The sequence below is a fragment of the Bradyrhizobium sp. Gha genome (assembly GCF_900113735.1).
Classification (GTDB): domain Bacteria; phylum Pseudomonadota; class Alphaproteobacteria; order Rhizobiales; family Xanthobacteraceae; genus Bradyrhizobium.
In genome coordinates, this window is sequence record NZ_FOQM01000021.1 from 1 (window position 1) to 56,392 (window position 56,392).

General features: G+C 62.2%; 54 protein-coding genes and 1 tRNA gene (1 of these 55 cut by a window edge). 39 read left to right on the forward strand and 16 right to left on the reverse strand.

Annotation, left to right across the window (positions count from 1 at the left end; genetic code table 11):
- Positions 1–68 precede the first annotated feature (68 nt).
- The 6 genes from BM222_RS23370 (at position 69) to BM222_RS40165 (ending at position 5,828) form a co-directional block, all read left to right on the forward strand.
- Complete coding sequence (locus tag BM222_RS23370) at positions 69–362, forward strand: P27 family phage terminase small subunit (protein WP_092232721.1); 294 nt, start codon at positions 69–71, stop codon at positions 360–362.
- Entirely contained in the window at positions 337–1,962 is a 1,626-nt protein-coding gene (locus tag BM222_RS23375; protein WP_244547217.1) for a terminase large subunit, read from the forward strand. Before BM222_RS23370 ends, BM222_RS23375 begins: the two co-directional genes overlap by 26 nt.
- Positions 1,963–1,965: 3 nt before the next feature.
- Positions 1,966–2,358, forward strand: coding sequence for an HK97-gp10 family putative phage morphogenesis protein (locus BM222_RS23380; protein WP_092232727.1), 393 nt, complete (start codon positions 1,966–1,968; stop codon positions 2,356–2,358).
- Positions 2,355–2,699, forward strand: a complete 345-nt coding sequence (locus tag BM222_RS23385) for a GTA-gp10 family protein (RefSeq protein WP_177243402.1) — start codon at positions 2,355–2,357, stop codon at positions 2,697–2,699. Before BM222_RS23380 ends, BM222_RS23385 begins: the two co-directional genes overlap by 4 nt.
- On the forward strand, positions 2,680–4,890 hold the full coding sequence (locus BM222_RS23390; RefSeq protein WP_092232734.1) for a hypothetical protein: 2,211 nt from the start codon (positions 2,680–2,682) through the stop codon (positions 4,888–4,890). Before BM222_RS23385 ends, BM222_RS23390 begins: the two co-directional genes overlap by 20 nt.
- A 413-nt stretch (positions 4,891–5,303) precedes the next feature.
- A complete protein-coding gene (locus tag BM222_RS40165) occupies positions 5,304–5,828 on the forward strand; it encodes a hypothetical protein (protein WP_177243403.1) in 525 nt (174 codons plus the stop codon).
- A gap of 180 nt (positions 5,829–6,008) precedes the next feature.
- Here the strand turns inward: BM222_RS40165 and BM222_RS23400 are convergent, their stop codons facing one another.
- Entirely contained in the window at positions 6,009–6,935 is a 927-nt protein-coding gene (locus tag BM222_RS23400; protein WP_143106018.1) for a hypothetical protein, read from the reverse strand.
- Between the two features lie 225 nt (positions 6,936–7,160).
- Here BM222_RS23400 and BM222_RS23405 point away from each other — a divergent pair, with 225 nt between their 5' ends.
- From BM222_RS23405 to BM222_RS23410, 3 genes are all read left to right on the forward strand, one after another.
- Entirely contained in the window at positions 7,161–7,394 is a 234-nt protein-coding gene (locus tag BM222_RS23405; RefSeq protein WP_092232752.1) for a hypothetical protein, read from the forward strand.
- A 154-nt stretch (positions 7,395–7,548) separates the two neighbouring features.
- Positions 7,549–7,704 carry a hypothetical protein gene (locus BM222_RS41225; protein WP_177243404.1) on the forward strand — a complete coding sequence of 52 codons (156 nt, stop codon included), beginning with the start codon at positions 7,549–7,551 and terminating at the stop codon, positions 7,702–7,704.
- On the forward strand, positions 7,697–7,882 hold the full coding sequence (locus BM222_RS23410) for a hypothetical protein (RefSeq protein ID WP_092232755.1): 186 nt from the start codon (positions 7,697–7,699) through the stop codon (positions 7,880–7,882). Before BM222_RS41225 ends, BM222_RS23410 begins: the two co-directional genes overlap by 8 nt.
- A gap of 197 nt (positions 7,883–8,079) precedes the next feature.
- On the opposite strand, the gene BM222_RS23415 is transcribed toward BM222_RS23410, so the two are convergent.
- Both BM222_RS23415 and BM222_RS23420 read right to left on the reverse strand, forming a co-directional pair.
- Positions 8,080–8,601 carry a hypothetical protein gene (locus BM222_RS23415; protein ID WP_092232758.1) on the reverse strand — a complete coding sequence of 174 codons (522 nt, stop codon included), beginning with the start codon at positions 8,599–8,601 and terminating at the stop codon, positions 8,080–8,082.
- A gap of 107 nt (positions 8,602–8,708) precedes the next feature.
- On the reverse strand, positions 8,709–10,481 hold the full coding sequence (locus tag BM222_RS23420) for a site-specific integrase (RefSeq protein WP_177243405.1): 1,773 nt from the start codon (positions 10,479–10,481) through the stop codon (positions 8,709–8,711).
- A 650-nt stretch (positions 10,482–11,131) separates the two neighbouring features.
- Between BM222_RS23420 and BM222_RS23430 the strand changes: the two genes are divergently transcribed.
- The 5 genes from BM222_RS23430 (at position 11,132) to BM222_RS23445 (ending at position 16,580) form a co-directional block, all read left to right on the forward strand.
- Positions 11,132–13,144 (forward strand): hypothetical protein, encoded by a 2,013-nt coding sequence (locus BM222_RS23430; RefSeq protein ID WP_092232767.1) that lies wholly within the window; start codon positions 11,132–11,134, stop codon positions 13,142–13,144.
- 242 nt (positions 13,145–13,386) lie between these two features.
- Positions 13,387–13,545: a hypothetical protein gene (locus tag BM222_RS41230; protein WP_177243406.1), complete on the forward strand. Its 159-nt coding sequence runs from the start codon at positions 13,387–13,389 to the stop codon at positions 13,543–13,545.
- A 320-nt stretch (positions 13,546–13,865) separates the two neighbouring features.
- On the forward strand, positions 13,866–14,237 hold the full coding sequence (locus BM222_RS23435) for a hypothetical protein (RefSeq protein WP_244547218.1): 372 nt from the start codon (positions 13,866–13,868) through the stop codon (positions 14,235–14,237).
- A 541-nt stretch (positions 14,238–14,778) separates the two neighbouring features.
- A complete protein-coding gene (locus BM222_RS23440; protein ID WP_092232770.1) occupies positions 14,779–15,927 on the forward strand; it encodes an acyltransferase family protein in 1,149 nt (382 codons plus the stop codon).
- Positions 15,928–16,196: 269 nt separating this feature from the next.
- Complete coding sequence (locus BM222_RS23445; protein WP_143106019.1) at positions 16,197–16,580, forward strand: hypothetical protein; 384 nt, start codon at positions 16,197–16,199, stop codon at positions 16,578–16,580.
- Here BM222_RS23445 and BM222_RS41235 read toward each other — a convergent pair.
- Positions 16,565–16,918, reverse strand: coding sequence for a hypothetical protein (locus tag BM222_RS41235; protein WP_177243407.1), 354 nt, complete (start codon positions 16,916–16,918; stop codon positions 16,565–16,567). The genes BM222_RS23445 and BM222_RS41235 overlap by 16 nt on opposite strands.
- A 226-nt stretch (positions 16,919–17,144) precedes the next feature.
- Between BM222_RS41235 and BM222_RS23450 the strand changes: the two genes are divergently transcribed.
- Positions 17,145–17,339, forward strand: coding sequence for a hypothetical protein (locus tag BM222_RS23450; protein ID WP_092232776.1), 195 nt, complete (start codon positions 17,145–17,147; stop codon positions 17,337–17,339).
- A 14-nt stretch (positions 17,340–17,353) separates the two neighbouring features.
- On the opposite strand, the gene BM222_RS23455 is transcribed toward BM222_RS23450, so the two are convergent.
- Positions 17,354–18,532 (reverse strand): OpgC domain-containing protein, encoded by a 1,179-nt coding sequence (locus BM222_RS23455; RefSeq protein WP_092232779.1) that lies wholly within the window; start codon positions 18,530–18,532, stop codon positions 17,354–17,356.
- A 255-nt stretch (positions 18,533–18,787) separates the two neighbouring features.
- Between BM222_RS23455 and BM222_RS23460 the strand changes: the two genes are divergently transcribed.
- Complete coding sequence (locus BM222_RS23460; protein WP_057754809.1) at positions 18,788–19,093, forward strand: ETC complex I subunit; 306 nt, start codon at positions 18,788–18,790, stop codon at positions 19,091–19,093.
- Positions 19,094–19,190: 97 nt separating this feature from the next.
- Positions 19,191–19,685 (forward strand): Lrp/AsnC family transcriptional regulator, encoded by a 495-nt coding sequence (locus tag BM222_RS23465; protein WP_092232782.1) that lies wholly within the window; start codon positions 19,191–19,193, stop codon positions 19,683–19,685.
- A gap of 36 nt (positions 19,686–19,721) precedes the next feature.
- On the opposite strand, the gene BM222_RS23470 is transcribed toward BM222_RS23465, so the two are convergent.
- Positions 19,722–20,750, reverse strand: coding sequence for an AraC family transcriptional regulator (locus BM222_RS23470; RefSeq protein WP_092232785.1), 1,029 nt, complete (start codon positions 20,748–20,750; stop codon positions 19,722–19,724).
- 159 nt (positions 20,751–20,909) lie between these two features.
- On the opposite strand from BM222_RS23470, the gene BM222_RS23475 reads away from it, so the two are divergent.
- The 4 genes from BM222_RS23475 to BM222_RS23490 are packed head-to-tail and all read left to right on the forward strand — an operon-like array spanning position 20,910 to position 26,605.
- On the forward strand, positions 20,910–22,037 hold the full coding sequence (locus BM222_RS23475; RefSeq protein ID WP_092233080.1) for an isovaleryl-CoA dehydrogenase: 1,128 nt from the start codon (positions 20,910–20,912) through the stop codon (positions 22,035–22,037).
- Between the two features lie 41 nt (positions 22,038–22,078).
- Complete coding sequence (locus tag BM222_RS23480; protein ID WP_092232788.1) at positions 22,079–23,683, forward strand: carboxyl transferase domain-containing protein; 1,605 nt, start codon at positions 22,079–22,081, stop codon at positions 23,681–23,683.
- Between the two features lie 4 nt (positions 23,684–23,687).
- Positions 23,688–25,697, forward strand: coding sequence for an acetyl/propionyl/methylcrotonyl-CoA carboxylase subunit alpha (locus tag BM222_RS23485; RefSeq protein ID WP_177243409.1), 2,010 nt, complete (start codon positions 23,688–23,690; stop codon positions 25,695–25,697).
- Complete coding sequence (locus BM222_RS23490) at positions 25,694–26,605, forward strand: hydroxymethylglutaryl-CoA lyase (RefSeq protein WP_092232794.1); 912 nt, start codon at positions 25,694–25,696, stop codon at positions 26,603–26,605. Before BM222_RS23485 ends, BM222_RS23490 begins: the two co-directional genes overlap by 4 nt.
- A 141-nt stretch (positions 26,606–26,746) precedes the next feature.
- On the opposite strand, the gene BM222_RS23495 is transcribed toward BM222_RS23490, so the two are convergent.
- The 3 genes from BM222_RS23495 to BM222_RS23505 are packed head-to-tail and all read right to left on the reverse strand — an operon-like array spanning position 26,747 to position 29,675.
- Positions 26,747–28,105, reverse strand: a complete 1,359-nt coding sequence (locus BM222_RS23495; RefSeq protein WP_092232797.1) for a TRAP transporter large permease — start codon at positions 28,103–28,105, stop codon at positions 26,747–26,749.
- Positions 28,102–28,656 (reverse strand): TRAP transporter small permease, encoded by a 555-nt coding sequence (locus BM222_RS23500; protein WP_092232802.1) that lies wholly within the window; start codon positions 28,654–28,656, stop codon positions 28,102–28,104. Before BM222_RS23500 ends, BM222_RS23495 begins: the two co-directional genes overlap by 4 nt.
- The gene (locus tag BM222_RS23505) at positions 28,653–29,675 is read right to left on the reverse strand and encodes a TRAP transporter substrate-binding protein (RefSeq protein ID WP_092232805.1); all 1,023 of its coding nucleotides are present in this window, start codon (positions 29,673–29,675) and stop codon (positions 28,653–28,655) included. The genes BM222_RS23500 and BM222_RS23505 overlap by 4 nt, the downstream gene beginning before the upstream one ends.
- A 346-nt stretch (positions 29,676–30,021) precedes the next feature.
- On the opposite strand from BM222_RS23505, the gene BM222_RS23510 reads away from it, so the two are divergent.
- Complete coding sequence (locus tag BM222_RS23510) at positions 30,022–30,264, forward strand: pentapeptide MXKDX repeat protein (RefSeq protein ID WP_092232808.1); 243 nt, start codon at positions 30,022–30,024, stop codon at positions 30,262–30,264.
- Positions 30,265–30,380: 116 nt separating this feature from the next.
- On the opposite strand, the gene BM222_RS23515 is transcribed toward BM222_RS23510, so the two are convergent.
- Positions 30,381–30,725 carry a DUF6481 family protein gene (locus tag BM222_RS23515; RefSeq protein ID WP_092232811.1) on the reverse strand — a complete coding sequence of 115 codons (345 nt, stop codon included), beginning with the start codon at positions 30,723–30,725 and terminating at the stop codon, positions 30,381–30,383.
- Positions 30,726–30,992: 267 nt separating this feature from the next.
- On the opposite strand from BM222_RS23515, the gene BM222_RS23520 reads away from it, so the two are divergent.
- The 4 genes from BM222_RS23520 to BM222_RS40175 all read left to right on the forward strand — a co-directional run bounded on the left by BM222_RS23520 (position 30,993) and on the right by BM222_RS40175 (position 33,028).
- On the forward strand, positions 30,993–31,232 hold the full coding sequence (locus tag BM222_RS23520) for a hypothetical protein (RefSeq protein WP_092232814.1): 240 nt from the start codon (positions 30,993–30,995) through the stop codon (positions 31,230–31,232).
- Positions 31,233–31,307: 75 nt separating this feature from the next.
- A complete protein-coding gene (locus BM222_RS23525; protein WP_092232817.1) occupies positions 31,308–31,532 on the forward strand; it encodes a hypothetical protein in 225 nt (74 codons plus the stop codon).
- 172 nt (positions 31,533–31,704) lie between these two features.
- Positions 31,705–32,505 carry a hypothetical protein gene (locus tag BM222_RS23530; protein ID WP_092232821.1) on the forward strand — a complete coding sequence of 267 codons (801 nt, stop codon included), beginning with the start codon at positions 31,705–31,707 and terminating at the stop codon, positions 32,503–32,505.
- 217 nt (positions 32,506–32,722) lie between these two features.
- Positions 32,723–33,028 (forward strand): hypothetical protein, encoded by a 306-nt coding sequence (locus tag BM222_RS40175; RefSeq protein ID WP_143106021.1) that lies wholly within the window; start codon positions 32,723–32,725, stop codon positions 33,026–33,028.
- A 750-nt stretch (positions 33,029–33,778) separates the two neighbouring features.
- Here BM222_RS40175 and BM222_RS23545 read toward each other — a convergent pair.
- From BM222_RS23545 to BM222_RS23555, 4 genes are all read right to left on the reverse strand, one after another.
- Positions 33,779–33,991: a hypothetical protein gene (locus BM222_RS23545; protein WP_177243410.1), complete on the reverse strand. Its 213-nt coding sequence runs from the start codon at positions 33,989–33,991 to the stop codon at positions 33,779–33,781.
- A gap of 299 nt (positions 33,992–34,290) precedes the next feature.
- On the reverse strand, positions 34,291–34,464 hold the full coding sequence (locus tag BM222_RS41240; RefSeq protein ID WP_177243411.1) for a hypothetical protein: 174 nt from the start codon (positions 34,462–34,464) through the stop codon (positions 34,291–34,293).
- Between the two features lie 200 nt (positions 34,465–34,664).
- Positions 34,665–34,922: a hypothetical protein gene (locus BM222_RS43365; RefSeq protein WP_092232833.1), complete on the reverse strand. Its 258-nt coding sequence runs from the start codon at positions 34,920–34,922 to the stop codon at positions 34,665–34,667.
- Positions 34,923–35,626: 704 nt separating this feature from the next.
- On the reverse strand, positions 35,627–35,875 hold the full coding sequence (locus tag BM222_RS23555; RefSeq protein WP_092232836.1) for a DUF6894 family protein: 249 nt from the start codon (positions 35,873–35,875) through the stop codon (positions 35,627–35,629).
- 1,017 nt (positions 35,876–36,892) lie between these two features.
- Between BM222_RS23555 and BM222_RS23565 the strand changes: the two genes are divergently transcribed.
- From BM222_RS23565 to BM222_RS23595, 8 genes are all read left to right on the forward strand, one after another.
- Positions 36,893–39,322: a tyrosine-type recombinase/integrase gene (locus BM222_RS23565; RefSeq protein WP_092232839.1), complete on the forward strand. Its 2,430-nt coding sequence runs from the start codon at positions 36,893–36,895 to the stop codon at positions 39,320–39,322.
- A 341-nt stretch (positions 39,323–39,663) separates the two neighbouring features.
- Complete coding sequence (locus BM222_RS23570) at positions 39,664–40,092, forward strand: hypothetical protein (RefSeq protein WP_092232842.1); 429 nt, start codon at positions 39,664–39,666, stop codon at positions 40,090–40,092.
- Complete coding sequence (locus tag BM222_RS41245) at positions 40,089–40,289, forward strand: hypothetical protein (RefSeq protein ID WP_177243401.1); 201 nt, start codon at positions 40,089–40,091, stop codon at positions 40,287–40,289. Before BM222_RS23570 ends, BM222_RS41245 begins: the two co-directional genes overlap by 4 nt.
- Positions 40,286–40,663 carry an HNH endonuclease gene (locus BM222_RS43065; RefSeq protein WP_210188512.1) on the forward strand — a complete coding sequence of 126 codons (378 nt, stop codon included), beginning with the start codon at positions 40,286–40,288 and terminating at the stop codon, positions 40,661–40,663. The genes BM222_RS41245 and BM222_RS43065 overlap by 4 nt, the downstream gene beginning before the upstream one ends.
- A gap of 3 nt (positions 40,664–40,666) precedes the next feature.
- Positions 40,667–42,277, forward strand: a complete 1,611-nt coding sequence (locus tag BM222_RS23580; RefSeq protein ID WP_092232847.1) for a terminase large subunit — start codon at positions 40,667–40,669, stop codon at positions 42,275–42,277.
- Between the two features lie 178 nt (positions 42,278–42,455).
- Positions 42,456–43,760: a phage major capsid protein gene (locus BM222_RS23585; RefSeq protein WP_177243412.1), complete on the forward strand. Its 1,305-nt coding sequence runs from the start codon at positions 42,456–42,458 to the stop codon at positions 43,758–43,760.
- Complete coding sequence (locus tag BM222_RS23590) at positions 43,757–44,278, forward strand: HK97 family phage prohead protease (protein ID WP_092232854.1); 522 nt, start codon at positions 43,757–43,759, stop codon at positions 44,276–44,278. Before BM222_RS23585 ends, BM222_RS23590 begins: the two co-directional genes overlap by 4 nt.
- The gene (locus BM222_RS23595) at positions 44,275–45,495 is read left to right on the forward strand and encodes a phage portal protein (RefSeq protein WP_092232856.1); all 1,221 of its coding nucleotides are present in this window, start codon (positions 44,275–44,277) and stop codon (positions 45,493–45,495) included. The genes BM222_RS23590 and BM222_RS23595 overlap by 4 nt, the downstream gene beginning before the upstream one ends.
- 484 nt (positions 45,496–45,979) lie before the next feature.
- On the opposite strand, the gene BM222_RS40180 is transcribed toward BM222_RS23595, so the two are convergent.
- Complete coding sequence (locus BM222_RS40180) at positions 45,980–46,225, reverse strand: hypothetical protein (RefSeq protein WP_143106022.1); 246 nt, start codon at positions 46,223–46,225, stop codon at positions 45,980–45,982.
- Positions 46,226–46,407: 182 nt separating this feature from the next.
- Between BM222_RS40180 and BM222_RS23605 the strand changes: the two genes are divergently transcribed.
- The gene (locus tag BM222_RS23605; protein WP_143106023.1) at positions 46,408–46,707 is read left to right on the forward strand and encodes a hypothetical protein; all 300 of its coding nucleotides are present in this window, start codon (positions 46,408–46,410) and stop codon (positions 46,705–46,707) included.
- Positions 46,708–46,713: 6 nt separating this feature from the next.
- Positions 46,714–47,883, forward strand: a complete 1,170-nt coding sequence (locus tag BM222_RS23610) for a tyrosine-type recombinase/integrase (RefSeq protein ID WP_092232867.1) — start codon at positions 46,714–46,716, stop codon at positions 47,881–47,883.
- Between the two features lie 65 nt (positions 47,884–47,948).
- On the opposite strand, the gene BM222_RS23615 is transcribed toward BM222_RS23610, so the two are convergent.
- Positions 47,949–48,025 (reverse strand) — tRNA-Arg (locus BM222_RS23615).
- A gap of 405 nt (positions 48,026–48,430) precedes the next feature.
- On the opposite strand from BM222_RS23615, the gene BM222_RS23620 reads away from it, so the two are divergent.
- The 3 genes from BM222_RS23620 to BM222_RS23630 form a co-directional block, all read left to right on the forward strand.
- A complete protein-coding gene (locus tag BM222_RS23620; protein ID WP_092232870.1) occupies positions 48,431–53,635 on the forward strand; it encodes an alpha-2-macroglobulin family protein in 5,205 nt (1,734 codons plus the stop codon).
- A 137-nt stretch (positions 53,636–53,772) separates the two neighbouring features.
- Positions 53,773–55,833, forward strand: coding sequence for a penicillin-binding protein 1C (gene pbpC / locus BM222_RS23625; RefSeq protein ID WP_177243413.1), 2,061 nt, complete (start codon positions 53,773–53,775; stop codon positions 55,831–55,833).
- Positions 55,834–55,883: 50 nt separating this feature from the next.
- Positions 55,884–56,392 carry the start of an ArnT family glycosyltransferase gene (locus BM222_RS23630; protein ID WP_092232877.1) on the forward strand. Its footprint extends 1,234 nt past the window's final position, so only the first 509 of its 1,743 coding nucleotides appear in the window; it begins with the start codon at positions 55,884–55,886; its stop codon lies beyond the right edge, outside the window.

Sequence of the window (56,392 nt, forward strand, 5' to 3'; positions counted from 1 at the left end):
TGTACTCGTCCGAATATGACCGACGCTGCCGTTTCGCCATCCGACACCTCTCTCTGCCTAAGCTATAGGTGTCCACCAATTTAGGGGAGGCCCAGCCGGAACTCGCTAAACGCCGCATTCTCACGCCGGCCGATCTCGGCTGCCTGGAAAGCTACTGCATCGCGATCGGCCGCATCCGTGAGCTTGAGCTGCTGCTACGCGTCGGCATGGATCCCAAGCTCTGCCGGATGCAGGACAAGGCGATGGGGACCGCGCGCCAGCTCGCCGCCGAACTCGGCTTGACCCCGGTCTCGCGCTCGCGGCCGGCCGTGCGCGACAATGACGACCAGGACGACGATGAAAACCCATTCAACATCGTCTGACACCTATCCGCACTGGATTTACGACAACTCGCCGATCCCTGATCCATTCGGTCACGGGGAGCGCGCTGTGCGTTGGCTTAGGTCCCTAAAGCACCCAAAATCGACGCTGCCCAAGCGACGATTCCAGCTCGACCCGTGGCAGGAACGGATTGTGCGCGCGATCTATGCGCCGCACGACGACCACGGCAACCGCATTGTTTCTGTCGTCGTGATCCTGGTCCCGCGCGGCAACCGTAAGACCAGCCTGTCCGCCGCCCTGGCTCTGCTGCACACCATCGGGCCTGAGCGCGTGCCCGGCGGCGAAGTGATCTTTGCGGCCAGCGACCGCAGCCAAGCCGGCATCGCCTTCAAGGAAGCGCGCGGCATCGTCCAGGCGGACGCCAAGCATCTGGTCCCGGTGACCAAGGTCTACGACGCCTTCAACAGCGCCAAGAAGATCGCCTATCCCCGCGAGGGTGTAGAATTGGAGGTCATCTCGGCTGATGCACCGTCCAAGGAAGGCCGCACCCCAGCATTCGTCCTGGCGGATGAACTCCACATCTGGCGTGGGGCTGACCTCTGGAAGGTTTTAACCAACGGCCTGGACAAGATCGACAACAGCCTGCTCGTCGTTGCGACGACCGCCGGCCGTGGACAGGACAACATCGCTCATGAGGTAATCGAGCGCGCCCGCAAGATAGCGCGCGGCGAGATCACCGACCCAACTTGGCTCCCGGTTCTTTTTGAGTCGCCCGCCGACGTCGACTATTCGAGCGAGGATGCATGGCGCCGAGCGAACCCCGGCAGCGCGCATGGCTATCCATCCCTTAAGGGTTTCCAGCGCCACATCGCGCGGGCCAAAGACAGCCCAACCGAGCGCGACAGTCTGTTGCAATACAAGCTCAACGTCTGGCTCGACCACTCGACCAGCCCATTTGTGGACATGGCGACCTATGACAAGGGGGCCACGCCGATCGATTACGAGGCGTTGCGCGGTGCGCCAGCGTGGATTGGCGTCGATATGTCCAAGACCACCGACCTTTCGGCCGTGGTCGCGTGCTTTCGGGATGGCGACACCTATACCGTGTTGCCGCACTTCTTTTGCCCAGATTCCGATATCCGTAAGCGCGGCGACCTGGATGGCGTGAACTATGCCTCCTGGGCCAAAGCGGGTTTCATCACCGCCACACCCGGCAACGTCATCGATAACGCCGCCGTCGCGGACTACATCCGGTCACTAGCGGAGCGCTTCCAGGTCCAAGAGATCGGATTTGACGTGGCGTTCGCCCAGGGCGTGATGGCGCCTCTGGTCAATGAGGGCTACCCGATCGTGACCATTCGGCAAGGCTGGGTGACGCAATCGCCTGCACTCAATGTCCTGGAGCGAGCGATCATCAGCGGCAACTTCCGACATGGCGGACATCCCGTGTTGCGCTGGAACTTCGCCAACGTGGCCATCCACAAGGACGCGAACGACAATCGCATCATCCACAAGAGCAAGTCGACTGATCGCATTGATGGTGTGGCCGCAACCTGGATGGCTGTATCGCGCGCTGCGGCCGGTGAAAGCACTCGCTCGCTCTACGATCTCCCCAACGCTGTTGAACTTCTTTCGTGGTGACTCATGGTCGACGATCTTGAATCATACCTTTTATCTCTACCGGACAAGCTGAGAGAGCCCATATCGGACGCTCTGCGAGAACAGGCATTCCGCCTTTCCGACGCTCAGCGAGCCGCGTTGCAGACCCTTGAGCAGTCGCCAGAGACCGGCGCGATGGAAGCATCCTGCACCGTGGCTCCCGGCGCCAATGATCTCGAATACATCGTGCAGGCTGGCGGCGACATGACGACCAAGGAAGTCCGCGACGGTAGCGGACAGCCCTATGATTACGCTGAGGCGTTTGAATTTGGGACCAGCCATCAGCCCGCGCGGCCCTTTTTCTGGCCGACCTACCAAGCGAACAAAGACGAAATCCACCAAGCAATTGAAGACGCGATTGGAGAAGTATTGAAGTGAGTGAAGCAGATCCCTGCGCCCGAACGATCACGTGGGGCGATCAGACCTATGACGTAAACCTCAATCATCCCTGGGTTCGCCGCGTGCTGAGTTATCGCGGCATCAACGGAAGGCCTCCAAGCGCGGTCCTACTTGGATTTGAAACAGGGGCCTACACCCTCGACGATGTTGAGCGCGTCCTGGAGCTTGGCTTGGTCGGCGCCGGCCAAGACGAACGAGAGGCCGACAAGCTTCTCGACCTGCACGTCCGCGCCAAGCCAGTCGCCGAGAATGCCGGTGCTGCCGCCGCGCTCCTAGCCGCCCTCTACGTTGGAAAGCCCAATGACCACGCCAGCGCTTAACATTCCCATCAAGGTCGTCGGCCTCGACACCTTCAAGCAGAACATGACCGAGATGAACGTGACCGCAGCGAATGCGGCGCGCGCGGTCACCGCGACGACCATCAAAATGAGCGCGGGATTCCTCGCTTCTCAGGGCGCGGCCGGCGCTGCAACGCTCGCCTTTGGTCGGATGCTCACTGTGCTGCGACCGATCGCGCTGGGCGTTACTGCCGTCGTCGATACGTTCGAATTCCTGAAAAAGAGCGTAGAGCTCGCCAGCCAGCAGATCGAAGCCTTTAACGCGATCGCCGATAAGGCGAACGGCGCGGGGGTCTCGACCGACTTCTGGCAGCGCTTCACCAAGAGCGCACCCAACGCCGTGCTTTCGATCGACCAGATCACCGAGGCATTGCAGCGCTTCAATCAGGTCTCAACCGACAAGCTTGGTGGTTCCGACCTTCAACAGCGGATCAACGAACTCGTTAAGGCAGGCAACTTTAGCGGTGACGCGGGAGTTGGCGCCTTCGCCGGCGCCTCCACGACCGAACAGAAGCTCCGCGCGATCGTTAACCTGATCGACCAAGCCATGGCGAAGGGCCAGCGTCTCGCCGCGCTCGATATCGCCGGCAAGGCCTTCGGCGAGCCTGTTGCGGCCGCGCTGCGGGCCAATAACGGCTACCTGGACCAGATGCTCCAGAAGGCCGACGCAATGTCCAAGACCGACATTGTGTCCCAGGAGGACATCGGCCGGGCAATCCAGCTTCGCGACCGTATGGATGAAGCTCAGAAGATCCTCGCGGAAAAATGGGTCCCCATCCAAAAGGACATGGCCCAGCTCGGTATCAACTTCAAAGACAACTGGGTGTCCGTGGTCGAGACCTTTGCTGAGCTGGTCGGCCTCGCTGACAAGCTCTATGGCTTGCTGAAACAGATCCCCGATGCGTTTGCGGCCATGGGAAGCTCGCCTTTCTGGACCCGCTTCACCGAGATGACCGGCAAGCTGGGGCTAAATTCGGACCCTGCTTCGCTGGGTATCGAGACAGGGGTCGATGCGATGCGCCTGGACGCCACCAACAGGCTGCGGGCGGGAATGATGAACCCGGCGAACAGCCAGCGCGCGATGCAAGAGGCGACCAGCGTCCAGTCAGCGGTGCGCGGTGATACCTCCAAGGCGCCCGGTATCCAGAAGGAACAGCAGGACGACAAGGTCGATACCGCGATCAACGCGCTGCGGCGTCATACGCAACAGGTTGAAGCCGACACCAAGGCGGTTGGCCTGGGTGACGTGGCCCTTGCTCGCTTCCGAGCGCAGGCAGCCGAAACCGCAGCGGTGCAGGCCAACGGCGGGAAGGAAACGGCCGACCAAGCGGCGCAGTTTAAGAAGCTCCAGGAACAGGCCGGCGCGGCCGCTGATGCGCTGGCGCGGGCCAAGGTTCAGTCTCAGATCGATTTCAACCGGCAGACTGCGCTCCTGCCGCCGGAGGACGTGCAGATCGCGAATGAGCTGAAGTCGGTCTATGGAAACGACGTTCCGGCCGCGCTTGCCTCAACCGAGGCGGCGGCAATTCGAGTCAACAATGCTCTAAAGGGTCTCGGTGACTCATTCTCTAGCAGCTTGAACGGTCCGCTCACCGATTTCGAGATGGGCACCAAGACCGCGACCCAATCGCTGCAATCGTTCGCCACGAGCTTCGCGCGGTCGCTGCTCACGATGGCGAACCAGGCCTTGATCATCAAGCCGCTGCTCAGCGGTATCGGCGGAGTGTTTGGGCTGGGCTCCGGCTCTGCACCCGTCATGTCGTCCGGCCTTGGCGCCGGCACGGGTGGCTTGTCGTTCCCGATGTTCGCCAAGGGCACCGACAGCGCTCCCGGTGGCTTGGCATGGGTAGGCGAGGAAGGCCCCGAGTTGACCTACCTGCCCAAGGGCACGCAAGTGATTCCGCACAACGCGTCCATGCAGATGGCAAGGGATATCCCGCGCTTCGCAAACGGCGGCGTGATGGGCGGCGGACCAGCTGCGCCCCTGATCGGGCATTCGACCACGATCGCACCGTCTATCAACGTCTCGGTCCAAGGCTCACCCGGATCCTCGCCGGCTGACCACCAGCGCATGGGCGAGACGATCGCCCAGACGGCACAGCACCACATCAAGACCATGATTGCTGCGGAACTCCGGACAGCGATGAGGCCGGGAGGCGTCCTCCGCCGATAGAAACACGACGCACGCCAACGCTTGAGCGCTATATCTGAAGCTGAACCCCATTCAAATGCGAAAGCCACCGTCGGCGGGACAGTGGCTTTCTGGAGGACCCGAACGTGCCGTTGCTTAAGAGAACGTCCGAGCAAGATAGATATAGCGCGACCAGCCCGACCGTGCAGGATAACTGCGTCCAAAAGCGGTCGAAAAAAGTCCCCCAGAGGGTTCGGCAATCGGCCCTCAAAGACAAGCAAATCGTCGGGAAAATGCGGTCTTTTCGCGTTCCGGCTCACATGCTGGACGAAGAGACTTCAGTTGCACACCCCACGCCCTCTATTCCTCTCTCTGCAGCTACCCCTCTAACAGTCCCTACAGTCACACCCAAAGCCTCCAATGACAATATACCCGTCTGGGCTCTTACCGGTGACGTGGTCAAAGCCGTGGCCGCGACAGCGGCCCTCCAGATCGCAGAGAAGCCCGCCTATCCGTTCGTCTTCAATTTGACTCATGAAGCCGAGGCGAGGGCCCTGACTCATCCCAGGGGCTTCCTGGAGTCACTGAAGCGGTCATTCGACAGGCAGCTCGCCCGGGCCGATGTTCGACTGGCTTACTGGTTTGCCATCGACATCACCCGAGAGGGGCGGCTGCATATCCAAGGCGCTTATGGCGCGGTCATCGAAGCTGATGCCCTCAAAGAGATCATGTGGGCAGCGTGGGGCAAATGGAAGGTGAATCCGCAGTTTCAAGTCAAGCTGGCTTGGCGGTGCTGCGACGACGGCTGGGCCACCTACAGTTTGCGCGAGCACCGGAGGGTGTCCAAACGGATCGGACAGACCTTCACCCTCACCCGGCCGTTGCAACGGGACGCACAATGGACCTACAGCGAGGTCAGGGAGATCATGTCTTCCTCGTCCAAGGCTTCCATGCAGCGCCATCCGGTTCATCCCAGATGACTTGAGCGACGCCAATGGGGATACCGACAGGCTGACTAACTGATCGAGCTGCTATCGCGGCTTCGGCCGAAGGATGAACTATGCCGCTGAGGTATCGTCGGCCATCTTTGTCGGCAAAGACGTTGGTGTAGCCGTTGAACGTGGTGAATTTCGGCAAATGCCTTCTCTCCTCTGACGGGCCTATGCACTGGCAGTGACCGCTGTCTCCGGCAGGTCCGGCGCTTTCGTGTTACTACCTCCCTCGAGTTGGAGGGGTTGCTGAACACCTTTTGCCGCTTCAGCGATCTCTTGGGCCATCGCGATTATCAAACTCTCCCCATTGGCAAAGAGCATCCTAGCGTCGCTTTCAGTCAAGACGACCCGGGGATGAACAATAGGATTTCGGTAGTCCTCCCGCATCTGGTCCAACTCGGCTAGCGTCTTCTTAGACGGGCAGGGGGTTGGTTTCTTTGCCGCAAGCTTCTCCAGCGCGATGATGTAGTCCTTCCAGCCGTTTAGAGTTTCGCCCGGCTTTCCGCTGAACAACTGATAGTAGACCTCCAAGCAGGCCTCGACGGCGCGAGCGACATGAAAACCGGAAGCGGAAAGAAGATTGAAAGCCAAGCACCTGCCGGCAGCCCTCCAGTCATCCTTTGCCTTTTCCGGGATGTGCATCTGCAGGTTCGCCGGAAACGTTTGGTCAGCAGCATCTACGAGTGCGGGCGTGTGATATATTCCGCGCCTAGGCACAAAATATGTGGCGGTTTCTCTCATTTCTTCGGCAAAGACGGTTTCGAACTCGCCTACCGCGGAACGTATCCAATTCAGCTCCCAGCCGTTAATCGGCGCGTCCTTTTCATCCGGAAATCGCAGCGTCGATTTCCCCTCGGCGTCCTTAGTCTGGAATCGATCATTCCAGAGCGAATTCATGCGCAGGACCGCTTCTCTTGCTTTGCCATCGGTTATGCCGATCGGAATCGGTTGGCCGCCAAGCAGGCTGTCCATTTTCGCCTTGGCTTGCCACAAGGGCCAAAATACCCTCGTTGTTGGAAGATCGCCCGATAGCTCGATCAGTGTCTGTATGGTTTTTCCAAAATCATAAAACGAAAAAGGATTGATTCTTTCCAACTTTCCCTCCCTCACGTCGGCAGTCCATCCATCGTGTAAGCAATCACTGATCGAAAATAATCTTTCGGTCAACTAAAGCATTTGCTTCCTGCTGCGTTGCGATCAGTAACAGCTTATTTGTTCGGTATTACCAAATTTGGTTGACTTGCCATGGACTCACAAATCGCGCATCTCGATTCCCGTGCATCACCCATTCCGGGTCATGATTGTTCTACGGGGCTATTGATGACGACCAAGTTCTCTTCCGAGGCGACCTTCCATTTGAAACGCCAGCTCCTCGTAAGCCGCCTGCTTTCGACCGTGCGCGAGTTTTCCGGCGACCACGGCCTTCAGGATCTCGACGAGGCCGCGCTGCGCCAGATGGCCGTCAAGCTCGACGATGTTGCCGGCGAGCTGTTGATGTTCGGGTGCGACCATTGGCCGGAGTCGGCTCGCGGCGAGGACAAAGCGGCTGCCTAAAATTTGAGCGGCATCGCGAAGGTTCGATCGCTATAGCTTCATTGAACAGCCGCACAGCCGGGGCCGTTCACTCCTCCATGTCGTTTCCAGCTCGGTGCACCACACCGGGCTGGTTTCGTCTGGGGATCATGCCGGCTGATGACAGGAGAAGTGAATGAACACCCGCGAATACGCAGAAGCAGACGAAGCCGCCGACCAGCGGGCACGCAACAGGAAGCGAGCATGGATCGCGGCCAAATCCAGCGTCGCCAAGATCATCAAGGAAGCGCTTGCGGTCGCCGCGCAAGAGAAGGAGACGCGGCATGGGTAACGCTGTTTCTTTCACCTATGATGACGACCGCCGCACCGGGAGTTACGAAGTCCGCTCCGGCATGGTGCACGTCACCACTGAGTTCGGAACCAGGGCAACACAAGTTGGCGGATCACCTCCGCTCGTTATTGCCCGGCTGATTGCTGGCGAGTTGATGCGCGAGGCCAAGATCAAGTGAATCAGAAAGGGCGCGGATCACACCGCGCCCTTTCTGATCTTATTCCTTTACCCGCGCCACGATCTTTACCAAATCGGCAGTTGGGAGAACCACAACTCGATTGTCCGCATAGAATGCAACGTGATGCGATAGCAACATGACTATCTTTGCGCTCTGGAATGTCTCGTTCTTTGTCGTGATTTCACTAGCATCCTTGCTTACATCCTTGACAAAATAACCAAGCGTTGCGCCAAAGTCCCGAGCGCAAGGACGAGAAGTGATAGATCATTGACAATAGCGAGCCACCTAAGCTGCTTCCACTTCTCGAACTCGGTAAGAAGAATGTAAATTAGGAAGATGCCCATCAGCGTGGACATCAGCCGAAAGACATCGTAGGCGGTCCGACTGCTGCCGGTCTTTACGTCATTGAAAATTGAGTAGGAGCTAAGCAGAACCGTTATCACAACGCCGAAGATCAATATCCACTTGTAGTTCTTCATCTGGTGCCGCAGCCATGCAAGTAGGTCGTAAAGATAATTTAGCGCGGTAGTGATCACCGAAGCCAGCAACGCCGTTCCGATCAGGAAAAGCTTCGCGAGATCGGCATACTCGATCAACCAGATCAAATTCCAATCGAACACCGCAAGGTATGCGGCAAGAAATAGCATGCAAATCGCAGATGCGACTCCAATCGTTAGAGTTGAGAGCACCAGGAAATGCTTGGTCAGAAAATCGAGCATGGAAAACCGTATCGACTGCGGATCGAGGACGTTAGAAGCCTTCGAATCAATGCAAAGGCGAAGCTTGCGGCTCCGTCTTGTAGAGTCAAGTGACGGCTGGGTAAAACTCAGAAGCTATACTTGATCGCCTCGATCATCGTCACGCGATCGCGCAGCGGCCCCTCGGACATCACCCCGTAACGACCAGTCGTGCTGGTCTTCGTATGACCGAGTAGCGGCCCGAACTGTTCGTCCAGATAGCCAGCCGCCCGGAAGGCGTCGGCGATACCGTGCCGGAAGCTGTGGAAGTTGTGGCGCTTGTCGGTCTTGACGCCAATCCGCTTGAAGTAGCCCGCGAAGAAGCGGGAGGGTGTGCGCGAGAAAAATCCCCGCGTGTCGGGCTTCAGGTCGGGGAATAGCTGTTCCTCGCCGCGAGCGACCATCGCGCCGTGATAGTCGAGGAATCCAAGCCTGATAAGCTCGCTATGAATCGGGACCACGCGCATTGATCCGCCGGTCTTGACGGATTTGAGCCGCGAACCTTCGCGCGTGATGTGAAAAATCCAGGTGCCATGCAACTGCCGGACGTCCGCTGTCATCAGCTGTGCGAGCTCGCCCAGCCGCGCACCGGTATAGATCGCAATTAGAGGAAGCCAGTATCGCCAATTCCTGATCTCCGCGTCACCCGCCTTGTGCTCCTGGTCGTCGCCAGCGCAGCGCGTGAGCAGCGGCGAGGTGAAGATCGTCCGCAACTGATCGTCTGAATATGGAAAGACCTTCTGCTTCTTTTTGTCGATCGACAGGAACATGCCGCGGATCACGTCCTGGTCGATGAACTCATTGTTCAGCAGCCATTCGCAGAAACCCGCGATGGCGGACAGGTAGCGGTTCGTTGTGTTCTCACTGATCGTCGGCTTGCCCACTGTCTTGTTTGCATCAATGATCTTGCGGAAGGTCATGCCCTCGAATTCTTTGATCTTGAGGGCCTTCACCGGCCAAGAGGAGAGGGCGTGTTTCCAGTCGCGAACGGCCTTCCGTGTGATCGCTGACACGTGCGAAGTCTCGCCGATGAATTCGAAGAACAGGCCGACGATGACCCGGTTCTGTGTCCAGGTGTCGAGTGACACCGAGGCCTTTTTCTCGCGCTCAAACCGGTCGTAAAGCTCCCACAAACCCTCGCCGGGTGCCGCCTTCTTTCGGCCAGCCGTCGGGTCCGCCGGCGCAACAACCGGATCAGTCGGCACCCCGGACCAGTTGCCCTGGTCACGTTCTGCAGCGCGCTCCAGCATCTGGATTTCAGCGCGTTGGAGCCGCTGGCACAGGTCACGATAGGCGGGGGAGCCCTTTTCGATCAGCAGCCGGTCGCGCTCGATCACGTCATCCGCGGCCCATTCGATCAGCGCGGTCTCACCAATGGCGAGGTGCTTCCGTAGCTGCTCCAGCTTTATGGCGCGGCGACTGCGAGCGAAGTCGGGCCCGTGCTTCATCGCCAAAATGTCCAGCGCGGAATTCAGCTGCACAAGCGGGTCATCCGACCACTCGACGGCGCCGGCCTCGATGTCGCGCGCCAGCTGGCTCCCGGCGCGCTCAACCATGCCCGCTGTGGGGAGTGCCGCGCGCTCGCGCTGGTCCTGGTTCAGCAGGGTCTCATAGTGCCGCCAGACGGCCGCCTGAAGGTCCCCTGGGGTCGGTTCCTGGCGCTGGGATAGCTCCTCAAACTGCGCTCGATACTTCGCCAAGATGGGGAGGGCGGCGACGCGCGCGGCCTTCGGATCGCGGACCCCGGTGGACTTCCAAATCTCCTTTTTGCCGACGATTGACTGGAGCTTTTTCGGGACCGCGAGGCGCACGTAATAGACGGCAGAACCACCCCGCCGTTGGATATTTGAAGCCAGCGCCATCGCACCCTCGCAACACGGAGTCGTAACAGTTGATGGGGGCATCGATAGCTAGTAAGCCTCTGTGATTCAAGCTATTATTGAATTTGTTGAGTTTTCCGTCGGGGCAGAACCAATCCAGCTGCCCCGACCACTTCGACCGTTGAATCTCCTGAGCTTTTTCTCTGCGTTTCTGACGTGATTCTGACGGGCGGTTCTGACGTCGTTCCGCCCTCACCATCGGCCGCGCGCGACTGCTTGCGCGCCTCGGCGATGGCGACAATCTTCTTCGAGCGACGCCGGAGATAGCGCCCTGTAGCGGGCGATCTTGCGGAACGCCTTCGCATAGGTGCGGTACCGAATCGACAGTCCGTGCTCGCCCTTAATGATCGGGCCGGCGCGCTCCTCCTGCGGCACCTGCTCGAGCAGCGGGGAAGAGCATGTCGTAGACCGACAGGTCGAACTCGACCGCCGCGCGCGATGCGTTCGGGCCCGATCCAGCGCTCGGCGTAGTTCTCGTCAATGTACTCGATCTCTTTGCGCAACCGAGCTAGCCGCGTCGAGCAATTGAGGCGCGATACTTGACCTGCATGCAACTAAAGGCTTAATCCCGTTCCGGTTGCATGTACGGACTTGGGAACGTGTTTTCACTTTCGCGGCGGACGGCAGCGCCGTTGTTTCTGCTGGTGGTTCTTGCCTTGATCGCGCTGGCCTGGTTCCAGCATCGCGTGGGGCGCTACCCCTATTACGCTTTCGACGACATGGACCAGATCACGGCGCTCGACGTGCTGCTGATCGAGGGCGGCCGGCTGCCCGACCAGATCTCGCACCCCACGGCCGGCATGTATCTGCTCGTCTCCTGGACGCAGCGACTGGCCTATCTCGCGGGGTGGCTGCACCTGCGCGACTTCGCGGCGCTGCCGGCCTGGACGAATCCTCTGCTCGGCATCGCCGAGCTGATCGAATTCCTGCGTGGTCACCTTCCGTACGTGGCCGTCGGCGCCGCACTGGCGATCGCCGGCGCCGTGATGCTCGCGGTCGGTGAGGGTGCCTGGATGCTGGTTACGGTGTTTGCCTGCATCCTGACGTCGCGGACGCTGGCGCTCCACACGCTCATCTTCCGCACCGACCTGTTCGCACTGTTCTATGCCGCGCTAGCGCTGCTGCTGGGGACGCTGGCGCTGCGCACGGAGCGCAGGACGGCGCTCGCCTTCGCCGTGCTTTCCGGGCTCGCCTGCGGCCTCGCGGTGACCTCCAAGGTGCAGATCCTGCCGACGGCAGCGGCGGCGCCGCTGCTGGCGCTGCTCATGATGGTGAAGCAGGAGCGGGGGGCCGCGTTCGGCCGCATCGACGTGCGGCACAACATGATCATCATGGCCGCCGCGCTCGCAGCGCTCGGCGCGCTGGTGCTGCTGGCGCTCGCGCCTCTGCCGGAGCATTTCTATCACTACCGCAGTTCGTTCTCGAACATCTGGCTTTGCGGCGCAGCTCTCGCTGCGGTCGCGACGCCCGGGCTTGCGACGCGATACCTGCCGCGAGACGGCGTGCCCTACCGCTTTTTCTCGTTCGCGAACCTGATGGCGCTCGGCTTCGTCGCGGCGTTTCCGGTGCTCGGCATGGTGGCGACGAACCCCCTCAATGCGGTGCGTTTCGTGGCGGCGATCGCGAAGGTCTCGTTGCTCGGTACGATCGATTCCGCGCTGAACCCGAATCCGCCGCGCCTGCTCGACCAGTTTGCTGCCGCACCGCTGCTGTTCATCCTGCCCCTGGTGGCGGTGGCGCTGCTCGCGTTCGGCGATCGCAAGCCGACGCGCGGCGCGGCGATCGGGGTGCTGGCCGCGATCGGCGTGCTGGCGCTGGCGTCAGCGGCGTGCTTCAGCCGGGGCATGGTGGGGACCGATGTCATCTTCACTGAGCCGCTGATCCTGCTGCTCAGCTGCGTGGCGCTCGGGATGGTCTGGCGGCAGCGTTCCGCCTGGCTGCATGCGGCGGCGGCCGGATGCGCGGCCGTGCTGGCCCTGCACGCCATCGCCCAGGGCGAGATCACAGCGTTGGCGGATGCCACGGGTCCGCGCTACTTCCGGGAATCACGCCAACTCGTGACTTGCTGCGGCAGGGGCAACCAGAGCGCGATCGAGGCCGTTCTGCAGCGGCGACTCGGCGATGTGCCGGAGCTGTCCCGGGACGCCGCATTCCGCCAGGCGGCCAACTACGGCGCGGTGAGCCTTCGAGCTGCGACCATCCTGCCCAACCGCGGAACAATCGACTGGCGCCGGATCGGCGTGCTCGGCGAAGGGCTGGCCTTGTCAGGCGCCGGCGAGAGGATCACGCGCGTGCCGGAGACGCTGCACGGCGCCGCGGTCTATGTGCCGCCCCCGACCGTCCCGTGCCGGGCCGCCTGGCTCGACCGCCCCCTGGCCTTCTTCGGGTTGTTCAGCTTCGAGGCTGAGGCCTGGCGGGGCTGTCACCCGGAGACCATCCGGCCGCGATCGGACATTGCCGTGCTGGTGTTCATTCCGGCAGCCCGGCGCGCCGAGTTCGGCCTCGCGGAAGATGCGCCGGTCGTCGGCATCGGCACGCGGGACTATGTGGGTGTGACGGTGCCGGCGGATGTCGGCAACGATCTGCTGTTGCGGCTCGATGCGATTGCCGACCGCTTCATCGTGATCCGGCGGGCCTATGGCTAGCGCAGGTCATCCGATTTCCGACGCAAAATGCGGTACTTTTTCGCCGCGCCACGGCCCGGCTCGGGCTGCGGGTACAGAAGCGACGCCTCTCGCCCGTTCCGGGAACAGGAGTAATCGACGATTTGACTTCCGCCCTCGGCGCGCTTGGATGGCGACGTGACGCGCCAACCTCGACGCAAGGACTGCACCGAACTTGATGGCCGCCCGCTCAAGATTGCGCCGGGCGCCCCCGGTCAACGGGCGTGCGTGATCCGATCATGTTCTGCCCGGACTATCGCAGCAACGGCACCGAGAAGGCGATCACCACCGAAGACGCGCCCGCCACGGTGACCGCACCCGGCTGCAGGCTGGCTCATCAAGCATCGGATGAAGGATTGCCTGCTCCCTCAAACCGCCAATAAGTCACCGAGTTGACCGAGCCACACTCACTACAGCGGAGGCTCTGCTCACCGAGCATGTATCGTCCTTGACGAAACTGGGCAGCGCCAGCCCTCGTTCTGCAGGAGGGACAAACCAATAGACATTTTCGCGTCCGCCAGCACAGAACAAGCTTCCTCAACATTGCCCCAAACCATCCAACCAAATATCAACGATTATTGACCCAGCGCTAGTTGAGTAAAGCTAGTCTTTAGGTCAATCGTACCCGGTCAGCGCACGTCTAGACGCAGCTTCACGGACATTCCCGCCGGGAAAGCGGCAGATCCCACCCGTAAATTTCTCAATGATCAAATACTTTGTGCCGGTGCTCGGCTTGCTCTTGTCGGCGTGTTCAAGCCTTGGTCTTTGGCCGGACACATCCGCGACACCGCCCATCGCTGCGGCGGTGACCGGACCACCGAGCGAAGATGACGTCCAAAAGGGCGTTGAGAAGCTTGCGGTTGAGGCCAAACTCGTGAGGCCTGTGGAGATGTCGGCGCTTCGGAAGGCGGAGCACGGTCCCGGCGATTATTTTGTGTGCCTGAGAGAAGTTAATCCGCCTCCGGATCAGTCACGACGGACATATTCAGTGTTCTTCAATTCCGTCTATGTGGGCTCCCGCCTATCCGTCATCCTCGAAGCATGCGAGCAGCAGCAGTACACCTTGATGAACTGAGACCAAATCGGCCGCAGGAGTTGCCCTGAACAACTCTTGCGGTCCGGCCCAGCGACGTTCCGCACGATCGGCGCGGCATTGCGGTACGGCTTACAGCGGTACGCTTACATAAGGGTACGCCGGCGTGAACCGGGGAGGTCGCTATTGCGCAGGCTGGCCGCCACGCTCGTAGGGCGTGCGCGATTTGCTACGACGGCCGCGCTCAACTCGAACTTCGGCGGGCCGGAGGTTCTCGATCAGCACTTGCGCTGGTCGGTACTGATGTAAGGATTGCTCAGCAGCGCGGGATTGCGCCGGGAAAAGGCTGATGACGTTGCACCTCCTGGGAGTTAGGGCTTTCTTCAGGCCAGCAGCGGGAGGGCCACTGCAGTCGGGAGTAGGAAACCTGCCGGAGCGACACCCCAAGTGCTTTCAAGGGGCTTTGGCAGCTTCCCCTCTGGACGGCGCGCTCGACCCCGGCCATAAGCTTCTCCGCACGGAGAAATTGTGGTCGGTTGCATTTGATGACTATTGCCTGTGCCAGCGAGACCAACGGTAGAAAATGCGGAAGTTCAGTCTCGATCGCGGCAGTACGGACACATCTGTTGCCCTCGATGCCCTGAGGGCAATCGCGGCTCAAATGGTGTGTGTGGGGCACGGTCTCGTTTTCTTCAGCGTTGGCAACTGGCTCAAGCCACCGGCGTCTCCCTATATCCAAAACGTCGGCGTCCTGTTGTTTTTTGTCATGTCCGGTTTTTGGATAACCGCGACGCTGATCACCAACGCGGCTCGCCCGGAATACAGTTTCTTTGACTACTTCATCGATCGTTTCGCGCGCATCTATTCCGCGCTCATCCCCGCTCTTGTTCTCATCATCGTGGTGGACGCGGTCACGATCTGGCTCACCGGCGAGATCACCATAGAACGCAACTACAATCTGAAAACATTTGTCGCAAATCTCGCGATGCTCGAAGGTTATCGCGGCATTTATGGACCGTCTCATTTGCAATGGGCAACGTTCGGATCAGCAGCCCCGTTTTGGACGCTCGCGATCGAGTGGCACATTTACATGCTGGTGGGCGCCGTATTTTTTCTGCTCAAAGGGCGTGGACCCTGGCTCCTTCTGATTCCCGTGGCGCTCTTTTTTGGCCAAACGCCTTTTCACCTTCTTTTCGGTGCGTTTCAGGAGGACGGTGGCGGAACTGGGTTGTTCGCGCTCTGGCTCGGTGGCGCTGCTCTCTATTTGTTTTTTCGCTGCTATGTGCCGCCGGCCTTTTTATCGGTGCTGGCGCTGTTCGCCGCCGGCGCCGCTTACTTCTGGATGGTCACACCGGGTCGCGAGTACAACATGGCGACCTACTTCGCTCTGGTCGCAGTCATAGGATCCATCATCGCCATCACGCAGTGGACGAACGAGGCCGGATCAGTGCGTGTGGTCAGGATCGCAGCAGATTATTCGTTCACCCTTTATCTGATACATCACACAATCATGGCCGCGATCATGACGACGATGCCAAGTGCGCGTGGTCCGGCTTGGTTTTGGACTGCCGTAGTATCATCGAACATCGTGGCGTACCTTCTCGCCCGACCGTTCGAAATGCGGCACAAGGAATTGGCTCGCTGGCTGCGCTCCTTTGGCAGGACAACGACGAGAACAAACAAAAAATGGACGGCTTCGAACAGCTCGGCTCCTAACCACGACACGCTGTAGCTCGTCTCATTCCGCACCGCGAAGCCAGCTGGATTGCAAGTCGCCGGTCACGTCGACGGCTTCAACATAGCGACCGTCATCGGTTGAAGCTGACCCAGCCAGTGGACGGCCGGGCGTCGGTGGAGCTGTTTGAGCCGGCCGATACCCCGGCGCTGCTGGAGATGAATAGCCGGTGAACACACCTGTCCTGCGCCAAAATCGAGTGCCTTCCGAGGAAACCGACAGGAGCTTTACAGCGTTGGTTCCTGCAAGCCATGGGAGACGTGAACATGCCACTGACCAGCGCCGCAGCCGCGGCAATCCTTGCCCTCCAGCTCGGGACGCCCGCAGCGATCCAGAGCGAATCATCCGCCATCCAAAGCGACACCCCGATCGTGCAGGTTGGGTACTGCGGAAACGGCTATGACATCGACATCTACGGCCACTGTTACCCGAACGGGGTGATACCTCCGCAATATCAGGCCGCGCGACGATACGGTCGACATGGACGGTACGGCGCTTATGCCGGTCCCGTTCCTTGCGGCAATGGCGCCGATATCGATAGCCGAGACGGCCAATGCTACCCGACAGGCACGGTGCCGCCCCAGTTTCAGCAAGGACGGCAGGGCTACTATTATGGCCGTCCACGCCGCGGTTACTACGACGAAGATTGACCTCGCCCCGCGTCACCGTTGCCCGGCACAATGCCTAAACGGACGTTTGCCAGGCGATGATATTCCGCTTGCGCGGCGTTGCGCTGTTTCCGGCGGCGAATCAATTCGATGCGTACCAGCCGCGTGGAAACGGTAGAAACGGCCACGCCAACCGATTGTCGTTCGCGGCTCTGGCCGGCCCCTGAACGGACGTCGTGACGACCGGAACAGGCGGCGTTGAGCGCACCGCCAAGCGCAGATATGCGCACTGCAAATTCATTGTGGTTGCCCCGGCCAGCAAGTCTTTTCAAAATGCAATTTCGATCGAAATTGCCCGCATCCCAAGACGGCACGCTCATACTCAATTCACGCGTGCATCCTAGAAAGGTCGGCGCTGCCTTTCAAGCGGCCTCACGGCTTACCCACCAGGGGTAAGGTTGATTGGTTAGGTTAAAGCCGATCGGTTATTGCAGCGACCCCAGCAGCTGTGATCAAAACTCGCTTCCGGCTCGCGACGGGCTGCTGCAAATCATGCTCACAGAAGGTCACAGTCGTCGCGGCGATCGTATTTGTGAGTTCTGCGTCATGTCCTTCGATGGCGACGTCCGCACCGACAATCCACAGTCGAACTGGGCCGAGATCTGGCACCTCTGGACCGTGATCGTGCCGCGCCGCTCGATCAACGGGCAGCTCGTCTATGGCAAGGTCTGGCGCCGTCACGACGGGCGCGACTGGATCTACAAGAAATTCACCGAATATGACGGCGAGGCTGCGGCCTGAGCCGCCAACATGGCTCAGGCGGCCTTTGCAGGCGGAGCGGCCACTGGCTTTGCCGGCGGTGGCTTCAGCGGCTTGTCCTGCCGCTTCGACCAGGAGATGTAATAGGCGACCGTCGTCATGATCGCGATGCCGGCGATGGACACGAAGAGCTGCGCGAACAGCGAGCCCGAGCTCATCGACAGCTCGAAATGGCCGACGAAGGACAGGAATACGCCGACGCAGAACACCGCGAGCGATTGCTGGCCGCACACGATCACCGGATCGAAGATCTTCCACTCCAGCCCCGGCCAGTCCTTCGGCAGGAAACGGATCACCAGGATCACGATGACCACGAAGTGGATGAAGCGGTAGGGCGCGAGGTTGGTCTTATCGTTGGGGTTGAAGGCCGAGAACAGCCATTCCGGCATCATGCCGCCAAGGGCCGGGAAGCGACCCGCCATGGTCATGACCAGTGCGAACGCCAGATAGCCGAAGCAAAGCCATATGGTGATCGGTGAATTGATCAGCCGGCCGGAGCGGCGCGCGCCGCCCATCGCACACCAGGCGCCGAACACGAACAGCACCTGCCAGCAATAGGGGTTGAAGTACCACTGGCCGGCCGGATAGGCGTTCAGGTTCAGGCCGAAGTGACGCGCGGTCAGCCACAGGACGATGGACAGCACCATCGTCAGGTCGGGCTTGCGCAGCATGAACCACAGCACCGGCGGAAACAGTCCCATCAGCACGATGTAGAGCGGCAGCACGTCGAGATTGAGCGGCTTGAAGCGCAGGAACAGGCCCTGGCGCAGCGTCTCGGTGGCATTGTCGACGAGACCGGCGACGTTGAACTCGTTGATCATCTCGGAATCGCCGAAGCGCAGCGCCAGATAGCTGATCGAGGCGATGTAGATGACAAACAGGATGATGTGGGCGACGTAGAGCTGCCAGACCCGCTTGGTCAGGCGCGTCGCCCCGACGATGAAGCCGCGCTCCAGCATCATTCGCGCATAGACGAACGACGCCGTGTAGCCGGAGATGAAGACGAACAGGTCAGCCGCGTCGGAAAAGCCGTAATTGCGTGTCGTGATCCAGTTCACGACATTGTCAGGGATGTGGTCGAGGAAGATCGCCCAGTTGGCGATGCCGCGAAACAGGTCGAGCCTGAGGTCACGGCCCTTCTCGGGGAGCGTGGCGTTGATGTTCAGGAAGGCCATGCGACGGGAGCTTTCGAAGGAGGCGGGTACACTGAGATCGGCGAAGCTGGGCCGCCTGGCGGGATCCCCGGGCGGAGGGCGGGTACGCAATTGTCACAGTGCAGCATAATGACTATACCCGAGGGTGCGAAAGCCGGGGCCCCGGAATCACCGATCAGTTCCCGAAAGGTGTCTCTATACTATGCCCGCGCTTTCCACCAATCGCTACCGTGACGCATTGAAATCGAACGAAAAGACGAAGAGGCCGGACCGCCAATGACCGCACGCATTTTCAAGCCCGCCAAGAACGCGATGCAATCCGGCCGGTCCAAGACCAAGGAATGGCAGCTCGACTACGAGCCGGAGCAGCCGCGCGCGGTCGAGCCGCTGATGGGCTGGACCTCGTCCGGCGACATGAAGCAGCAGATCACGCTGCGCTTCCACACCAAGGACGAGGCGGTTGCCTATTGCGAGCGCAAGGGGATTGCCTACCAGGTGATCGAGCCCAAGGAATCCCTGCACCGCCAGGTCGCGTATGCGGACAATTTCTCGTTCCGGCGCGGCGAGCCCTGGACACACTGAGAGGCTTTCCTTTCGGTCGCCTCGCGGGAGAGCACTTGGCACCCCTTCCGCCGCGTGCTTCGCTGGTCCGCATGACACGACCATGACGAGGTGGGGGATGGCCGCGCGACACCAGCTCGACGGCGTCGATCTGAAGATCTTATCCGAACTCCAGCAGGACGGGCGCGTCCGCAACAACGAGCTGGCGCTGCGCGTCGGCGTGTCCGCGCCGAACTGCCTGCGGCGGTTGAAGTCGCTGTTCAGCCGCGGCGTGATCCGTGCGGTGCGGGCCGTGATCGACGAGCGGCTGCTCGGCTACGAGGTGGTGTCGTTCGTCTCGATCCAGCTCGGCAGCCAGGCCCAGCCGGTGCTCGAGGCATTCGAGGGTTCGATCGCGGCGATCCCGCGCATCCAGCAGTGCTGGCGCATTTCGGGCGACACCGACTATCTGCTCAGATGCGTGGCGCCCAGCGTCGAGAGCATGCGGCAGCAGCTGTTGCATTTCGCCGCCATGCCCAACGTGAAGAACGTCCGCAGCTTTCCCGTGCTGGGGGTCGCCAAGGACGTGCCGCTGCCGGTGCAGGAGATCGCTGCGGCGGCGCCGGCAGGATGAGGGTGTTCGCGTCGAAGTTCGGCTGCCAGCGGGCCTCTAGCGGTACCGGCCGCGAAACTCGCGCGGGCTGGCGCCGGTCCAGGTCCGGAAGGCCCGCGAGAAGCTTTTTTCGTTGCGGAAGCCGGCGATCTCCGCGATCCGCTTGATCGGGGTGCGACCGCGCATCAGCTCCTGCTTGGCGAGCTCGAGCTTGGCTTCCTCCTTCAGATCGCGCAGCGAGGTTGCCTCCTCGCGCAGACGGCGGTGCATGGTGCGGGTGGAAAGGGCGAGCTCGCTGGCGACGTCGTCTGCGCCCAAAATGCGTCCGCGCGCCTCGCGCAGCACGCGCCTGACGCGCTCGACCAGCAATCGATCGCGCCGATAGGGCAGCACGGTCAGGCGCAGCGCGCCCTTGAGCATGTTGTCGAGATCGGCGGCACTGCGGGCCAGCGGCAGCGAGAGATAATGCTTGTCGAACACGATGCGGGCCGCCTCCGCATCGAAGCGGACATGCTTGCAGAAGATGGTCGGGTAGACCGAGACATGGACCGGCTCGGAATAGGGAAATTCCGCCGCGCGCAGTGCGATCGCGGAATCCACGGCCCAGCAGGAGAAGCCGAGCACGTAGCGGAGCTGGGTGACGAGACAGAATTCGCGCAAAGCTCCGAGATCGCGCTGCTCGTGAAGGGAGATGGTCGCCGTCTCGCCGCTGACCCCAAGCTCGAACAGCACGTCTTCCGTCAGCAGGCGGTGATGCCGGCACCAGCGCTTCAGCGCGACCTCGAGCGTGGGCGCGGTGATGGAGGCGCGGCACAGCATGCCGTAGGTGCCCCACGGCAGCCTGCGCGAGAACCAGCCGAGCGCCTCGTCATCGAGCTCGCGCATGGCGTGGCCGGCGAGCGCCTCGAACTGTGCCGCCGTGACCCGTCCGTCGGGCGATCCGACGAGGTCGGGCAGGACCTGGCCTTTGCTCAGCGCCTCGGCCGGGTCCCGCCCGTAGCGGACATAGGCCGCGACCACACCCCGCACAAAGGCTGCGGGCGTCATGGCACGGCGGGGCGTGGCGGTCGCGGCTTGGAAAGGCATCGCAAATCCTTTGGAAAATCCTCGCCAAAGTTGGCGGAAAATGCAACCTTTTCGACCGCCAGAACGCCCCGGCGGGGGTAGGTTCGAGCCCGACAAGATCTAGGAGGAATCGCCTTGAACATCCCGAGCATCGATTTCGATCTGGGCGAAGACATCAGCATGCTGCGCGACACGTTGCGCGCCTTCGTGGAGGCCGAGATCGCCCCGCGCGCCGCGGACATCGAGAAGGCCAATCTGTTCCCGGCCGATCTCTGGAAGCGGTTCGGCGAGCTTGGTCTGCTCGGCATGACCGCGCCGGAGCAATATGGCGGCTCCAACATGGGCTATCTCGCCCATATCGTCGCCATGGAGGAGATTTCGCGCGGATCGGCCGCGGTCGGGCTGTCCTACGGCGCGCATTCCAACCTCTGCGTCAACCAGATCCGCCGCAACGGCAGTGACGCGCAGCGCCAGCGCTATCTGCCGAAGCTGATCTCCGGCGAGCACGTCGGGGCGCTTGCGATGTCCGAGCCCGGCGCCGGCTCCGACGTCGTCTCGATGAAGCTGCGCGCCGACAAGCGCGGCGACCGCTATGTGCTGAACGGCTCGAAGATGTGGATCACCAATGGCGGCGACGCCGACGTGCTGGTGGTCTACGCCAAGACCGATCCCGAGGCGGGCCCGCGCGGCATGACGGCGTTCCTGATCGAGAAGGGCTTCAAGGGCTTCACCCACGGCCAGCATCTCGACAAGCTCGGCATGCGCGGCTCCAACACCTATCCGCTGTTCTTCGACGACTGCGAGGTGCCGGCGGAGAACGTGCTGGGCAAGGTGGGCGAGGGCGTCAAGGTGCTGATGTCCGGCCTCGACTATGAGCGCGCGGTGCTCTCGGGCGGCCCGCTCGGCATCATGGCGGCGTGCATGGATGCGGTGGTGCCCTACTTGCACGAGCGCAAACAGTTCGGCCAGCCGATCGGCGACTTCCAGCTGATGCAGGGCAAGCTCGCCGACATGTATGCGACCTGGCAGGCCACGCGCGCCTATGTCTATGCGGTGGGCCGCGCCTGTGACCGTGCCGATCATGCACGCACGCTGCGCAAGGATTCCGCCGCCGCAATCCTCTATTCCGCGGAGAAGGCGACGTGGATGGCGGGCGAAGCGATCCAGGCGCTGGGCGGCGTCGGCTATACGTCCGAATTTCCGGTCGGCCGTCTCTGGCGCGACGCCAAGCTCTACGAGATCGGGGCGGGCACGTCCGAGGTGCGCCGCATGCTGATCGGCCGCGAGCTGATGTCGGAAACCGCTTAGATCCTCAACGCCAACCAATTCACAGCCAAACGCGGGACCCCATGCCGCTGCATTCCAGCATCGATCCATCGTCATCCGATTTCGCGCGCAACGCCGATGCCATGCGCGCACTCGTCGCGGACTTGCGCGAAAAACTCGGCCAGGTTGCCGGTGGCGGCGGCGAGGCCTCGCGCAACCGCCATACCGCCCGCGGCAAGATGCTGGCGCGCGAGCGCGTCGACCTGCTGGTTGATCCCGGGACCTCGTTCCTGGAGCTGTCGCCGCTGGCGGCCCACGGCCTGTATGGCGGCGACGTGCATTCGGCGAGCATCGTCACCGGGGTGGGGCGCATCTCGGGCCGCGAATGCGTCATCGTCGCCAACGACGCCACCATCAAGGGCGGCACCTATTACCCCATGACCGTGAAGAAGCATCTGCGCGCCCAGGACATTGCGCGGCAGAACAATCTGCCCTGCGTCTACATGGTCGATTCCGGCGGTGCTTTCCTGCCCCTGCAGGACGAGATCTTTCCGGACGAGCGGCATTTCGGCCGCATCTTCTACAACCAGGCGCAGATGTCGTCGCTAGGAATCCCGCAGATCGCCATCGTGATGGGCTCCTGCACCGCCGGCGGCGCCTATGTGCCTGCGATGTCGGACGAAAGCATCATCGTGCGCAATCAGGGCACCATCTTCCTCGGCGGCCCGCCACTGGTGAAGGCCGCGACCGGCGAGGTCGTCAGCGCGGAAGAGCTCGGCGGCGCCGACGTGCACTCGCGGCAATCCGGCGTGACCGATCACTACGCCCAGAACGACGCGCACGCGATCGGGATCGCCCGTCGCATCGTCGGGACATTGAAGCCGCAGGCCAGGCCGAACCTCAACATGCACAAGCCGCGCGATCCGCTGTTCGCGGCCGAGGAGATTTACGGCGTGGTGCCCGTCGACGGCCGCAAGCCGTTCGACGTGCGCGACATCATCGCCCGCGTCGTCGACGGTTCCGAGTTCGACGAGTTCAAGAAGCTGTACGGCACGACGCTGGTCTGCGGCTTCGCCCATGTGTGGGGCTATCCGGTGGGCATCATCGCCAACAACGGCATTCTCTTCAGTGAGAGCTCGCTGAAGGGCGCGCATTTCATCGAGCTGTGCTGCCAACGCGGCATTCCGCTGGTGTTTCTACAGAACATCACCGGTTTCATGGTCGGCAAGAAATACGAGGCCGGGGGCATCGCGCGCGACGGCGCCAAGCTGGTGACGGCGGTCGCAACCGCCTCGGTGCCGAAGTTCACCGTGGTGATCGGTGGCTCCTACGGCGCCGGCAATTACGGCATGTGCGGCCGTGCCTACTCGCCGCGCTTCCTCTGGATGTGGCCGAACGCGCGCATCTCGGTGATGGGCGGCGAGCAGGCATCCATGGTGCTGAGCCAGGTCCGCCGCGACAACATCGAGGCCAATGGCGACAGCTGGTCGAAGGAAGCGGAGGAAAAATTTCGCGAGCCCATTCGCGCGCAATACGAGAGCCAGGGGCATCCGTACTACGCGACCGCGCGCCTTTGGGACGACGGCGTGATCGACCCGGCCGACACGCGCCTCGTGCTCGGCCTCGGCCTTTCGGCGGCTTCGAATGCGCCGATCGAGCCGACCAAGTTCGGCCTATTCAGGATGTGATGCGATGGACCGTTCAAAGCTCTACCGCCGTTTCCGCACGCTCCTGATCGCCAACCGCGGCGAGATCGCCTGCCGTGTCATCCGCACCGCCCGGGCGATGGGCCTGCGCACAGTCGCCGTCTATTCCGAGGCCGACCGCGACGCTCTCCATGTCGAGATGGCCGACGAAGCCGTCCTGATCGGCCCGCCCGCCGCGGCCGAGAGCTATCTGGTGATCGAGAAGATCGTCGAGGCATGTAGGAAGACCGGCGCCGAGGCCGTGCATCCCGGCTACGGCTTCCTGTCGGAGAATGCCGAATTCGCGCAGGCCTGCTTTGATGCGGGCCTGGTCTTCGTCGGCCCGACCGCCGAGATGATGACTGCGATGGGGTCGAAGTCGGGCTCGAAAGCGCTGATGGAGAAGGCCGGCGTGCCGCTGGTGCCGGGCTATCACGGCGAGGCCCAGGACGATGCGACCTTGTCGAAGGCCGCCGACAAGATCGGGTTTCCCATTCTGGTGAAGGCATCCGCCGGTGGCGGCGGCCGCGGCATGCGCATCGTGCGCTCGGCGGCTGAGCTTGCGCCTGCGATCGTCAGTGCCAAGCGCGAGGCCAAGGCTGCGTTCGGCGACGACCGCATGCTGATCGAGAAATATGTCGACAATCCCCGGCATATCGAGGTGCAGATCATCGGCGACAGCCACGGCAATCTCCTGTCGTTGTTCGAGCGCGAATGCACCTTGCAGCGGCGGCACCAGAAGGTGATCGAGGAGGCGCCGTCGCCGACGCTCAATGCCGCGCAGCGCGAGACGGTCTGCGCCGCTGCGCGAAAGGCGGCGGGCGCGGTCAACTATGTCGGTGCTGGCACCATCGAATTCGTCTCCGACGGCAAGGACGTGTTCTTCATCGAAATGAACACACGTCTCCAGGTCGAGCACCCCGTGACCGAGTTGATCACGGGCATCGACCTCGTCGAGTGGCAGCTGCGCGTCGCCTTCGGCGAGGCGCTGCCGCTGAAGCAGGACGAGATCAGGCTCAACGGCCACGCCGTCGAGGCGCGCGTCTACGCCGAGAGCCCGACCAAGAACTTCATGCCGTCGGTCGGCAAGATATCGACATGGCGGCTACCGGCGGAGACCGGCGGCTTGCGCATCGACGCCGGCTATCGCGAAGGCGATACGGTCTCGCCGTATTACGACGCCATGCTGGCCAAGATGATCGCGTGGGCGCCGACGCGCGATGTCGCGATCGACCGGCTCAACCGCGGGCTGGAGGACTCCGATGTCCGCGGCATCGTCACCAACATCCCGTTCCTGTCGGCACTGATCACGCATCCGAAGGTGCGAGCCAATGCGATCGACACGGGCTTCATCGAGCGCGAGCTGACGGGCTTGACACAGGCCTCGCCGGCGCCCGGTGAGCTCGAGCTTTGCGCGGCAGTGGCTGCGATCGTCAATGAAGAACGGCAGGTTGCGCAAAGCGAGCCAAGCTCGCCCTGGCAGACCTTTGGCTGGCAGCCGGTCGGCCGCCGCCAGCGCAGCTTTGCCTTCCGCGTCGGGCACGGGCCCGAGCAGAAGATCGCGCTGAACTACGGCCATGGGTTGTCGACGCTGGTCATCGGCGATCGCGAGCTGGCGTTCACCGTTGCGCCAAAGCACGGCGGCTTTGATCTGACGCTGGATGGCGTCAAAACCTCGGTCGCGGCGGTGATCTGCGGGCACGAGCTATATCTGCGCACGCGCAATGGCCGTTTCGATCTGCACTGGGTCGATCCGTTCGGCGGCGAGACCGAGGAGCAGACCGGCGCGGACAAGATCGCAGCTCCACTGCCGGGCACCGTCGTCGCCGTGCTGGCCGAGGAGGGCGCAAAGCTCGACAAGGGCGCGCCGATCCTCACCCTGGAAGTGATGAAGATGGAGCAGACGCTGCGCGCGCCTTATGCGGGCGTGCTGACGTCCATCAAATGCAAGGTCGGTGACATCGTCCAGGAAGGTGTCGAGCTCGCCGTGGTCGAGCCGTCGGGGGGAGTGACATGAGCGATCCCGTCCGCATCATCGAGATGGGGCCCCGCGATGGCCTCCAGAACGAAAAGACATCGGTCAGCGTCGCGGCCCGCATCGCCTTCATCGAGGCGCTGGTCGCAGCCGGGCTCGATACCGTCGAGGTCGGCGCCTTCGTCTCGCCCAAGGCGATCCCGCAGATGGCAAGTTCGGATGCCGTGCTGCGCGGCGTTGCCCACGTGAGCGGCGCCGAATTCCATGTGCTGGTGCCGAACGAGAAGGGTTACGACGCGGCGCGAGCCGCCGGCGCCAAGGTGGTTTCGGTGTTCGCGGCGGCCTCCGAGGGCTTCTCGCGAGCCAACATCAACTGCACAGTCGCGGAGTCCATCGAGCGGTTCAAGCCGGTGCTGGCGCGCGCCAAGACTGACGGGGTGAAGGTGCGCGGCTATATCTCCTGCGTGCTCGGCTGTCCGTTCGACGGCGAGATCAGACCGAAGGCGGTCGCCGACCTTGCTGTTACGCTGTGGGATCTTGGCTGCTACGAAATTTCACTCGGCGACACCATCGGCGTCGGCACACCTGACAAGGCCAAGGAGATGCTGCGCGCGGTTGCCGCCAACATTCCTGCGGCGAAGCTTGCGATGCATTTCCACGACACCTACGGCCAGGCGCTCGCCAATCTCTACGCCGGGCTGGAGGAGGGGGTCCGGGTCATCGATGCCGCCGCGGGCGGGCTCGGCGGCTGTCCCTATGCACCGGGGGCGACGGGGAATGTTGCGACCGAGGATGTCGTTTATATGCTCGAGGGCATGGGGGTGAAGACTGGCATCGACATGGAGAAGCTGCTGGCCGCGACCAATGCGATGGCCAGCGTGCTTGGCAAATCGCCTGTGAGCCGGGTGGCGACGGCACTGAACGCGAAGAAGAAGCGGGCTGCGTCCTAGTCCTCCGTCATTGCGAGCCAACGGGTCCGCGCGAAGCGCGGCCCGATGACAGGCTCCGCGAAGCAATCCAGAGTCTTTCCGCGGCGGGATTGTGGATTTGCTTCGTCGCAAGAGCTCCTCGCAATGACGGTGTTTGTGGCTCTACCGGCTCCCGTCCGGCCCCATCACCAGGTCCGGCAGCCAGGTCGAGATCTCCGGCACCAGGCACAGCAGCAACACCGCGCCCATCATCAAGAGCACGAACGGCAGCGTGCCCCAGATCACCTCGCTCAGCGAAATATCAGGCGCGACGTTGCGGATGACGAAGATGTTGAGGCCGACGGGGGGATGGATCAGGCCCATCTCCATGACGATGGTCATGACCACGCCGAACCAGATGATGTCGAAATTGGCGGCGCGTAACGGCGGCAGGATGATCGGCGCGGTCATGAGAATGATCGAGACCGGCGGCAGGAAGAAGCCGAGCACGACCACCATGACGAGGATCGCGAACAGCAGCCCCCAGCGCGGCAGGTGCATCGCGACGACGGATTCGGCTGCCGATTGCGAGATGTGCAGATAGCTCATCACGTAGGAATAGAGCAGCGACATGCCGATGATCATCATCAGCATGGTCGATTCCCGGATCGTCGATTTCATGATGGGCGCAAGGTCGCTTGGTCGCCATACGCCGTAGATCGCCGCGATCAGGCCCAAGGCGAGAAGCCCGCCGAGGCCGGCCGTCTCCGACGGTGTGGCGTAACCGCCGTAGAGTGCAGCCATGACGCCGGTGAGCAGCAGCACGAACGGCATCACGCGCGGCAGCACGTTGAAGCGTTCGGCGAGCGTGTACTCGTCACGGGTGAGGATGGCCGCTTCCGGCCCCCCTTTTTTGTAAGCGGCTTCGGCTGCGGCATATTCCTGCCGGAAGCGGAGCACGGCGTAGCCGCCGAACAGCGAGACCAGCAACAGGCCGGGGCCGATGCCGGCCAGGAACAACCGTCCCAGCGACTTTTCAGCAGCGACCGCAAACAGGATCATGGTGATCGACGGCGGCAGCAGGATGCCGAGCGTGCCGCCGGCGGCAATGATGCCGGCGGCAAAGCCGCCGGAATAGCCGCGCTTGCGCATCTCGGGGATGCCGGCCGAGCCGATCGCCGAGCAGGTCGCTGGGCTCGAGCCCGCCATGGCCGCAAACAGCGCACAGGCGAACACGTTGGCGACGCCCAGGCCTCCGGGCACGCGATGCAGCCAGGCGTGCAGGGCAGAATAGAGGTCCTGGCCGGCGCGCGATTTGCCGATCGCAGCGCCCTTCAGGATGAAGAGCGGAATCGACAGCAATGTGATCGAGGCCATTTCCTCGTAGACATTCTGCGTCACCGTGTCGAGCGAGGCCGAGGGCATGTAGATGCCCATGAACACGACCGCGACCGCGCCGAGCGCGAACGCGATGGGCATGCCCGAGAACATCACGACCAGTGTCGCGATGCCGTAGGCGATACCGATGCCGAAAACGCTCATGGACGCCTGGCTCCCGCGAAAGGCAGCGCCAGCTGCACGAGGATCTGGATGCAAAGGAGGCTCATGCCGAGCGCCATCAGGGAATAGGGAATGGCGAGCGGCGGCGACCACATCGAGTTGGAGACCTGGCCGTCGACGTAAGCTTCATGCGTCAGCGTCCAGGATTTCCAGGTGAAGAACGCGCAGAACAGGAACGTCACGGCATCGACCAACCAGAGCCTGATCCTGTTCGCCTGCGGTGACAGCAGGCCGACAAAGGCCTCGATGCCGATATGGCCGCGGTTCTGCTGCACGTACGCCGCCGTCATGAAGGTGGCGCCGACCAGCAGGAACACGGCGGCCTCGTCCTGCCAGTAATTGGCGGCCTTGAACAGCGCGCGGCTGAGCACGCTGTAGCTCAGGATGGCGCAGGCCGCGACCAGCGCAAGCGCTGCAAACACGAGGATGATGCGGTTGAGGGCGGCGAGGCCGCGATCAAGCGCTGCCGCAAGGTCGGTCCGTGCGGCAGCATTGGCCCGATCGTCACGATCCGGGAGAGGGCCGTGGCTCATGCAGCGACGTCGGAGGCGAGCTTGAGCAATTTCGCAGCGGTCGCAGTCTTGGCGCCGTAATCCTTCCATGCGGTGTCGCGGGCGATGTCGCGCCATTTGCCGACGGTGGCGGCATCGAGCGCGCTCACCTTGGCGCCGGCCTTCTCATAGACCTTGGCGACCTCGACGTCGTCATCCTGCGCGCCCTTGCGGCCGAACGCTTCGAGCTCTTCACCGACGGCGACGAGGATGTCCTGCTGGTTCTTCGGCAGCTTGTCGAAGATCGCCTTCGACATCATCAACGGTTCGAGCATGAACCAGTAGGAGGCGCCGGCGCCCGAGGTAAGGGACTTCGCCACCTCTTCGAGGCGGAACGAGATCAGGCTGGTGGAGGAGGTGATGCCGGCGTCGCACGCGCCGGTCTGCATCGCCGCATAGATTTCATTGGAGGGCACCGACAGCACCGAGGCGCCGGCGGTCTGCAGCACCATGTCCATCTCGCGCGAGCCGCCGCGCACCTTCATGCCCTTGGCGTCTTCCGGCGCCACGATCGGCTTGGAGCGGCTGGCGACGCCGCCGGCCTGCCAGACCCAGCTCAGGAGGATGATGCCCTTGTCGGCAAGGAAGTCCGCCAGCGCCTTGCCGACCGGCTCCTTCTTCCAGCGCATGCCCTGGTCGTAGGTGGTGACGAGGCCCGGCATCAGGCCGATATTGGTCTCCGGCAATTCGCCGCCGGCATAGGGCATCGGATACAGCGAGATGTCGAGCGCGCCCTTGCGCATCGCGGAGAACTGCGCGTTGGTCTTGATCAGCGAGGAGTTCGGATAGATCTCGGCTGCGATGTCGCCATTGCTGCGCTTGCCGACTTCGGCGGCGAACATGCGGCAGAGCCGATCGCGGAAATCGCCCTTGTCGATGGTGCCGCCCGGGAATTGGTGCGAGATTTTCAGCGTGGTAGCGGCGCGCGCCGTACCGATGCCGAAACGGAGAATGGCGGGTGCAGCGACGGCGGTCGCGATCAAATGGCGGCGCGTGAACATGGATGATCCCCTTGAGCGGTTCTTCGAGCGGTTCTTGTTTGACGTGATCTGGGCGGGTCATGAGACCGGCGTGAGGGCCCATCCTAGCCGGTCTTCGACGTCGAGTTCTCTCAATCTGATAGTTCGAGACCGAATGCCGCGGCAAGGGCTGGACTTGCTGCGTTGCACACGCTGAGCCTCGCTGTTTCAATCGTCGACCTACGTCTTGGGCGAGGATCGCGCGAGACGCGCCCCACGACATCCGAAAAAATTGACAGCCTCGCGTAACAAGTACGCGCGTCGATCCGTCGAGATTGTGTAGCGGCACACGTCGCTGACAAACACCATCTCGAAGGGATTATTTCGCATGACCATTCGCACCCGCATCGTGCTCGGCGTTTCGGCCGCCGCTCTCTCGCTCGGCCTCGCGCTGTCGCCGGCCGCCTTCGCTCAGGACAAGATGGGCAAGGACGACGGCATGATGAAGAAGGATACGATGTCCAAGGACGGAATGAAGAAAGACACCATGTCCAAGGGCGACGGCATGAAGAAGGACACGATGTCGAAAGACGGGATGAAAAAAGACGACGGGATGATGAAGAAGAACTGATCTTCCACCGGCGTCGTCGCGTTTGCCGAAGGCAGGCGCTTACGAACGTTCCGGGGCGGTCATGTCGGCCGCCCCGAACGTGACGTCTCGGTTCAAATTCAATTGAACGTGACGCGTTACTTCCGCTTGGCCTTGCGCGCGGCGTAGCGGGCGTCGCGTTTGGCCTTCTGCTCGGCTTCCAGCTCAGCCTGCCTGGCGATTGCTTCTTCCGCCTCCCGGGCGATCCGCGCCGCCTCCGCGGCAGCAGCTTCTTCCGCGATGCGCTTCTGCTCGGCCTTTTCAGCCTCGCGCGCAGCCTTTACCTCGGCGCGCTTGGCCGCAAGCGCCTCGCGCTCGGCACGACGTGCCGCGACCGCTGGATCGTCGTGCCCCGGCTGCGACTTGAATTTGTTCAAAAGATTTTTGCGTGCTTCCTGAGCGGCCTTTTGCCGGTCGGAGAATCCTGGTTCCCTGAAACTCATCTAACGAACCTTGTCATCCTCGCTTTCGATCCTACATCACTGCTGTTGGTACGTCGGCTGGGCACAAGCAGGCGCCACGCGACGCAGAAGCGTGTACATCGCCGCGCGCCGCGAAGCCACCCATAATCGCAGCCGATCAGGTCAACGAAATCGCTTATCCCAGCCGATCCTTCGTAGCCCGGAAAAACTGCCGAATTGTGATGCCCCTCATAGGGGCAGCCAGCGGCGGCGCCTAGCGTCCGCCCCAATACGAGACGGAGCACGGGTATGACTTTTTTCCGGCTGAGCCTGAAGGCCCTTGCAATCATGGCTGCGGCAGCGGTTCTCACCGGTGCGGTGCTGTTGGCCGCCCGCCCACAACCGATCGACAGCACGGTTCTCGGGGCTGCATGGGAGTGCACCCAGACGGCCTTCATCCTGACGAGCTGCGCGCCGCGCACTCAGCACGCCGCCCCGGCGGTCGAGACCCTGCGCAAGGAAGCGCTGAGGCGTCCGGCCAGCGGGTGAGCGGCGAGGGATCGCGCGGGATGTGACGCGTGGCCGCAGAGCTGGTAAACCGCCTCACCAAGCGATAGCGTCACCATGTCCGAGCCCGAATCCAAGCCTTCTAAGCATTCCAAGTCCAATCCTTCGCCAAGGCCGCAGTCCGGCGACAGCCGTCGTGGCGCGATCGCGGGCCTGATCATCGCTGCGGTCATTCTTGCCGTCGGCTTGTGGCTCGCCCGGGACCTCACTGCCGCCAGCAAGATGCAGGATTGCCTGATGTCGGGGCGCAGCAATTGCAATGTGATCGAGCCGGCACGCTAGACCTGCCTCGGTTCGCAGGGCCAAAAAATTGCCGCGATCTCAAACGCCTGCTGCGGGACCTAGCCGACTTCGGCAGGTCAGTTATGTCAGCCGGCACCGGCCGGGCGCGATCCGAATCGTCTATGCGCGCTCGGGCCACGGCGATTTGCGAAAGTTGAGGGGGTAGGCACCAATGAGTGCGTCCAGCCGCATGAAGATCATTATTCCCATGGTTTCGGCCACATCGTTGCTGGCGTTGTCCGCGCAAGCGCAGGAGGCAGCGCCGCCGAAGGGAGCTGGCCAGCCGGCAGGGCAGGATGCCGGTGCGCCGGCTCCGGCCATGCGCAAAGGCCCTCCGCCGCAGGCAGGGCGGACCGGGCCTCAGTCCGGCGGGCAGGCCCATGTGGCTCCTGCACCCGGAGCAGCTCCCGGCCCGCACGGCCCCGGCCCGCGCACAACTGGTGGCCCAGCCCCGGGACCACACCGCTCCATGGCTCGCGGTCCGGCCCCCATGCACGATTGGGGCGGTCACTCTTATCGCGGCAATCTGGCCTGGAACGGCGGACGCTGGCGCCACGAGGTCCACAACGGCCGCGCCGGCTGGTGGTGGGACGTCGGCGGCGTCTGGTACTATTATCCGCAGCGGATGGAGGGCCCGCCTGCCTACATCTCCGAAGACTATATCGATGACGTGCCGGTAGCCTATGCGCCGCCGGGACCGCCGGTCGCCTACGAACCTCCGCCGCCTCCACCGCCGCCGGCGGATCCGGGCGCCAGTGCGCTGGGCGGAGCCATCGTCGGCGGTCTGCTTGGTGGCCTGATTTCCGGCAACGCCTCGGGCGCGGCCGCAGGCGCCGTGATCGGCGGTGCGACCGGCGCAATCGCCGGCGCCACGGCCGCGTCGCGCCCCGGCTACTATCTGGCCCAGGGCAATTGCTATTACCGCTATCCGAGCGGCCAGTATGTGCAGACCGATCCGCGCGCCTGCTACTGAACCTCTCTCGAGCAAGAGCCGATATGAACGATGAATGGGGCGGGCCCGGTGCCCGCCTCGTTGCGTTGGGCGCGGTTCAGCGAACGAACCCGAACCCGGTTGTGATGCATTTCACGGCAACGAACCCTGGTCTCACTGCTTTGTGCGCGCGGCGTTTAGAACGATCGCGCGGCGGCGCGTTTAGCCCCTCTACGAGCAACGATCAGAGGACTATTTCATGAAACTCGCAGCGATCACCCTGGGGCTTGCGTTGGCCGTTTCGTCGACGGCTGCTTTCGCACAGAGTGCCGGCGGCTCTGCTGGCGGCGGTGCTTCGGCAGGCGCGTCCCCGGGCGGTGTCGGGACGTCCGGCGGCGTGTCATCAGGCGCCGGCGGAACGACGACCGGGACAGGGACGGGCGGCGCAACCGGCGCCACAGGCGGGATGAACACGACGATCAACCCGTCCGGCAATACCTTGTTGCCAAGCGGACAAAATCCGTCACAACCGGCGACGGGGCCGAACAACTCGACGGGTCGCTAAGGCTCGCCGGACCGAGTACGCAAAATACGAAGACCGGCCCGATCGATTCCGTCGCGGCCGGTCTTCGCGTATCGGCCAACCTGATCGAAGGGGAGCTCACACAGCTCTCTTTCCGCGCAATTCCATTCCGGTAACATCGTGTTGGGTTGCGGGCAGGCCCGACTTTCGTCCTCCGCAATCATACGGACGAAATTGCCACGCACTTGTCCTTATCGGCCGGCTAAAATTGGCCGCATGTGTACGACCTACGACCCAGAGCACGAGGCGGAGGCTGCGATGAAGCGCGCCGCAGCATCCGAAGGTCCCGACCGGCAGCGGCTGATCGAGTTGGCGTTGGCTTGGCATCAACTCGCGCGCGATCGTCGCGAAACGAGCGGACGCGCTGATGTTCGCCTGACAGAAAACACCGCGCGGTTCGGGCCTGGTCGCCGGCCATGAGAAAGCCCCGCGCTCGCTGGACGAGCACGGGGCCTTCAAAGCCGACCGGGGGCTGGCGGGTCGGCACCACTCTATTTCGTCGCAGACAACATCGCGGCCGTGATCTTGTTCCGCGCGGCCGTCGCATTTCGTGCGCGCCGGATCAGGCCCAGGCTCATATTGTGGAATGCATGAACAATCCACGCGCGCGCAACGCGGCGTTAAGATTTGCGCGGTGCTGCCTTGTGCGGCTGCGATTCGTGCTTTGGGAACGGAGCGGAGTCGGACCGTGAACAAACGAATCGTCGCCCGTTCAAGGTCAGCTCTCGAGCATTATTCTATCGCAGAGGGCGATCGCTTCTGATGGCCTCGATGGGCCCACGCATGAACTGCCGAGGCGAGTTGGCGCTGGCTCATGGCGACCTCCGCAATCGAGGCCTCCGCCACCTCGATCCGCTTTGCGATCACGCCTGAGTTGACGTCCACGAACGCGTCGAGTGCCACAAACAACGTCGCGACGATCGCGATCGCACAGGCGATTCCCATTTTCGCTAGCTCGGCTCGCGGCATCGGTTGTCCGTCATCCTGGGCGCAATTCGCCCGCCGCCGATAGATAGGGCGAATCTGTCTGCTTCAAAGCCGACGCCGAGGGTTACCCACGCGTTCGTGAGAGATTACAGATTCATGATGAACGCCGGCGCATGGCCACTACCGTTACTCTGACGGCGTTGTTGTGGTGGTATTTCCAAAAGTAAGGCCGCCTCAGTTGGCGGCCTGTGCCTTCGGTGGCGATCGCCGGTTATTGCAAGCCGCGCGTCGCCCCGCTCAAAGTCAGCTCGCTTGCGTTAGCCAGGCGGAAGGTAACCGCCCTTCGGCAGCTGCTTCACCGTTTCAAGATTCTTATCGATCGCCGCAAACAGCTTGTCGAACGTACCCGCTGGAACAGTGAGGGTCGGAGAACCTCCCGAAACTGCTTCCAGCTCGGCGGCTGACAGTTCATGAGCGCTCAGCGTCTTCATCTGCGTTCTTCCTGTTCTGTGTATGGCTTGATTGCCATCGGATGCAGGATGTACGCGCTCCCAGCGATGGCCGCTGTGACGCGCGTCACGTTGCCACCGTGTTCCGATATCCCATCGCAGGAACGACAGCACCGCGGCTTCGGCGGTCGCTGGAAGGTGAACCAGGGCTGACGCTCAAATCTCGACGCTGGATATCCTTGTCAGTACCAGTCGCGGTTGTTTTGGAAGCATGCCTGCTTGCCCCGGTCCCAGATAAAGTCTCGGCCGCCGCAGGGTGGACGGGGACGAGAGGTCGCTGGGCATTCGTTCCGAACCTTGGCTCCCGTGCCCCAGCCGTCGACGACACATGCTCCACCGCTCGTCCTGTAACAGCCCTCGCCACAACCACCCGCCGCATGTGCTTCGCCAGCAAAGACAGTAAGGGCCGTCACAAGCATCGCCAACTGAATACTCTTCATTGCTGTGCTCCGTCGGAAGACGACGTCCAGAATGCACCATTATTGAGACGTTCGAAAGCGGGCACTTTCGAGCCAGGTTGGTTACGGGTTACGGCTCTCTAAAGAGAGCCGAACCGTAACGTAACTCCGTAACCCGCCTGAACCCGTAACCGTAACGTAACCCGAACCGTACCCCGTAAGTGAGGGAGGCTTCTCGCCGCTTGCACCGGTGGCTGGCGCGCGCCTTGATCTGATAAAGGAGCGTCTGGATGCGCCTCCGTCCGGCTCTTAGTCCTGCGAGCGCGCGTCAGGCTCGCCTGTTGGGCGATCAAGGGAAGCCTCTGGCTCGCGAAGCTCTACAGCGTCTTGATGCCGGAGGAGCATCGTTGAAAGCAGGGGCGCTGCCGGGCTCGAAATCCCTGTCCCCCCGGCAGCGTCCTGGTTTTCAAGACTGGGCACTGAAATCCCAGTCCCTTTCGAATATGCAATGGTCATGCCACAGGTTTGTGACATGCTGCCGTGCCTCTAAGGAGGTACCTCTTCCTCGTTCATGGTGACCAGGATACGTTGGCCATCGGCGGTGTTGTTCGTACTGATGCTTCGGCCCTGTCCGACACACCATGACCGAAGCCGGTTGAACTATTGACGGCCCCAGTTCGCCTTCTGACTGGGGCCTTCTTTTTCGTCCCTCGCACGCCGCGACATTGGCCCAGAGATATTCAAAGTCAGTTTACTCCGCGTTGCGTGACCGAAAAGTTGACAACTAGGAAGGTCTGCCCGCCTATTCCAGGGCTGTCGGTCACCTCAACCCGCCAGTTAAGGTCGTGCCACAATGGTCCCTCTGGTCCATCGTTGAGAATTTGACTGCTCAATTCGATCGCTGCTGCTTGTGCAGCGGCGATGTCCGGGAGTTCCAGCCCTACATCATCGAAGACCGATATGCCGTCGTGAACGTGGAAGAAGAAACGGGTCATCCGCACGCCCCTCCCCAAGAGACGCCAGCGAGAGCGCGCACGATCTGCACGCCAATGTGCGCGTCGGTAAAATAGACCGCGGGAGGAAGGCGGAGAACGCTCTTTCGAGGAAGATGGAATGGCTCTTTGGAGGTACGTTTCTGGTGAGAGCCCGGGACGGCGGAATTTCATCTTGTCGAGCGCATCTGATTTCACGCGCATGCGATACGGCCGTTCTCGTCTCAAAATCGGGTGCCGCTGCTGTCCGCCTCTTGCACCAACTTAATCCATTGGCGACGACCGCCGCGGCTCGCGGGGTTTACTCGGGCGAGCCTTTTGATTGCCTCCCTCGAAGTCGGGCCGGACATCGGCACCGCGGCTACCACAGCCCTGGCAGACGAACCGCGGCTCGAGGTCTGACAGCCGCATGTCGTCGAACCAGGGATCAGCGTCTAGAACAACATGATGGCTGCAGTGGCAATAGACCAGGATGCCGCGCAGCCCCATCTCACGCATTCGCCGAAGGTGATCTTCAGTGGGCGGCCGTCAGCGTGCGGGCTGAATGGTGCGTTTGGCGAGGCATGCCGCGATCAAAGCGGCATTGTAAGTAGCTCGCAAATTATCGATTCCTAGCGGCTCAGAACGGTTATGACGGTCATCGAACAGTTGTTCGGGAATAAGTAGAGTTTCGTCAAGCACTGCTGTTGCGGACTCAGGCAAGCCCGTCGGAGGTGAAAACGTGAGTGGCGATCCCGGCAGAAAGGCCAGAGGCATTATTCGCCAATGACTTAGGGCGACTAACAGCACTTCAAGCGCTTCGCGCCGTTCAAGGACTTCTCGCGCGAGTGACTAACGCGCTTCAGGCCTCCACGCCGACACCCGCCAATGACACTCCAGCCCGCAGAGAGCCTCGCAGGCAAGCCCGTTCCCCCCCCGGCATGCCCGTAGCCCCCTATCCCGAAAAACTCACCGGCAGGCCGCGTAGCGCCCCCGCGCGCGCCCCCGCACCTATATTCATGGGGACGAAAGGGCACAACCATGGCTAAGCGCAAACCCAAACCCATCCGCAAGACCGCCGATGGTCGGCCGATTCATTCTGGCAAAAAATACCTGTTGCCCGATCGTCGATATCGTATCGACTGCCGCTCTACTGGCGGGGGCCGAGTAATATTCGAGACCGAGGCGGAGGCAGACGCCGCGCTAGAGGAAAACGCTGCGAAGAAATCCAAGGGTGAGTTTCGCGCTAGCAAGCGTTCGCCGACCTTCGGCGACGCCCTCGATCTGATGGATGCGCGCAACAAACGGGAAGGTCTGTTAGAGGCTTCGAAACGTGGCGTCGAGAGCACCGTGCGTATGCTTCGCAAGCGGTTTGGCAAATTGACGTTCGCGGAGCTAATGGCGACTCGCCTGAAGCCGATGAAGGACTGGCTTCTTGAGGAGCGCAGCGAACGTGACGCCGCCCAGGGGACGCTTTCTGGCTACAAGAGCGTTATCAGTTTGGCGTGCGATGAGGCACTCGACGCTGGGTTAATTGAGCTTAATCCGGTCAAGGCGTTCGGGCTGAAGGTGCCGCAGAAGCGCAAAAAAGAGCGCCCGCTGCTCACATTGGAAGAGATTTCAGCCTTGGTCCGCGCCGTGTTGACGCGCGATGCGAGGGACCGGGTTGACATTACCTTTTCCTCCCGTGCGGTCATGGTCTTTCTCGCGTTGTTCACTCCGTGGCGTGATGAAGAGATTTGCGGATTGTGCTGGGATCAGGTCGAACTGCCCGCCCGCAGGCTTCGTATTTCCCGTGTCGTGCGCCGCCACGAGGGGCTGGTTGACGATACCAAAACCGGCCCAAGCGGTAAGCGTTGGATGCCGCTATCGCCGATCACGGTCGAAGTGATCGAAGTGCACAAGGAGCGGCTGAAGTCGCGAGGGTATCCGGTCGAGGGCCACAATCCAGTGCTGGTCCCGGGGCGCTTGTCGTTGTCGAAGGGAGGGACTTTCACCACGAACGCGATTGTCCAAACCCATTGGCCTGCGATTTGCGATAAAGCTGGCTTCACCATGCCTGATGGCAGCCGCAAGCATAGCTTTTACGTCCTCCGCCACGTGGCGGCCAACATGCTGGAAACTCTGGGGATGCGCCAAGGTGATCTGAAGCGTCTTGGCGGCTGGGCGACCTACAAAACGTTCCAAGAGAACTACGAGCACGACGCGCAATTCTATGACGTTTTGCGCCGCGAGGTCGAAGCGCTAGCGCGCCGCGAGCCGAGGCTCAACCTCGACCTGCGTACGCCAGAAGGCATGATTGATGGGCTTGGCTACGTGTTCGGCATACGCTGGCAAAAAGAAGGTATCAACGTGAAATGGGCACCGCCGCGACCGAAAGCCGCGTCACCGCTCGAAGCTGCCCTGATCGGCGAAGACGGCGCTGACCCGGTACCGTTGTTGATCTCAGGGCCGACTATCGAGCTGGCACCGAACCGCGATACCGCTGTGCTCGCGGTCGGCAATGGCAAGTCGGTGGTCGAGCAAGCTCGGTTGTGGCAGATCGAGCGTGCAAAGGAGATGTTCGCGCAGGGTCGCCCCAAATCCGTCATTGCCGCTAAACTGGGTGTCGATCATAACACCGTCGGGATGTGGATGCGGGAGGCTGAGATCACGCACAAGCGCGGGAGGCAAGGGACCACCGTGTTGGAGGTCCAGAAGCGAGAACTCTTGGAGCTACACGTCAATCATCCGGAGTTGGGAGTCACCGAACTCGCAAAAGCGACCGGGATGCGGCCCGGTCGGGTGACACACTGGCTGCGCAAGAGCGGCGCGTCGCCAGCACTACGGAAGATGCCAGACTACAAGCTTGGTAAGGATGAAGCCCGCATCCTCGCGATGGTCGAGCAGGGGAAAACCCTCAGGCAGATGGCGAAGGTATTGGGCGTTTCGTTCAGCGCCATTGCGTTATTTCTGAAGAAGCGGGGCCTGAAGACCAAAAACCGCAGCCACGGCCAGTTCGTCGATCAATACGATGCTGACATCCAGCGTCTGGTCGCGGGGGGTAAAAAGGGCGGCCGGGAAATTACCAAAGAGCTACCGGCTGTCTCTGCCAGCGGAATCAACAGACGGATTAAGAAGCTCGGGCTGAAGACCGAACTCAACGGCCACAGGGGTGGCTACAGGGGCAGGGGCGAGCGTATCGATCAGTACGACGCGGACATCCGCCGCATGCTCGCACAGGGCAAAGACGCCGCCCAAATCGCGCGGGAACTGCACACCGTCTCTCACGGCGGAGTTTTCAAGTATATCAAGCGATTAGGCCTAAACACCTCTGCCGATCGGCGCGCAAATTCCGCTTGCGCCAGAGGGAAAAAACTAGCGGAAGCGCAGAGACTTAAGAACGGTTCTGGCACGGATATTGGCACACATAGAGAACTGAACGGCAAAAAACCCAGTAAAATCAGTGGCGAGACGCCTCTAACCCCGTAAGTTGGGCGTGGTTCCACGGTTTGCGAAAACCCCTATTTTTATAGGGGTTTTGACGTTTTGCCAGTGCGCAAAATTGACCTGTTATCGGGCTCGTTTTGGCACGGATTTGGCACGAACTGTACAAGCGCGTTCAGCCGAATTTTCAAGCGCTTAGGGCGTGGTTTGGCACGTCGATGGCACAGGTTTTGGCACGGTTTTTCGGCAGGGAATTGGCACGACGGCCAGTTTTGTACAGTTCTCAGTTTCTTCTCAGCTCGGTCCCGGCCGCCGGTCGCGCCGGGCTTTTTTTTGGAGGCCGTCTCGCGGCGGCTCGCCGATTGGATGGAAGGGGAATTCCAAGAATGACCACCACCAGTCAGATCATCAAGGTCTACCGTGGCGACACCGCCGCCGTTTCGGTTTCCATCACCAGAGCGGACGGAACGCCTTTCGAGCCTAGCCTCGATGCCGCCATCAAGTGGCGGATGGCGCGGACGTCCTTTTCGCCCGAGGAGGAGGTGCTGGTGCGCAAGGAGCTGGGGCAGGGCATGGAGCTGCAATCCTATGGCGTCGAGTTCGTGCTGGATGCCACCGACACCGACTTTCCCCCGGGGGTCTACTACCACGAGATGAAAGTGCTGGACGCGACCGACGTCGCCACCGTGATGACCGGCAGTGTTGTGATCAAGCCTGCGATGCGGATGGTGACAGATTATTCGCCTCTCGCCCCTAATTCTCCCCAAACCAAGATCGCGTTGACCGCGAGCGTGCGGAGGGTCGCAGCATCATGAGGGATGATTTAATCTCGGTGTGCGATCTCCGCGACGCCAAAACCTATCTGACGAAAACCGACCATTACATTTTGTTGCGCGTCCGTACTTGGAATGACGCACTTCCAGAGGTGTGGTTGCGCCTCGAACGCAGCGACTTCATCGGTCTGGCTGCCCATCTCACCAGCGACGCCGAGCAACTGAGCATCCTGCAGTGAGCGGGTTCTATTCGTCTGGGAACTGGCTGCAGATTCGCAAGCGCCAACTCGCTCGGCAGCCACTATGCGAGAGCTGTTCAGACATTGAGCCTGCGACCGAGGTTGACCATATCGTGCCAATCACTCAAGGCGGCGCAAAGCGCGATCCTGCTAACTTGCAGAGTCTGTGCCGGTCTTGCCACTCAGAGAAGACCAATGCTGAGCGCGCTGGCCGAACATGGATACCGCGCAAGCATCAGGGCTGCGACATTGATGGTGCGCCACGCCAGCCTTGGACAACGAGGGGAGTGGGGGTTCAGGAGCTACGGTCAAGATCGAACGGAGCGGCCCCGGAGCCCAAACCTGAATTAATTTTTCCGAAGTTGTTGGACTGAGCTGTGGGCCTCAGAGGTGCAGGGGCCAGAAAACGAAGCACCGTCAAAGCAACGAAAAAGGGCGTTCATGCCAGTTGGAAACGCAAGCGAACGCCGGTCGCTCGGGTCATCGCGTTTCTCGAAAGCCTGCCGATCACCAAGGGAATCCGCGCGGGCAAGAAAATGCGGCTGTTGCCGGGCCAGCGCAAATTCGTGGAGGACGTTTATGGCCGCGTGTCCAAGGACGGTCGGCGCAAGATCAGGATAGCGATCAAGAGGGAGCCGCGTGGCAACGGCAAAACCGGACTGCTCGCAGGCCTAGCCTTGTGTCACTTGCTCGGCCCTGAGTGCGAGCCGCGCGGCGAAATCTATTCTGCGGCTTATAACAAGCTGCAAGCCGCGCTGATCTTCGCGGAGATGAAGGCGATCATCGAGGCTGTGCCGGACTTCGAGCACCGTTGTAATCTGCAGCGCTATGGCAAGGTCATCGAGGTGCTGTCCGGCGACGGCGCCGGAAGCGTTTATGAATCGCTGTCCGCCGACGACAAGCGGGCCCATGGTCTCGCGCCGTCGTTCTGGGTGTTCGACGAATTCGCGCAAGCGCCGAACGCGGATTTGCTCGACAACCTGCGCACCGCCATGGGCAAGAGGTCGCAGGCGCTCGGCGTCATCATCTCGACTCAAGCCGCGAACGATCAGCACCCGCTCAGCCAGATGATCGACGATGCCAAACTCGGCGTCGATCCCTCCGTCTATCTGCAGTTGGCCGTCGCGCCGGACGATGCCGATATCTTTGACGAAGAAACATGGTTCGCGTGTAACGAGGCACTCGGCAAATTCCTCGACCTGAATGAATTCCGCTCGCAAGCCGCACAGGCCAAGCGGCTGCCGAGCTTCCGCGCGAAGTTCGAGAATCTGCGGCTGAATAAGCGCATCGATGCCAACGTACAGTTTATCTCTGACGCCGATTGGATGGCGTGTGCTGCTCCCCTCGACATGGCGGAGCTGGTCGGCAGGCCCTGCCATGCGGGTCTCGACCTCTCGCAGACAACGGACATGAGCGCGCTGGTTCTCTACTGGCCGCACAACGGCGCTGTGTTGCCGTTCTTTTGGTTGCCGGACGAAGGGTTGCTAGATCGAGATCGCAAGGAAGGCGGCCACTATCGCCGCTGGCGCGATGCCGGACTGCTGGAAACGACGCCCGGCAAAGCGATCAACTTCAAGGCCATCATTCGGCGGCTCGCCGAGATTAACGCCGAGTACCAGCTTGTTGCCGTCGCCTATGACCGGGCCTTCATCAAGACTTTCAACGCCCAGTGCGCCGAGGAAGGCATCGAGCTGCCGATGGAGGAATTCGGTCAAGGGTTCGTCTCCATGGCTCAGCCCGTGCAGCTGCTGGAGGCGGCCGTCCTCGACAGGCGAATCCACCACGGCGGCCATCCGATCCTGCGTTGGCAGATTTCGAACATCGCAATCGAGATGGACCCGGCAGGCAACCGCAAGCCCAGCAAACGAAGAGCTGTTGGACATATCGACGGCGCTGTCAGCCTCCTGATGGCGATGGGAAGTGCCAGCCGGACCCCACCCAAGCGCCGGTCGGTCTATGAGGAGCGCGGTATCCTGACGATTGAATAGCGCCTTCCGTGGACGTGGCTTTAGTATTCTCAGCGGGAATACTAAAGCAACGGTCGAAGAAGCCTCGTCGCCGAGTTTTGTTTCCTCAGTTAGCCCAATGGGTTAGTATGTCCATAGGCCCGTCGTGATGACGGCCCTTAGCCCAGTGCCGGGGACGCCCGGACAGATGGAGGCCAGAATGGCCAAGCTCCATGAGCTGCAGGAGAGGCGTGCTCACGCCGTCTCCGAAATGCAATCGATCAATGACAAGGTCGAAACTGAGACGCGGGATTATTCCGACGCCGAGGACAAGCGCCACAAAGAGCTGAAGAGCGAGATTGCGGGCCTCGATAGGCAGATCGCCCGCGCCGTCGATCTTCAGGAAGCCACGCGCGCGGCACCAGCGATCCTGCATCATGGTCGGGGTGATGGCAGCTTCGAGGAGCGGGCTCGCGAATATTCGCTGATCCGCGCGATTGCCCATCAGTCCGGCATGGCTGTCGATGCTGGTCGAGAAATCGAGATCAGCCAAGAGCTACAGCGTCGGTTCGGCATGACGCCAGAAGGGATGCTGGCGCCGACGCAAATCTTCGAACGGCGCGTTGTCACCACTGCGGCGCCTGCTGCCGGTCCCGGCTCCAACATTATCGCCACCGATCTGCTCGCCGGACAATTTATCGACATTTTGCGCGATGCTCTGGCGACAGCGCGGCTCGGCGCACGCGTGCTCTCGAATCTCGTCGGCAACGTTTCGATTCCACGGCTGAAGGCATCGGCGACGGGTGAATGGGTCGCTGAAAACTCGGGCCTCACCGCATCTGATGTTCAACTCGATCAGGTGTCATTGAGTCCAAAGCACGTCGGCGCGCTCGTCGAAGTCAGCCGCAACATGCTGCAGCAATCAACTCCCGATGTCGAAACCATCATCCGTGATGATTTCGCTGCGCTGCTCGCGAGGGCGATCGACAAGGGCGCGCTAATCGGCGGCGGCTCGAATGAACCGGTCGGTGTTCTCTCGACAAGTGGCATTGGTGACGTGCCGGGCGGCGCTGCTGGCCTTGCGCCAACATGGGCGAACATCTGCGCGCTCGTGTCGGCTGTTGCTGGCGCGAATGCTTTGACCGGCAGTCTTGGATTTGTGACGAACACGAAGGTCGTCGGCAAGTGCACCAGTGTCCTGAAATCCACCGCCGACACATCATCGAATTTTATCCTCGAAAATCCCGGTGCCGTTCAACTCGCCGGTTTTCCGTTGGTGCAGACAAACCTCATTCCATCAAATCTGGTGAAGGGCGGTAGCGGTACGGTTTGCAGCGCGCTGGTCTTTGGAAATTGGCGCGACCTGCTGATTGGCTACTGGAGCGCATTTGACGTGCTCGTCAACCCTTACGAGAGCACCGCTTACACCAAGGGCAACGTGCAAGTTCGCGCGATGGCGACATGCGATGTCGCCGTTCGTCAGGTGAAAAGTTTCGCAGCGACCAAAGACGTCTTAACGACATGACCATCGAACGCCGCGCCGCATCCCTCGAACTGCGCGCCAACGGTCGGCGGCTATCAGGCTATGCAGCGACGTTCGGCACGGAGGCGCGCATCAACGATTTCACTGAGACGATATCGCCCGGCGCCTTCCGGAAGACGCTCGCCTCTGGTGCCGATGTGCTGGCGCTGGTCGATCATGATGCCGGTCGCGTGCTGGCGCGAACCAAATCCTCCACGCTGCGTCTCAGTGAAGATAACCGTGGGCTGGCGTTTGATCTCGACGTGCCCGACACGACTTATGGCCGGGACATTCTCGAACTGGTTCAGCGCAATGATGCGGGCGGCATGTCGTTCGGATTCATCGCCAGCGATGAACGCTGGGATGGCGATCATCGCATTCTCAACAGTGTCGATCTGCGCGAGATCAGCGTCGTTTCCGCACATCCCGCCTACAGCCAAACCGTCGTGCAGGCCCGGGCACGTCCACGCTCGTTTCCGCTTGTGGCGGCTCGCCGACGTTTCTTGGACATCGTCCGATGAACCTGCTGACGCGCATTTTTGGATCGAGAACGGAACGGCGCAACGCGGTGCCAACGTCATGGGATTTGATGCGCGGGCTGACTGAGACGCAGTCGAGGGCCATTGTCAGTCCCTACTATGCCGAGAATCTGTCTGCCGTCTATGCCTGCATCCAATGTATTTCGGAAACGGTCGCGTGCTTGCCCTTGCACGTGTACCGGCGTGCTGGTGACGGGGTGAAGCTTGCAGACAACCAACACCCCGTCGCCAGACTGTTTCAGCAACCCAACACCATCCAGACCGCATCGGAATTTTTCGAGATGCTGCTCGGCCATTGCTTGCTGCGCGGCAATGCGTATGCCGAGATCGAGCGCGACCGTCGTGGCGCGCCGATTGGGTTGATTCCGTACCATCCTGATCAGGTCAGCGTGTGGCGAATCCCGAAAACGCGCCAAGTCGTCTATGACATTTCCGATCTCGACGGTCGTCGTCGGCGGTTATTGTCCGAGGAGGTGCTGCATCTGCGCGACCGGTCCGATGACGGGATTATCGGCAAGAGTCGCTTGCAGCGGACCCGCGAGGCCCTTGGCACGACGATAGCGACCGAGTGGCATGCCGCCAGCACGTTCAAAAATGGCGTGCGCCTGTCCGGCGTGCTCTCTCATCCAGATCGAATCAGCACAGGCGCTCACAATCACATCCGGGATTCATTCACCGACGAGTATGCCGGTCCCGGCAAGGCTGGCAAAGTGGCGGTTCTCGAAGAGGGCCTGAAATGGCAGTCGATCAGCGTCAGTCCCGAGGATGCCGAACTGTTGGCGTCGCGGCGTTTCGGCACCGAGACCATTGCGCGAATCTATCGCGTGCCGCTGCCGTTGCTGGCTGACATCTCGAACGGAAGCTACGCGAACGTTGTCGAGTTGAATCGCATGTTTGCCACGCATTGCCTGACGCCGTGGATCGTGCGACTCGAACAGGTCATCATGCGCGATCTGTTGTCGGAAGAGGGCCAACGCACCCATCTGGTCGAGATCGATCAGGATGATCTATTGCGCGGCGACATGCTGACGCGCTGGCAGTCTTATCGAATCATGCGCGAGATCGGCGGCGCATCGGCCAACGAAATCCGCGCGTGGGAAAAGATCAACCGGCGCAGCGATCCAGCTGGCGACGAGTTCTTGTCTCCGATGAACATGCAGTCCGAACAGTCCGGTGCACCAAAACAAGCCGCCGAGTGACGGAGGCTCGCCGTGTTAATGCGATCACGTTGGCCGCACCCAGCGGCAAGGCGAACGCAGTGGGGTTATCGAGAACCCCGGCACGTCGCAAAGCAAAAGTCGCGTGTCGTTTGGAGAATGGGCGAGCGTCAATTCCTAGAGATGGTCGCAACGCTGGCGCCGTTCATGCGCGAAGCCCAACCAACGCCGTTCGCCGAGGAGGCGCCCCGGCGATATAAGCTGCGGTCGAAGCTGTGTTTGCAGGGTTGGCCTTGGACCCACGCCGACCAGCAAGCCGCCGCTGTGATTCATGCCGCTCTGCATCGGATAGGCGCGCGCCGTCCAATGTGGATTGAGGGACAGCAGGAATATTGTCAGGGTGGATTTTTGCGTGACGACTATTGCTGGATGTGCGGTTCGCCGCTGCCATCGAGGCGCAAGAAATACTGCAGCGATCGTTGTGGAAGAATAGCTGCGCGGCTGCGGCCCCGCTCGATGTGGGACCTCATTGACCAGTTGTGATCTGCGCGACCGCTGCCCGCATTGTGGGCGGGCTCTGCCGCTCGATCATGATGTGCGGCAAGTCTTTTGTAGTCACGCCTGCTGTCTGGCCGCCTACTGGAAGCTGATATCGGAACAGAGACGGCAGGCGCGCGCTGGTAAAATGTGCCGCCATTGCGGTGTGGCGTTCGACGCTCAAAATATTTCTCGGCAGGTATTTTGTTGCCGCAAGTGCGCGCAGCACCATCATAACGGTTTGATTTCGCAGCGCACCGCAGCTCTGCGGGCAAAAAAAATTTGCCTAGTTTGCGGGGACGTGTTCGATGCAGTGCGGACCGATCAGGTCTATTGCAGGCGTTGCCGGAATCGTAGGCCTCGCTCTGGTGGATCGAAAAAGCCATCGCTAAATAGGCCCCGAGAGAGATGGGCAAAATGAACGATCAGTACGTAGATCAATGGTCGATACCTCCGTTGGCGCATGTTGATAGGTATTGGTCGGCGCTTGATTTCATCGGGTTGGAGCAGCCCAAGCGCAAGACTGCATCGCGGGCCTCCGCAAGGAAGCCGCCTCGGCTCAATTCCACCCCCGCCATCCTCAAGCATGCGGCGAAGCTCGGCTTGGGTGTCCGTATCATTGCCAAACTGGATGGCTCGATTGAATACGATATTCGGAATGGCGGCTCGAAAGGCGGTCCTGATGAGGACGCTGCGGACGCCAAGGAATGGGACTAGGGGCAAATGGCTGAGATCAAGCTGGACTTCGTCAATAGCTTCTACGATTCGCGTGGCAAACTGCGTCACCAGTTTCGCCGTAAGGGTCATAAGAAAAAGACGATCAAGGGCCGTCCCGGATCGCCCGAATTCATGGACCATTATCACGCGCTGCTCGATCAAACTGGCGGGCCGATGCCGGTTGCCGAGATCGGCGCGTCGCGGGCCAACGCTGGCACCATCGATGCAATTGTTGCGAAGTACCTGAAGAACGATGTGTTCACGAAAGGTTTGGCAAAGGCCTCGCAGAATTTCCGCAGGCCAATCCTCGATCATTTCCGCGAGCACCGGACGCCTAGCGGTCGGCGTTATGGCGACAATCGACTGGCGACGATCCAGCGCAAGAACATCAACGACTTTCTAGAAGGCAAGACGCCGAACGCTCAGAAGAACGCGATCAAGACTTTGCGCCATTTTATCGTGTTCGCCATCGGGGAGGGTGCGTGCTCGGTTGATCCGACTGTAGGCATCAGGCCATTGCGCGGCATCAAGAGCAGCGGTCATATGACGTGGAAGCCGCCGCAGATCGAGCAGTATCGCGAGCGGCACGCGCTCGGCACCACGGCGCGATTGGCGCTTGAACTGATGTTAAACATCGCCGCGCGCCGCGAAGATGCGCACAAGATCGGTCGGCAGCACTCTTCGTATGATCCCGACCGTCAACTTACGATGCTAACATGGCGGCCTTCCAAAACCCTTCGCTCCACCGGCAAGACATTGACGATCCCGATCCTGCCGAGCCTGCAAGAAGCACTGGACGCAATGCCCGAGCGCCTAAAGGGTGACGATAAGAGCGATGCGCTGGCCTTCCTGACAAACGACTATGGCAGGCCCTTCGCATCGGCCGCTGCGTTCGGCAACAAATTCGCAGACTGGTGCAACGCTGCAGGCCTGAAGCCTGTCTTGTGCGACGATCAACGGGTTCGCAACTTCAGGGCTCACGGCTTGCGCAAAGCCGCGCTGTACACGCTTTACAAGTCCGGTGGCACTGTCGCTGAACTGCAGGCGCTCGGTGGGCACGGCAGCATCGCGGAGTTGCAGAAGTACATTCAGGAGATCGAACAGGACGAACAGGCGGTATCGGCAATGGCAAAGGTCGCGGCCATTCAGGCCAAAGCACGAACAGGCAGTGACTAACCGTTTTGAAAACGGTGACTAACGGGAAGCCAAGGCATTGAAAAGGAAAAAGAAAATTTTGATGGTGGCGATCCCGGCAGGAATCGAACCTGCAACCCTCAGAGTAGAAATCTGATGCTCTATCCAGTTGAGCTACGGGACCGTCCTGCGCCACCCCCGTTTGGGAGGCTGATCGTTCATACCACATGCCAATAAGAAAAATCTGGCCGTTCGCCAAGTCTGAAGCGAACCGTTTTCCTCCGAGCCGCGACAAACCGGAACGGTGGAGTGTCAGGGTGCCGGGTTGAGCGGCAGCGGACCGGACGATGGATCACGTCGCCGGCAACGCTGAGGAGCTTCCGGGACACGGCCGCCGGTCGACCGGTCCGATATTGCTGCGCCCCAGGACGGCGTGCGCGGCGATAGCGCGATTGGTCTCCTCTGGGCGTGGCTTGCCATGACGAATGCGACGTTTTGCACCTTGTGGTTCCATCGCCACGAGTCCGTCACCTTTCCGCACACATTATCGCCGCCGCGGCGCTCGTCCGCGATTTCCGGGAGTCCATTCATGATTGGTCTGGTTCGCGCCGTTGCTCTCTGCGCCACGCTGGCGTTTGGCCTGAGCGCAGCACAAGCCGCAGACAAGGCGTTCAAGCGCGATGATCTCGCCGATTCCGCGGTCAAGTTGGAGGCGCAGATCAAGAGCGAGGCCGGACCGGTCGCCAAGTCCGGAACGAGCCTGCGCACCGACGCGGATTCTGCCTTCAGGCGCAATGACTTCCGCACCGGGCTGGCCGTCCTCGGCCAGATCGCCGCCACGACGCCTGATGATGCGGGCAACTGGCTGCGGCTCGCAAAGGCCATCTTCCAGATCACGCCGAAGAGCTCGAGCGAGCAGACCTTCCTGCTCGAACGCGCCTCGACCGCCGCCTACATCGCCTACCAGCGCGCCGGCAATCCCGGCGAGGAGGCGGACGCACTCGCCGTACTCGGCAAGTCGCTCTCGGAGCGCAAGCTCTGGCGCCCGGCGCTGGACGCGCTGCGGCTGTCGCTCGACATGCGCGAGGTCGCCGACGTCCGCGGCCAATACGAGAAGATGCGCGACGAGCACGGTTTCCGGCTGCTCGACTACACCGTGGATTCAGATTCGGCGAGCCCGCGCGCCTGCTTCCAATTCTCGGAGGAGCTCGCCAAGCGCACCGACTTCGCGCCATTTCTCGCGCTTGCAGGCCAGGACAAGCCGGCGCTCTCGGCCGAGGGCAAGCAGCTCTGCGTCGACGGGCTGAAGCACGGCGAGCGCTACAACATCAATCTGCGCGCCGGGTTGCCGTCGACCGTAAAGGAAGGCCTGCCGAAATCGGCCGAGTTCAACATCTATGTGCGCGACCGCAAGCCGTTCGTGCGTTTCACCAGCCGGGCCTATGTGCTGCCGCGGACCGGCCAGCGCGGCATTCCCGTGGTCAGCGTGAATACGCCCGCTGTGAACATCAGTGTGTTCCGGATTGGCGATCGCAATCTCATCAACAACGTGGTCGACAGCGACTTCCAGAAGACGCTGTCGAAGTATCAGCTCTCGGACCTCGGCGACGAGCGCGGCGTGAAAGTGTGGTCCGGCGAGCTCGCGACCGCGATGAACCTGAACCAGGACGTCATCACTGCATTTCCCGTCGACGAGGCGCTCGGTGAGCTTCAGCCCGGCGTTTACGTGATGACGGCAGCGGCCAAGGGGCCGGGCTCGGACGATGACTACCAGCTCGCCACCCAATGGTTCATCGTCTCCGATCTCGGCGTATCGGCTTATTCCGGCAATGACGGCATCCATGTCTTCGTCAATTCGCTGGCCTCGACCGAGCCGGTCGGCAAAGCCGAGGTCCGGCTCGTCGCCCGCAACAACGAGATCCTGGCGACCCGCAAGACCGACGACGCTGGCCATGTGCTGTTCGAGGCGGGCCTGGCGCGCGGTGAGGGCGGTCTATCGCCGGCGATGCTGACGGTGACCGGCGAGAAAGCCGATTACGCCTTTCTCAGCCTCAAGACCTCGGCCTTCGATCTGTCCGACCGCGGCGTTGCCGGGCGCGCGGTGCCTGCGCGCGCAGACGCCTTCGTCTACGCCGAGCGCGGCGTGTATCGCTCCAACGAGACGGTCTATCTCACGGCACTCCTGCGTGACGGACAGGGCAACGCCGTCAATGGCGGGCCGCTGACCCTCGTGATCGAGCGTCCTGACGGCGTCGAATTCCGCCGTGCAATGCTGGCTGACCAGGGCGCCGGCGGCCGTACGCTTGCGGTGCCGCTCAACTCGGCTGTTCCGACCGGAACATGGCGGGTGCGCGCCTTCACCGATCCCAGGGGCTCTTCGGTCGGCGAGACCACGTTCATGGTCGAAGACTATGTCCCCGACAGAATCGAATTCGACTTGTCGGCCAAGGACAAGCTGATCAAAGCCAACGCGCCTGTGGAGCTGAAGGCGGATGGCCATTTCCTCTATGGCGCGCCTGCATCCGGCCTCAGCCTCGAAGGCGACATGCTGATTGCTCCGGCCGCCGAGCGGCCGGGCTTTGCCGGCTACCAGTTCGGCGTCGATGACGAGCAGACCACCTCGAACGAGCGCACGCCGCTGGAGAACCTTCCCGGAGCCGACGCCAATGGCGTTGCGACCTTCCCGGTGACGCTGGAGAAGCAGCCGGCCTCGACCCGTCCCCAGGAGGCGCAGATCTTCATCCGCATGGTCGAAACCGGCGGCCGCGCCGTCGAGCGCAAGCTGGTGCTGCCGGTCGCGCCCGCGACCGCGCTGATCGGCGTCAAGCCGCTCTTCGGCGACAAGAACGTCGCGGAAGGCGACAAGGCCGAGTTCGACGTCGTGTTCGTCTCGCCCGAGGGCAAGACGATTGCCCGCGACGGTCTGCGCTACGAACTCCTGAAGATGGAGTCGCGCTATCAGTGGTATCGCCAGAACAATTACTGGGAGTACGAGCCGGTCAAGTCGACCTCGCGCGTCGCCGACGGTGATGTCACCATCGCTGCGGACAAGCCGTCCCGCATCTCGCTGGCGCCGCGCCCCGGCCGCTACCGGCTCGATGTGAAGTCGAACGATGCCGACGGCCCGGTGACCTCGGTGCAGTTCGACGTCGGCTGGTATTCCGACGGCAGCGCCGACACGCCGGACCTGCTGGAAACCTCGATCGACAAGCCGCAATATTCCTCAGGCGACACCATGACGGTGTCGGTCAATGTCCGCGCCGCCGGCAAGCTCACCGTCAACGTGGTCGGCGACCGGCTGCTGACGACGCAGACGATCGACGTCAAGGAAGGCACGGCGCAGGTGAGACTGCCGGTCGGCAGGGACTGGGGCACTGGCGCCTATGTGGTGGCGACGCTGCGCCGTCCGCTCGATGCGGCCGCGCAGCGGATGCCGGGCCGTGCGATCGGGTTGAAGTGGTTCGGAATCGACAAGCAGGCCCGCACGCTTCAGGTCAAGCTGACGCCGCCCGATCTGATCCGGCCGAATTCCACGTTGAAGATCCCGGTCAAGCTCGACGGGCTCAATCCGGGCGAGGACGCCAAGATCGTCGTCGCCGCGGTCGATGTGGGCATCCTCAACCTCACCAATTACAAGCCGCCGGCGCCGGATGATTATTATCTCGGCCAGCGTCAGCTCAGCGCGGAGATCCGCGATCTCTATGGGCAGCTGATCGACGGCATGTCCGGTACGCGCGGCCAGATCAAATCCGGCGGCGACGCCGGCGCGGCCGAGCTTCAAGGCTCGCCGCCCGCGCAGAAGCCGCTCGCGCTCTATTCCGGCATCGTCACGGTGGGGGCTGACGGCACTGCGGAAGTCAGCTTCGACATTCCGGAGTTCGCCGGCACCGCGCGCGTCATGGCGGTGGCATGGACCGCCACGAAGCTCGGCCGCGCCAACACCGACGTCGTGATCCGCGACCCCGTCGTGCTGACCACCACGCTGCCGCGCTTCCTGCTCAATGGCGACCACGGCACGGTCAATCTCGAGATCGACAATGTCGAGGGGCAAGCCGGCGACTACGTCATCAACGTCAAGACCGGCGGCCCGGTGAAGATGTCGGGCAATCCCGCCACCACGGTCAAGCTCGCCGCCAAGCAGCGCAACGCGTTCTCGCTGGCGCTCGATGCGACCGCGGCGGGGCAGGCGACGCTCGACGTCGACATCAAGGGACCGAACGGACTTGCGCTCGCAAGGCACTATGCCTTCGACGTCAAGGCGGCGACGCAGGTGTTGGCGCGGCGCTCGATCCGCACGTTGGCGAAGGGCGAGAGCCTGACGCTGACATCGGACATGTTCTCCGACCTCGTGCCGGGCACCGGCAGCGTCTCGGTCTCCGCCAGCCTGTCCACCGCGCTCGATGCGGCGACGATCCTGAAGGCGCTCGATCGTTATCCCTATGGCTGCTCGGAACAGATCACGAGCCGCGCCATGCCGCTGCTCTATGTCAACGACCTCGCGGCCGGGGCGCATCTTGCGATGGACACCGAGGTCGATCAGCGCATCCGCGATGCCATCGAACGGCTTTTGGCCCGTCAGGGCTCCAATGGCTCGTTCGGCCTGTGGTCGGCGGGCGGTGACGATGCCTGGCTCGATGCCTACGTGACTGACTTCCTCTCCCGCGCCCGCGAAAAGGGCTTTGTGGTGCCCGATGTCCTGTTCAAGAACGCGCTGGATCGTATCCGCAATTCCGTCGTCAACGGCAATGAGCCAGAGAAGGACGGCGGGCGCGATCTCGCTTATGGCCTCTACGTGCTGGCGCGCAACGGCGCGGCACCGATCGGCGATCTCCGCTATCTCGCGGATACCAAGCTGAACAACCTGGCGACGCCGATCGCCAAGTCTCAGCTTGCAGCGGCGCTCGCTCTGGTCGGCGACCGCAACCGCGCTGAGCGGGTCTATGGCGCGGCACTGGACTCGCTTGCGCCCAAGCCGGTGCTGGAGTTCGGCCGCAGCGACTACGGCTCGCAGCTCCGCGACGCCGCTGCTCTGGTCTCGCTCGCGAGCGAAGGCAACGCACCGAAGGCGACGCTGACGCAGGCCGTCGCACGGGTCGAGACCGCGCGCGGGCTGACGCCCTACACCTCCACGCAGGAGAATGCGTGGCTGGTGCTCGCGGCCCGGGCGCTGGCCAAGGAGAACCTCTCGATCGAGGTCGATGGCCAGCCGATCAAGACCGCGCTCTATCGCAGTTACAAGGCGGACACCCTGAACGGCAAGCCGCTCAAGATCACCAACACCGGCGATGCGCCTGTTCAGGCGGTGGTCTCGGTGTCGGGCTCGCCGGTGACGCCGGAGCCGGCCGCGTCCAACGGCTTCAAGATCGAGCGGAACTACTTCACGCTCGACGGCAAGCCCGCCGATATCAGCAAGGTCAAGCAGAACGATCGCTTTGCCGTGGTGTTGAAGATTACGGAGGCGAAGCCCGAGTACGGCCACATCATGGTGTCCGATTATCTGCCGGCGGGTCTGGAGATCGACAACCCCAAACTGGTCTCGTCGGGCGACAGCGGCACGCTGGACTGGATAGAGGACGGCGCGGAGCCCGAGGATACCGAGTTCCGTGACGACCGCTTCACGGCGGCCGTGGATCGCGCCTCGGATTCAAAGGCGGTGTTCACCGTCGCCTATGTCGTGCGCGTGGTTTCACCCGGCAAATACGTGTTGCCGCAGGCCTATGTCGAGGACATGTACAACCCCTCGCGCTATGGTCGCACCGGTACAGGCATTGTCGAGGTGCGGGCGGCGAAGTGAGCGGTGAGATGAACGACGGCGATAATAGCTCTCGTCATTCCGGGGCGGCTCGCAGAGCCGAACCCGGAATCTCGAGGTTCCGGGTGTGGTCCTTCGGACCATCCCGGAACGACGGCAGCGGAGGAGGGGGCGCGAGCATGCGTCTCCTCTCCGCCCTCGCGTTCACCTTCATCCTCGCCATCATCGGTTTCGTCGGCTGGGTCTATTCACTCGGCCCATTGCCACTCGACGAGGCGCGCCGCGTCTCGACCACAATCGTCGACCGCAACGGCAAGCTGCTGCGCGCCTATGCGATGGCCGACGGGCGCTGGCGGTTGCCGGTCGACGCCGAAGCCAACGTCGATCCGACCTATCTCAAGCTGCTGTTCGCCTATGAGGACCAGCGCTTCTACGCCCATGACGGCATCGATCCGATGGCGCTGGGGCGCGCCGCGTTGCAGCTCGGAACGCGTGGGCACATCGTGTCCGGCGGCTCGACCATCTCGATGCAACTCGCCCGGCTGATGGAGCCGCGGCGGCAGCGTTCGCTCTACGCAAAACTGCACCAGATCGTGCGCGCGATCGAGCTGGAGCGGACGCTCGACAAGCACGAGATCCTCAACCTCTACCTGGCGCTTGCGCCCTATGGCGGCAATCTCGAAGGCATCCGCGCCGCCTCGATCGCCTATCTCGGCAAGGAGCCGAAGCGGCTGTCGCTGGCGGAGGCAGCGCTTTTGGTCGCGCTGCCGCAATCGCCGGAAACGCGCAGGCTCGACCGCTATCCCGAAGCCGCGCGCCTCGCGCGCGATCGCGTGCTCGATCGCATGGTCGAGGAGCATGTGGTCAGCATCGACGATGCGAAGCAGGCCAAGGCCGTGCCCGTGCCGAAGCTGCGCAAGCCGATGCCGATCCTGGCACCGCATGCCTCCGACAACGCGCTGGCAACGGTCAAGGATGTCCCTGTTATCAAGCTGACGCTGGATTCCAATCTGCAGAAGGTGCTGGAGCCGCTGGCGCGCGACCGCGCAGTTGCACTGGGGCCGAACATCTCGGTCGGCATCATCGTCATCGACAATGACAGCGGCGACGTGCTCGCCCGCGTCGGCTCGGCCGACTATTTCGACGACATCAGGGCAGGACAGGTCGACATGACCCGCGCCATCCGCTCGCCTGGCTCGACGCTCAAGCCGTTCATCTATGGACTCGCGTTCGAGGACGGTTTTGTTCACCCCGACAGTCTGATCGACGATCGCCCGGTGCGCTTCGGCTCCTACGCGCCGGAGAATTTCGACCTGACGTTTCAGGGTACGGTGCCCGTGAGGAAGGCACTGCAGCTGTCGCTGAACGTGCCGGCGATCGTGCTGCTCGATCGTGTCGGCTCGAGCCGGCTGGCCTCGCGGCTACGGCAAGCCGGCGGCAATCTGGTTTTGCCCAAGGATGAGGCACCGGGGCTGGCGATGGGTCTCGGCGGCGTCGGCGTGACGCTTCAGGACCTCGCCCAGCTCTATGCGGGTTTCGCCCGGCTCGGCACCACCAAGCCGCTGCGTGAGATCATCGCAGCCAAGGACGATCGCGAGCCGCTGCGGCTGCTGGATCAGGTGGCGGCCTGGCAGGTCGGCAACGTGCTGCTGGGAACCCCGCCGCCGGAGAATGCCGCCCATAACAGGATCGCCTTCAAGACTGGCACCTCCTACGGCTATCGCGACGCCTGGTCGGTCGGATTCGACGGCCGCATGACCATTGGCGTCTGGGTCGGCCGGCCCGATGGCGCGCCGGTTCCCGGCCTGATCGGCCGCGTCGCCGCTGCGCCCATCCTGTTCGATGCCTTCGCGCGGACCGGCAAGACGTTGGTTCCGCTGCCGAAGCCGCCCAAGGGAACCCTGGTGGCCAACAACGCGAAGTTGCCGTTGCCCCTCAAGCGGTTCCGGCCCGTCGGAGAGCTGGTGCGGACCGGCGGCGAGCAGGCGCTCCACATCCAGTTCCCGCTCAACGGCTCCCGGATCGACGTGGACCGTTCAGGTGGAGCGGAAGCGGCCGCGATGCCGGTCAAGGTCGCGGGCGGGGTGCTGCCGATGACGGTCATGCTCAACGGAACGGCTCTCGGCGAGATCGACGGGCGGCGCCAGCGGCTGATCGATCCGCCCGGCCCAGGCTTTGCACGACTCACGGTGATCGACGCCGTTGGCGCAGCAGACACAGTCGTCATTCGAATTCAATGAGAGCGGCTTAAGCGGTTGTGGCGATGGCGGTTTCAGCGTAAGCGGAACCAATGGCCGAGACCTATCCAACGCCCCGTTTTGGAGCACCCCGAGAGCCGAAAACGCCCGTGAATCCGGGCAGCCGGCTCGTGCTGATGCTCGACTTTGTCACCACCAGCCACGCCCGCGCTGTGGGCTTCCTGGTGCTGTGCGCACTGCTGCTGTTCCTGCCGGGCTTCTTTACCATCCCACCGGTCGATCGCGACGAGGCGCGCTTCGCGCAGGCGACCAAGCAGATGGTCGAGAGCGGCGATTATGTCGACATCCGCTTCCAGGAGGACGTCCGCTACAAGAAGCCGGTCGGCATCTACTGGTTGCAATCCGCGGCCGTCGAGGTCGCGACGGCGCTGAAGCTGCCCAAGGCCGAGCTGCGGATCTGGGTCTACCGGCTGCCCTCGCTGATCGGGGCGATCGGCGCGGTGCTGATGACCTATTGGACGGCGCTCGGCTTCCTGACGCGGCGCGCGGCGGTGCTCGCTGCGCTGCTCATGTCCGCCTCCGTGCTGCTCGGCGTTGAAGC

What these genes read in the sequence shown, in the direction of transcription:
- BM222_RS23375 (WP_244547217.1), top strand. Translation starts at nt 337, where the DNA reads ATGAAAACCCATTCAACATCGTCTGACACCTATCCGCACTGGATTTAC.
- BM222_RS23380 (WP_092232727.1), top strand. Translation starts at nt 1,966, where the DNA reads ATGGTCGACGATCTTGAATCATACCTTTTATCTCTACCGGACAAGCTG.
- BM222_RS23390 (WP_092232734.1), top strand. Translation starts at nt 2,680, where the DNA reads ATGACCACGCCAGCGCTTAACATTCCCATCAAGGTCGTCGGCCTCGAC.
- BM222_RS23405 (WP_092232752.1), top strand. Translation starts at nt 7,161, where the DNA reads ATGACGACCAAGTTCTCTTCCGAGGCGACCTTCCATTTGAAACGCCAG.
- BM222_RS41225 (WP_177243404.1), top strand. Translation starts at nt 7,549, where the DNA reads ATGAACACCCGCGAATACGCAGAAGCAGACGAAGCCGCCGACCAGCGG.
- BM222_RS23410 (WP_092232755.1), top strand. Translation starts at nt 7,697, where the DNA reads ATGGGTAACGCTGTTTCTTTCACCTATGATGACGACCGCCGCACCGGG.
- BM222_RS23415 (WP_092232758.1), bottom strand. Translation starts at nt 8,601, where the DNA reads ATGCTCGATTTTCTGACCAAGCATTTCCTGGTGCTCTCAACTCTAACG.
- BM222_RS23420 (WP_177243405.1), bottom strand. Translation starts at nt 10,481, where the DNA reads ATGGCGCTGGCTTCAAATATCCAACGGCGGGGTGGTTCTGCCGTCTAT.
- BM222_RS23435 (WP_244547218.1), top strand. Translation starts at nt 13,866, where the DNA reads ATGATCAAATACTTTGTGCCGGTGCTCGGCTTGCTCTTGTCGGCGTGT.
- BM222_RS23440 (WP_092232770.1), top strand. Translation starts at nt 14,779, where the DNA reads ATGCGGAAGTTCAGTCTCGATCGCGGCAGTACGGACACATCTGTTGCC.
- BM222_RS23445 (WP_143106019.1), top strand. Translation starts at nt 16,197, where the DNA reads ATGCCACTGACCAGCGCCGCAGCCGCGGCAATCCTTGCCCTCCAGCTC.
- BM222_RS41235 (WP_177243407.1), bottom strand. Translation starts at nt 16,918, where the DNA reads ATGAGCGTGCCGTCTTGGGATGCGGGCAATTTCGATCGAAATTGCATT.
- BM222_RS23450 (WP_092232776.1), top strand. Translation starts at nt 17,145, where the DNA reads ATGTCCTTCGATGGCGACGTCCGCACCGACAATCCACAGTCGAACTGG.
- BM222_RS23455 (WP_092232779.1), bottom strand. Translation starts at nt 18,532, where the DNA reads ATGGCCTTCCTGAACATCAACGCCACGCTCCCCGAGAAGGGCCGTGAC.
- BM222_RS23460 (WP_057754809.1), top strand. Translation starts at nt 18,788, where the DNA reads ATGACCGCACGCATTTTCAAGCCCGCCAAGAACGCGATGCAATCCGGC.
- BM222_RS23465 (WP_092232782.1), top strand. Translation starts at nt 19,191, where the DNA reads ATGGCCGCGCGACACCAGCTCGACGGCGTCGATCTGAAGATCTTATCC.
- BM222_RS23470 (WP_092232785.1), bottom strand. Translation starts at nt 20,750, where the DNA reads ATGCCTTTCCAAGCCGCGACCGCCACGCCCCGCCGTGCCATGACGCCC.
- BM222_RS23475 (WP_092233080.1), top strand. Translation starts at nt 20,910, where the DNA reads ATGCTGCGCGACACGTTGCGCGCCTTCGTGGAGGCCGAGATCGCCCCG.
- BM222_RS23480 (WP_092232788.1), top strand. Translation starts at nt 22,079, where the DNA reads ATGCCGCTGCATTCCAGCATCGATCCATCGTCATCCGATTTCGCGCGC.
- BM222_RS23485 (WP_177243409.1), top strand. Translation starts at nt 23,688, where the DNA reads ATGGACCGTTCAAAGCTCTACCGCCGTTTCCGCACGCTCCTGATCGCC.
- BM222_RS23490 (WP_092232794.1), top strand. Translation starts at nt 25,694, where the DNA reads ATGAGCGATCCCGTCCGCATCATCGAGATGGGGCCCCGCGATGGCCTC.
- BM222_RS23495 (WP_092232797.1), bottom strand. Translation starts at nt 28,105, where the DNA reads ATGAGCGTTTTCGGCATCGGTATCGCCTACGGCATCGCGACACTGGTC.
- BM222_RS23500 (WP_092232802.1), bottom strand. Translation starts at nt 28,656, where the DNA reads ATGAGCCACGGCCCTCTCCCGGATCGTGACGATCGGGCCAATGCTGCC.
- BM222_RS23505 (WP_092232805.1), bottom strand. Translation starts at nt 29,675, where the DNA reads ATGTTCACGCGCCGCCATTTGATCGCGACCGCCGTCGCTGCACCCGCC.
- BM222_RS23510 (WP_092232808.1), top strand. Translation starts at nt 30,022, where the DNA reads ATGACCATTCGCACCCGCATCGTGCTCGGCGTTTCGGCCGCCGCTCTC.
- BM222_RS23515 (WP_092232811.1), bottom strand. Translation starts at nt 30,725, where the DNA reads ATGAGTTTCAGGGAACCAGGATTCTCCGACCGGCAAAAGGCCGCTCAG.
- BM222_RS23520 (WP_092232814.1), top strand. Translation starts at nt 30,993, where the DNA reads ATGACTTTTTTCCGGCTGAGCCTGAAGGCCCTTGCAATCATGGCTGCG.
- BM222_RS23525 (WP_092232817.1), top strand. Translation starts at nt 31,308, where the DNA reads ATGTCCGAGCCCGAATCCAAGCCTTCTAAGCATTCCAAGTCCAATCCT.
- BM222_RS23530 (WP_092232821.1), top strand. Translation starts at nt 31,705, where the DNA reads ATGAGTGCGTCCAGCCGCATGAAGATCATTATTCCCATGGTTTCGGCC.
- BM222_RS40175 (WP_143106021.1), top strand. Translation starts at nt 32,723, where the DNA reads ATGAAACTCGCAGCGATCACCCTGGGGCTTGCGTTGGCCGTTTCGTCG.
- BM222_RS23545 (WP_177243410.1), bottom strand. Translation starts at nt 33,991, where the DNA reads ATGGGAATCGCCTGTGCGATCGCGATCGTCGCGACGTTGTTTGTGGCA.
- BM222_RS41240 (WP_177243411.1), bottom strand. Translation starts at nt 34,464, where the DNA reads ATGAAGACGCTGAGCGCTCATGAACTGTCAGCCGCCGAGCTGGAAGCA.
- BM222_RS43365 (WP_092232833.1), bottom strand. Translation starts at nt 34,922, where the DNA reads ATGAAGAGTATTCAGTTGGCGATGCTTGTGACGGCCCTTACTGTCTTT.
- BM222_RS23555 (WP_092232836.1), bottom strand. Translation starts at nt 35,875, where the DNA reads ATGACCCGTTTCTTCTTCCACGTTCACGACGGCATATCGGTCTTCGAT.
- BM222_RS23565 (WP_092232839.1), top strand. Translation starts at nt 36,893, where the DNA reads ATGGCTAAGCGCAAACCCAAACCCATCCGCAAGACCGCCGATGGTCGG.
- BM222_RS23570 (WP_092232842.1), top strand. Translation starts at nt 39,664, where the DNA reads ATGACCACCACCAGTCAGATCATCAAGGTCTACCGTGGCGACACCGCC.
- BM222_RS41245 (WP_177243401.1), top strand. Translation starts at nt 40,089, where the DNA reads ATGAGGGATGATTTAATCTCGGTGTGCGATCTCCGCGACGCCAAAACC.
- BM222_RS23585 (WP_177243412.1), top strand. Translation starts at nt 42,456, where the DNA reads ATGGCCAAGCTCCATGAGCTGCAGGAGAGGCGTGCTCACGCCGTCTCC.
- BM222_RS23590 (WP_092232854.1), top strand. Translation starts at nt 43,757, where the DNA reads ATGACCATCGAACGCCGCGCCGCATCCCTCGAACTGCGCGCCAACGGT.
- BM222_RS23595 (WP_092232856.1), top strand. Translation starts at nt 44,275, where the DNA reads ATGAACCTGCTGACGCGCATTTTTGGATCGAGAACGGAACGGCGCAAC.
- BM222_RS40180 (WP_143106022.1), bottom strand. Translation starts at nt 46,225, where the DNA reads ATGATGGTGCTGCGCGCACTTGCGGCAACAAAATACCTGCCGAGAAAT.
- BM222_RS23605 (WP_143106023.1), top strand. Translation starts at nt 46,408, where the DNA reads ATGAACGATCAGTACGTAGATCAATGGTCGATACCTCCGTTGGCGCAT.
- BM222_RS23610 (WP_092232867.1), top strand. Translation starts at nt 46,714, where the DNA reads ATGGCTGAGATCAAGCTGGACTTCGTCAATAGCTTCTACGATTCGCGT.
- BM222_RS23620 (WP_092232870.1), top strand. Translation starts at nt 48,431, where the DNA reads ATGATTGGTCTGGTTCGCGCCGTTGCTCTCTGCGCCACGCTGGCGTTT.
- pbpC (WP_177243413.1), top strand. Translation starts at nt 53,773, where the DNA reads ATGCGTCTCCTCTCCGCCCTCGCGTTCACCTTCATCCTCGCCATCATC.